Origin of the sequence: Candidatus Sororendozoicomonas aggregata (assembly GCF_031528575.1) — a bacterium.
Classification (GTDB): domain Bacteria; phylum Pseudomonadota; class Gammaproteobacteria; order Pseudomonadales; family Endozoicomonadaceae; genus Endonucleibacter; species Endonucleibacter aggregata.
This window is the reverse complement of record NZ_JAVLSP010000021.1, coordinates 1-43,593: the sequence shown is the minus strand read 5'-3', so window position 1 is coordinate 43,593 and position 43,593 is coordinate 1. Positions and strand designations below refer to the sequence as shown.

The 43,593-nt window shown below is 54.0% G+C and carries 63 protein-coding genes and 1 pseudogene; 58 read left to right on the top strand and 6 right to left on the bottom strand.

The genetic code is table 11. The features are described from left to right. Positions 1-496: 496 nt before the first annotated feature. Positions 497-868: pseudogene (locus V4C51_RS17920) on the top strand (hypothetical protein); the annotation flags it as partial. Between the two features lie 74 nt (positions 869-942). On the opposite strand, the gene V4C51_RS06345 reads toward V4C51_RS17920, so the two are convergent. Continuing rightward, a complete protein-coding gene (locus V4C51_RS06345; protein WP_330925301.1) occupies positions 943-1,482 on the bottom strand; it encodes a hypothetical protein in 540 nt (179 codons plus the stop codon). Between the two features lie 370 nt (positions 1,483-1,852). Further along, positions 1,853-2,215, bottom strand: a complete 363-nt coding sequence (locus tag V4C51_RS06340) for a hypothetical protein (RefSeq protein WP_330925300.1) — start codon at positions 2,213-2,215, stop codon at positions 1,853-1,855. Positions 2,216-2,970: 755 nt separating this feature from the next. Here V4C51_RS06340 and V4C51_RS06335 point away from each other — a divergent pair. The 5 genes from V4C51_RS06335 (at position 2,971) to V4C51_RS06315 (ending at position 5,539) form a co-directional block, all read left to right on the top strand. Continuing rightward, positions 2,971-4,098, top strand: a complete 1,128-nt coding sequence (locus V4C51_RS06335) for a phage head morphogenesis protein (RefSeq protein WP_330925299.1) — start codon at positions 2,971-2,973, stop codon at positions 4,096-4,098. A gap of 154 nt (positions 4,099-4,252) precedes the next feature. Further along, entirely contained in the window at positions 4,253-4,429 is a 177-nt protein-coding gene (locus tag V4C51_RS06330) for a hypothetical protein (RefSeq protein ID WP_330925298.1), read from the top strand. Between the two features lie 73 nt (positions 4,430-4,502). Beyond that, positions 4,503-4,682 (top strand): type II toxin-antitoxin system HicA family toxin, encoded by a 180-nt coding sequence (locus V4C51_RS06325; protein ID WP_330925297.1) that lies wholly within the window; start codon positions 4,503-4,505, stop codon positions 4,680-4,682. A 42-nt stretch (positions 4,683-4,724) separates the two neighbouring features. Further along, complete coding sequence (locus tag V4C51_RS06320) at positions 4,725-5,126, top strand: type II toxin-antitoxin system HicB family antitoxin (RefSeq protein WP_330925296.1); 402 nt, start codon at positions 4,725-4,727, stop codon at positions 5,124-5,126. 2 nt (positions 5,127-5,128) lie between these two features. Next, positions 5,129-5,539: a type II toxin-antitoxin system HicB family antitoxin gene (locus V4C51_RS06315; RefSeq protein WP_330925295.1), complete on the top strand. Its 411-nt coding sequence runs from the start codon at positions 5,129-5,131 to the stop codon at positions 5,537-5,539. A 171-nt stretch (positions 5,540-5,710) separates the two neighbouring features. On the opposite strand, the gene V4C51_RS06310 is transcribed toward V4C51_RS06315, so the two are convergent. Beyond that, entirely contained in the window at positions 5,711-5,881 is a 171-nt protein-coding gene (locus V4C51_RS06310; RefSeq protein WP_330925294.1) for a hypothetical protein, read from the bottom strand. A gap of 276 nt (positions 5,882-6,157) precedes the next feature. Here V4C51_RS06310 and V4C51_RS06305 point away from each other — a divergent pair, with 276 nt between their 5' ends. The 15 genes from V4C51_RS06305 (at position 6,158) to V4C51_RS06235 (ending at position 15,486) form a co-directional block, all read left to right on the top strand. Further along, positions 6,158-6,337, top strand: coding sequence for a type II toxin-antitoxin system HicA family toxin (locus tag V4C51_RS06305; protein WP_330925293.1), 180 nt, complete (start codon positions 6,158-6,160; stop codon positions 6,335-6,337). Positions 6,338-6,381: 44 nt separating this feature from the next. Next, positions 6,382-6,786, top strand: coding sequence for a type II toxin-antitoxin system HicB family antitoxin (locus V4C51_RS06300; RefSeq protein WP_330925292.1), 405 nt, complete (start codon positions 6,382-6,384; stop codon positions 6,784-6,786). Positions 6,787-6,817: 31 nt separating this feature from the next. Beyond that, complete coding sequence (locus V4C51_RS06295) at positions 6,818-7,282, top strand: phage virion morphogenesis protein (RefSeq protein WP_330925291.1); 465 nt, start codon at positions 6,818-6,820, stop codon at positions 7,280-7,282. 52 nt (positions 7,283-7,334) lie between these two features. After that, a complete protein-coding gene (locus V4C51_RS06290; protein WP_330925290.1) occupies positions 7,335-8,459 on the top strand; it encodes a phage protease in 1,125 nt (374 codons plus the stop codon). A gap of 26 nt (positions 8,460-8,485) precedes the next feature. Beyond that, a complete protein-coding gene (locus V4C51_RS06285; protein WP_330925289.1) occupies positions 8,486-9,202 on the top strand; it encodes a Mu-like prophage major head subunit gpT family protein in 717 nt (238 codons plus the stop codon). Next, entirely contained in the window at positions 9,195-9,704 is a 510-nt protein-coding gene (locus V4C51_RS06280; protein ID WP_330925288.1) for a hypothetical protein, read from the top strand. The genes V4C51_RS06285 and V4C51_RS06280 overlap by 8 nt, the downstream gene beginning before the upstream one ends. 36 nt (positions 9,705-9,740) lie before the next feature. Then, complete coding sequence (locus V4C51_RS06275; protein WP_330925287.1) at positions 9,741-10,070, top strand: hypothetical protein; 330 nt, start codon at positions 9,741-9,743, stop codon at positions 10,068-10,070. Between the two features lie 17 nt (positions 10,071-10,087). Further along, positions 10,088-10,429: a hypothetical protein gene (locus V4C51_RS06270; RefSeq protein WP_330925286.1), complete on the top strand. Its 342-nt coding sequence runs from the start codon at positions 10,088-10,090 to the stop codon at positions 10,427-10,429. Beyond that, the gene (locus tag V4C51_RS06265) at positions 10,422-10,670 is read left to right on the top strand and encodes a hypothetical protein (RefSeq protein WP_330925285.1); all 249 of its coding nucleotides are present in this window, start codon (positions 10,422-10,424) and stop codon (positions 10,668-10,670) included. Before V4C51_RS06270 ends, V4C51_RS06265 begins: the two co-directional genes overlap by 8 nt. Further along, positions 10,657-10,986, top strand: coding sequence for a hypothetical protein (locus V4C51_RS06260; RefSeq protein WP_330925284.1), 330 nt, complete (start codon positions 10,657-10,659; stop codon positions 10,984-10,986). Before V4C51_RS06265 ends, V4C51_RS06260 begins: the two co-directional genes overlap by 14 nt. Beyond that, a complete protein-coding gene (locus V4C51_RS06255) occupies positions 10,983-11,279 on the top strand; it encodes a hypothetical protein (RefSeq protein WP_330925283.1) in 297 nt (98 codons plus the stop codon). The genes V4C51_RS06260 and V4C51_RS06255 overlap by 4 nt, the downstream gene beginning before the upstream one ends. A gap of 6 nt (positions 11,280-11,285) precedes the next feature. After that, complete coding sequence (locus V4C51_RS06250; RefSeq protein WP_330925282.1) at positions 11,286-11,411, top strand: hypothetical protein; 126 nt, start codon at positions 11,286-11,288, stop codon at positions 11,409-11,411. Further along, positions 11,377-12,033 (top strand): phage regulatory protein/antirepressor Ant, encoded by a 657-nt coding sequence (locus V4C51_RS06245; protein WP_330925281.1) that lies wholly within the window; start codon positions 11,377-11,379, stop codon positions 12,031-12,033. Before V4C51_RS06250 ends, V4C51_RS06245 begins: the two co-directional genes overlap by 35 nt. A gap of 91 nt (positions 12,034-12,124) precedes the next feature. After that, a complete protein-coding gene (locus V4C51_RS06240) occupies positions 12,125-14,065 on the top strand; it encodes a fibronectin type III domain-containing protein (RefSeq protein ID WP_330925280.1) in 1,941 nt (646 codons plus the stop codon). Then, positions 14,062-15,486 carry a hypothetical protein gene (locus V4C51_RS06235; protein ID WP_330925279.1) on the top strand — a complete coding sequence of 475 codons (1,425 nt, stop codon included), beginning with the start codon at positions 14,062-14,064 and terminating at the stop codon, positions 15,484-15,486. Before V4C51_RS06240 ends, V4C51_RS06235 begins: the two co-directional genes overlap by 4 nt. 599 nt (positions 15,487-16,085) lie before the next feature. Here the strand turns inward: V4C51_RS06235 and V4C51_RS06230 are convergent. Next, positions 16,086-16,313, bottom strand: a complete 228-nt coding sequence (locus V4C51_RS06230; RefSeq protein ID WP_330925278.1) for a hypothetical protein — start codon at positions 16,311-16,313, stop codon at positions 16,086-16,088. A 10-nt stretch (positions 16,314-16,323) separates the two neighbouring features. Further along, complete coding sequence (locus tag V4C51_RS06225; protein WP_330925277.1) at positions 16,324-16,758, bottom strand: helix-turn-helix domain-containing protein; 435 nt, start codon at positions 16,756-16,758, stop codon at positions 16,324-16,326. Positions 16,759-17,115: 357 nt separating this feature from the next. On the opposite strand from V4C51_RS06225, the gene V4C51_RS06220 reads away from it, so the two are divergent. The 19 genes from V4C51_RS06220 (at position 17,116) to V4C51_RS06130 (ending at position 27,751) form a co-directional block, all read left to right on the top strand. Continuing rightward, on the top strand, positions 17,116-19,317 hold the full coding sequence (locus V4C51_RS06220) for a DNA-binding protein (RefSeq protein WP_330925276.1): 2,202 nt from the start codon (positions 17,116-17,118) through the stop codon (positions 19,315-19,317). A gap of 51 nt (positions 19,318-19,368) precedes the next feature. Then, the gene (locus V4C51_RS06215; RefSeq protein WP_330925275.1) at positions 19,369-19,521 is read left to right on the top strand and encodes a hypothetical protein; all 153 of its coding nucleotides are present in this window, start codon (positions 19,369-19,371) and stop codon (positions 19,519-19,521) included. Positions 19,522-19,523: 2 nt separating this feature from the next. Next, a complete protein-coding gene (locus tag V4C51_RS06210; RefSeq protein WP_330925274.1) occupies positions 19,524-20,240 on the top strand; it encodes an ATP-binding protein in 717 nt (238 codons plus the stop codon). Between the two features lie 92 nt (positions 20,241-20,332). Next, positions 20,333-21,049: a hypothetical protein gene (locus V4C51_RS06205; protein ID WP_330925273.1), complete on the top strand. Its 717-nt coding sequence runs from the start codon at positions 20,333-20,335 to the stop codon at positions 21,047-21,049. Further along, a complete protein-coding gene (locus V4C51_RS06200) occupies positions 21,042-21,398 on the top strand; it encodes a hypothetical protein (protein ID WP_330925272.1) in 357 nt (118 codons plus the stop codon). The genes V4C51_RS06205 and V4C51_RS06200 overlap by 8 nt, the downstream gene beginning before the upstream one ends. A 73-nt stretch (positions 21,399-21,471) precedes the next feature. Then, on the top strand, positions 21,472-21,747 hold the full coding sequence (locus tag V4C51_RS06195; RefSeq protein ID WP_330925271.1) for a hypothetical protein: 276 nt from the start codon (positions 21,472-21,474) through the stop codon (positions 21,745-21,747). Between the two features lie 25 nt (positions 21,748-21,772). Next, a complete protein-coding gene (locus V4C51_RS06190) occupies positions 21,773-22,585 on the top strand; it encodes a DUF3164 family protein (RefSeq protein WP_330925270.1) in 813 nt (270 codons plus the stop codon). A 33-nt stretch (positions 22,586-22,618) separates the two neighbouring features. Beyond that, complete coding sequence (locus V4C51_RS06185) at positions 22,619-22,822, top strand: hypothetical protein (protein WP_330925269.1); 204 nt, start codon at positions 22,619-22,621, stop codon at positions 22,820-22,822. Between the two features lie 252 nt (positions 22,823-23,074). Next, on the top strand, positions 23,075-23,359 hold the full coding sequence (locus V4C51_RS06180; RefSeq protein WP_330925268.1) for a hypothetical protein: 285 nt from the start codon (positions 23,075-23,077) through the stop codon (positions 23,357-23,359). A 36-nt stretch (positions 23,360-23,395) separates the two neighbouring features. Next, positions 23,396-23,611, top strand: coding sequence for a hypothetical protein (locus tag V4C51_RS06175; protein ID WP_330925267.1), 216 nt, complete (start codon positions 23,396-23,398; stop codon positions 23,609-23,611). 51 nt (positions 23,612-23,662) lie between these two features. Then, positions 23,663-24,199, top strand: coding sequence for a gp16 family protein (locus tag V4C51_RS06170; protein WP_330925266.1), 537 nt, complete (start codon positions 23,663-23,665; stop codon positions 24,197-24,199). Next, on the top strand, positions 24,192-24,518 hold the full coding sequence (locus V4C51_RS06165; protein WP_330925265.1) for a hypothetical protein: 327 nt from the start codon (positions 24,192-24,194) through the stop codon (positions 24,516-24,518). The genes V4C51_RS06170 and V4C51_RS06165 overlap by 8 nt, the downstream gene beginning before the upstream one ends. 13 nt (positions 24,519-24,531) lie before the next feature. Then, positions 24,532-24,954 (top strand): Mor transcription activator family protein, encoded by a 423-nt coding sequence (locus V4C51_RS06160; protein ID WP_330925264.1) that lies wholly within the window; start codon positions 24,532-24,534, stop codon positions 24,952-24,954. Between the two features lie 179 nt (positions 24,955-25,133). After that, positions 25,134-25,676: a glycoside hydrolase family 108 protein gene (locus V4C51_RS06155; RefSeq protein WP_330925263.1), complete on the top strand. Its 543-nt coding sequence runs from the start codon at positions 25,134-25,136 to the stop codon at positions 25,674-25,676. Next, positions 25,667-26,230 (top strand): hypothetical protein, encoded by a 564-nt coding sequence (locus V4C51_RS06150; RefSeq protein WP_330925262.1) that lies wholly within the window; start codon positions 25,667-25,669, stop codon positions 26,228-26,230. The genes V4C51_RS06155 and V4C51_RS06150 overlap by 10 nt, the downstream gene beginning before the upstream one ends. Positions 26,231-26,354: 124 nt before the next feature. Further along, positions 26,355-26,687, top strand: coding sequence for a DUF2730 family protein (locus V4C51_RS06145; protein WP_330925261.1), 333 nt, complete (start codon positions 26,355-26,357; stop codon positions 26,685-26,687). Beyond that, the gene (locus tag V4C51_RS06140; protein WP_330925260.1) at positions 26,684-26,980 is read left to right on the top strand and encodes a VpaChn25_0724 family phage protein; all 297 of its coding nucleotides are present in this window, start codon (positions 26,684-26,686) and stop codon (positions 26,978-26,980) included. Before V4C51_RS06145 ends, V4C51_RS06140 begins: the two co-directional genes overlap by 4 nt. Further along, a complete protein-coding gene (locus tag V4C51_RS06135; protein WP_330925259.1) occupies positions 26,977-27,201 on the top strand; it encodes a hypothetical protein in 225 nt (74 codons plus the stop codon). The genes V4C51_RS06140 and V4C51_RS06135 overlap by 4 nt, the downstream gene beginning before the upstream one ends. Further along, positions 27,191-27,751, top strand: coding sequence for a DUF3486 family protein (locus tag V4C51_RS06130; protein WP_330925258.1), 561 nt, complete (start codon positions 27,191-27,193; stop codon positions 27,749-27,751). The genes V4C51_RS06135 and V4C51_RS06130 overlap by 11 nt, the downstream gene beginning before the upstream one ends. Before the next feature lie 4 nt (positions 27,752-27,755). Here the strand turns inward: V4C51_RS06130 and V4C51_RS06125 are convergent, their stop codons facing one another. Then, positions 27,756-27,968: a KTSC domain-containing protein gene (locus V4C51_RS06125; protein ID WP_330925257.1), complete on the bottom strand. Its 213-nt coding sequence runs from the start codon at positions 27,966-27,968 to the stop codon at positions 27,756-27,758. Between V4C51_RS06125 and V4C51_RS06120 the strand changes: the two genes are divergently transcribed. The 18 genes from V4C51_RS06120 to V4C51_RS06035 all read left to right on the top strand — a co-directional run. Further along, on the top strand, positions 27,947-28,132 hold the full coding sequence (locus tag V4C51_RS06120) for a hypothetical protein (RefSeq protein WP_330925256.1): 186 nt from the start codon (positions 27,947-27,949) through the stop codon (positions 28,130-28,132). The two genes, V4C51_RS06125 and V4C51_RS06120, sit on opposite strands and share 22 nt — an antisense overlap. Then, positions 28,119-29,657, top strand: coding sequence for a terminase large subunit domain-containing protein (locus V4C51_RS06115; protein ID WP_330925255.1), 1,539 nt, complete (start codon positions 28,119-28,121; stop codon positions 29,655-29,657). The genes V4C51_RS06120 and V4C51_RS06115 overlap by 14 nt, the downstream gene beginning before the upstream one ends. A gap of 43 nt (positions 29,658-29,700) precedes the next feature. Beyond that, the gene (locus V4C51_RS06110; protein ID WP_330925254.1) at positions 29,701-31,257 is read left to right on the top strand and encodes a DUF935 domain-containing protein; all 1,557 of its coding nucleotides are present in this window, start codon (positions 29,701-29,703) and stop codon (positions 31,255-31,257) included. Then, positions 31,247-32,788, top strand: coding sequence for a phage minor head protein (locus V4C51_RS06105; RefSeq protein ID WP_330925253.1), 1,542 nt, complete (start codon positions 31,247-31,249; stop codon positions 32,786-32,788). Before V4C51_RS06110 ends, V4C51_RS06105 begins: the two co-directional genes overlap by 11 nt. Positions 32,789-32,790: 2 nt before the next feature. Next, on the top strand, positions 32,791-33,051 hold the full coding sequence (locus tag V4C51_RS06100; protein WP_330925252.1) for a hypothetical protein: 261 nt from the start codon (positions 32,791-32,793) through the stop codon (positions 33,049-33,051). Between the two features lie 369 nt (positions 33,052-33,420). After that, on the top strand, positions 33,421-34,479 hold the full coding sequence (locus tag V4C51_RS06095) for a nucleoid-associated protein (RefSeq protein WP_330925251.1): 1,059 nt from the start codon (positions 33,421-33,423) through the stop codon (positions 34,477-34,479). Then, positions 34,479-35,498, top strand: coding sequence for a GTP pyrophosphokinase (locus V4C51_RS06090; RefSeq protein ID WP_330925250.1), 1,020 nt, complete (start codon positions 34,479-34,481; stop codon positions 35,496-35,498). The genes V4C51_RS06095 and V4C51_RS06090 overlap by 1 nt, the downstream gene beginning before the upstream one ends. Before the next feature lie 171 nt (positions 35,499-35,669). After that, positions 35,670-36,713: a phage protease gene (locus tag V4C51_RS06085; protein ID WP_330925249.1), complete on the top strand. Its 1,044-nt coding sequence runs from the start codon at positions 35,670-35,672 to the stop codon at positions 36,711-36,713. 84 nt (positions 36,714-36,797) lie between these two features. Continuing rightward, positions 36,798-37,703 (top strand): Mu-like prophage major head subunit gpT family protein, encoded by a 906-nt coding sequence (locus V4C51_RS06080; protein WP_330925248.1) that lies wholly within the window; start codon positions 36,798-36,800, stop codon positions 37,701-37,703. Between the two features lie 76 nt (positions 37,704-37,779). Then, on the top strand, positions 37,780-38,022 hold the full coding sequence (locus tag V4C51_RS06075) for an HI1506-related protein (protein ID WP_330925247.1): 243 nt from the start codon (positions 37,780-37,782) through the stop codon (positions 38,020-38,022). Beyond that, positions 38,022-38,453 carry a gp436 family protein gene (locus V4C51_RS06070; protein ID WP_330925246.1) on the top strand — a complete coding sequence of 144 codons (432 nt, stop codon included), beginning with the start codon at positions 38,022-38,024 and terminating at the stop codon, positions 38,451-38,453. Before V4C51_RS06075 ends, V4C51_RS06070 begins: the two co-directional genes overlap by 1 nt. After that, positions 38,453-38,905: a phage virion morphogenesis protein gene (locus V4C51_RS06065; RefSeq protein ID WP_330925245.1), complete on the top strand. Its 453-nt coding sequence runs from the start codon at positions 38,453-38,455 to the stop codon at positions 38,903-38,905. The genes V4C51_RS06070 and V4C51_RS06065 overlap by 1 nt, the downstream gene beginning before the upstream one ends. Further along, a complete protein-coding gene (locus tag V4C51_RS06060) occupies positions 38,881-39,459 on the top strand; it encodes a hypothetical protein (protein ID WP_330925244.1) in 579 nt (192 codons plus the stop codon). The genes V4C51_RS06065 and V4C51_RS06060 overlap by 25 nt, the downstream gene beginning before the upstream one ends. Beyond that, positions 39,437-40,018 (top strand): phage baseplate assembly protein V, encoded by a 582-nt coding sequence (locus V4C51_RS06055; RefSeq protein WP_330925243.1) that lies wholly within the window; start codon positions 39,437-39,439, stop codon positions 40,016-40,018. Before V4C51_RS06060 ends, V4C51_RS06055 begins: the two co-directional genes overlap by 23 nt. Next, positions 40,015-40,350 carry a GPW/gp25 family protein gene (locus V4C51_RS06050; RefSeq protein ID WP_330925242.1) on the top strand — a complete coding sequence of 112 codons (336 nt, stop codon included), beginning with the start codon at positions 40,015-40,017 and terminating at the stop codon, positions 40,348-40,350. Before V4C51_RS06055 ends, V4C51_RS06050 begins: the two co-directional genes overlap by 4 nt. Next, the gene (locus V4C51_RS06045) at positions 40,350-41,237 is read left to right on the top strand and encodes a baseplate assembly protein (protein WP_330925241.1); all 888 of its coding nucleotides are present in this window, start codon (positions 40,350-40,352) and stop codon (positions 41,235-41,237) included. Before V4C51_RS06050 ends, V4C51_RS06045 begins: the two co-directional genes overlap by 1 nt. Next, complete coding sequence (locus V4C51_RS06040) at positions 41,234-42,292, top strand: phage tail protein I (RefSeq protein ID WP_330925240.1); 1,059 nt, start codon at positions 41,234-41,236, stop codon at positions 42,290-42,292. The genes V4C51_RS06045 and V4C51_RS06040 overlap by 4 nt, the downstream gene beginning before the upstream one ends. After that, positions 42,289-43,593, top strand: a 1,305-nt coding sequence (locus V4C51_RS06035; RefSeq protein ID WP_330925239.1) for a phage tail protein, incomplete at its 3' end; no start/stop codon positions are given. The genes V4C51_RS06040 and V4C51_RS06035, both read left to right, overlap by 4 nt.

Genomic DNA, 43,593 nt, shown 5'->3' with positions numbered 1-43,593 from the left:
TAGCGCCCGTAGCGAGGATTACGAGAAATTGAGGATAAAAATTTCTGCTTCTGAGGATAATAGTGGGGCTATTTGACAAAGAAGCAGGAATTTTTAGACCAATTTATCGCAACCGCAGTAGGGCAGTCTATTCTCGGACAGGCTCCTAGGTAGTAGAAAATAGCTACTTGTTAATTAGCGCTTACCCCATTGTACATAATAACGGTTAAACCATGCCGGAGGGTAACGCCTGAGTTCAAGGAATAAGGGGACAAGGACATAAGCCAGCGTGATTTTGACGCAGATAAAACAAGGAACCTCCAGACAACTTAGCTATCTTTCTGATACCTAACTCTGATGGCTAACTCTGATAGCTAACCATGAACGTCTACCTGAATTATTAGTAATTTTGGCTACTATACTTTTTGATGTCAATGATTTCTATTTGATTTTAAAACCAAAATATCATAATAAACTTATCTGTAATTCCAATAAGACACTTGTTAATCAAAAGTGAAATAACGGGGGCGAGTTTACAGCCCGCGCCAAGGTATCAGAGGCAGTGAACGCCAGTGTGTTTTTCGCAAAGCCTTATGCCAGCTACCAACGAAAACACCAGCGAAAACACCAGCGAAAACACCAAGGGTATTATCCGTCGAACCTGACCCAGGAAAATGACTATTGGAGGGTTGGCAGACTAACCCGGATATTTCATAAACATGCTCCTGGCCTTGCTTGCTCCTTGCGGTTCTAAGGGCAGTTTATGAAATATCCGGGCTAAGAAGTAGTGAAACTGAACCATTACTTACTACTATGCCCAGGAAAGTATCAGGAGGTCTGCCCCCCCTTTGAAGTCTATACTGGAAAGTCAATTGCGCTTATTGCTTAAACCCAGCGTCAACTATGAAGGCATTTTCTTTTTTTGTGCTTTTCTATCTGCTCTGGCTTGTTGCTTTTTCTCAGCTATTGCATCGTATAATCCAAATTAAACTGTCTCCTTACCGTGTAGACATTTACTACTTGACCAAACTTTTTATATTCTTTTACCTTATCTTCCACACCCTCACTCAGAGTTTCCGTAAAGAATAGTGCGGGAACCCCTTTTGATGTAACTAATTCCTTATAAAAGTTAGCATGCTCTTCAAGTTGGCGTATCCATCTTTCAATATCGAAGCCGCCATCACCCCCTCTTTTATATTGAAAAAATCCAAGAAATTCTAAATATTGAATAAATTGATCAGAGAATTCAGCAATCTCTTCTGGAAATTCAGGCTTATTTTCCTGGTAAACATTCATATGAAATTCGGAGAAATAATAGGAACGCAAACGATGCTCACCCTTTTTATTGACATAAGAACCGTAATTTTTATCATCCAGATAACCTTGAGCAACCTCATCAATCTTTTTATTTATTTTAGAGTCTTCTGGCAGTGACCCAGAAAAAGAGAACCCACAAAAAATAAACGATAAAACCACAGCAAAACCAGATAAAAGTCTTTTCATGTTTTTAACACCTGTCATTGGAATCATTGACCCTACTATAGACTAAAGCAACGTTTTTGTATTTTTTAGTCAGTTTTTGGTGAGGTCTGTGTATTTCACCAACCGTTTACGTTTCTTTTAGGGCATTCGCTGAACATATTGAACATCAGGTATTTAACGATGTTGTCAAAAGGGATGGCTTTTAAATCATCTCCATTAATAAAAGCAAGTTGTGCATTGTTGCGGTTAATAGCGTGTCTGCTGAGCTAAACGCAACCTTAAAGGCAGGTTCAGTGCCAGAGAATGGGCTTACGGATAAGCGAATGGATCTCGCGGAGTGTGGCGAACCACCGTGACATAAACGTAAAAAATGACTCTTCACGCTACTTTTCTATTCCTCTCGTTGCACCTGTCGCACTTGAGACGCTAACCTGGCATAATCCAAAATATTCATAGTAGAGGCTGCTTCAACCAGAATTTCATTAATCCTGTTAGGATAAAAAGTCTCATTCAATGTAATACCCTCATCTGAGCTTTGCGAAACGGTTGCTGTTATAGCCTGAGGCGTTTGAATGGTGGAGACACGAGCATTGCCCGTGGGAGAATGTAGCTGAGATGCCGTCATGGCAGAGCTACCGACTATGACTCCCTGAGTTATGCAGTTAATTCTATTTCCATTAGGCAGTACCTGACTACTGTTGGTGACAAAAGCTGTCTGACAGACAGAACAAATCCCACCAACTCGAGTGTTCATGGGGTGGGCGTCTCTGCTTTGAGTGTCCATGGGCCGGGTGTCACTGCTCGTGTGTAGTATAGGCATAAGGTGTTGTGAAAATTCGTGATCTCTTAAAGCCAGTGCGGTAGGAAAAGATATCCCACAGACACCGCATGGGAAGGAGGCGTAAGGTCTAGGGGGCAGGGGGTAAGGTTGGGATGCGGCGCTGGCACTGTGTATACGCTCTACATGGCGTACATTTGAGGCTCGTCTGGGGGGGCGAACACCTGCTGGAGTTCCTGTGTGTGTTAACACGATGTGGCGGCTTAGCTCTCGATCGCTCCTGCACACATACAAACATAAAGAACAGCGAAATCGATCAGGCATGGCAGAATGTCCTCTGAATCTCCCCCGAAGGATGTCGCGAAAGTAGTGCCGCACAAGTAGTGAGCAAAGCTGAAACAAGGCAAAAAGAAAAAGCGGCGTTTACAGGGAGTCAATAAGCATTTCGGTCACTTTTTAACCCGGATATTTCATAAACTGCCCTGAGAATCGCGCGGAACCTTGCGGCTCTAAGGGATTTTGCGAAGGAGCGCCGTACCGGGGAGTACGGTCGACCGAGCGAAACTCCCTTAGAGCCCCAAGGAGCAAGCAAGGCCAGGAGCATGTTTATGAAATATCCGGGCTAACACCCTATCAGAAAATTTCTACAGAAGCGATCTTGCTTCTCTTTTTCCGGCAACTTCCAGGAGCCCGTCCGAGAATAGACTGCCCTACTGCGGTTGCGATAGGAAGTGGACAAAGCCATCAGCCAGGGCGTTACCCGGCGTGAGTTTATCGACACCCTGACCCCTCGCCCGCAAAAGCTGGGATGGTGGGGCAGGCAGATTATCGTGGATTCAAAGGGGGCGGCGCAGGTGGTGGAGATGGGCAGTCCCTGGCGATTGCGGACGATTTACCAGGCCAACGTGCAATCAGCTTATATGGCCGGGCGTTACAAGCAGCAGCTGGAGAACAGCGACGCCCGGCCTTACTGGATGTATGTGGCTGTGCTTGACGCCAACACCCGCCCCAGCCACGGGGCGATGAATGGCAAGGTGTTTCATTACACCGACCCCGTCTGGCGCAGCCATTACCCGCCCAATGGCTGGAGCTGCCGCTGCCGGGTCCGGGCCCTGAGTAAGAGGTGGCTAAAATCCCTGGGTGCCCGTGTCAGCTCATCACAAGGCAAGCTCAGCACCCAGACCGTGGAGTCAGGCTTTGACCAGCGCACCGGTGAGGTTTATACCCATGAGGTGATCAGCTACAAAGACGGCAGCCAGGGCATGACGCCGGACGCTGGCTGGAGCCAGAATGTGGGAGAGCTGGCCTATGGCACGGATATGGCCCTGATGCGGAAAATCACCCCGGTGCAGGACGTTGAGCTGAGGACGCAGGTGGTGCAATCCATCAATAACAGTGCGCTGAGGCATGAGGCATTCGCCAACTGGGTGGACAGGGTGCTGGATCAGAAACGGGCAGGCCACTCGGCGCAGGCCATCGGTTTTGTGGATGAAGCCGTTGCTGCAGCCGTGGCTGAGCGCACCGGTCAGGTGGCATCGAGGGTTCTGGTCATTAATGAGAAGCAGCTGGTGCATGCCGACAGTAAAAAGCACGAGATTGGTGGAGTAGCGTTAAACCGCGAGGAGATTAAAATCCTGCCGGTATTGTTGGCTGAGTATGATGCGGTGTTTTGGGACAAGAAACATAACAACCTGATGTATGTTCGGTTTGATGGAGAGGGGGCAATGGTGATGTTGCCGGTGAACCCAACTCGGCGAGTAAAAAAACATAAAAACAAGCTGGATTTGCTAATGAACGCATTCAGAGTGAAGGATCGAAGGGTGTTTACTGATCCAAAGCGGTTTGAAAGGTTACGGTAGCGGGAGGCCGGCTGTCCCTCCATCACTTATCCTGCTGCCAGGGCAGGCCTAGGTCGCTGGCTTACCGTCTAACTGTTTCCAGCGGTCGCTACCGAACCTGTGTTAAGGATAACATATTGCTACAGGCTATTGGTTTTAAAAAAAGCAAAAAGGAATGACGTTATGTCGGGATTCAAACCCCTTATTCCATGGATTGGCGGAAAGCGAAAACTGGCCCACTGCCTGCTCCCCCTGTTTCCAGATCATCATTTGTGTTGAGCTGGTTTGTGGGAACTGGGCGCAGGATGAGCGCCTGTCCGGTCAGGTATCACAGGAAGGGTTTGGTTTTTAGTGGCGGGGATAATTGTTGACTTTGTAGGTATGGTAGTTATAATAACCACCATACCTACAAATAAGGGGGCTTGATGCAAAGCAGAGAAGTTATACAAAAGTTGAAAAAAGAGGGTTGGTATTTAGTCAGAACACGTGGTGATCACCACCAGTTCAAACATCCGGAAAAAAAGGGCAAAGTCACTGTTCAGCATCCGGTAAAAGACCTGAATATCATGGTTCTTAAAAGCATTTGGAAACAAGCGGGCTGGTAACAGCTCCTTTAACTTCTCAGTTAACAAGCCAAGGAGACTATTATGCAATACCCTGCATACATTGCGAAATCTGAAAAAAGCGGCGAATATGGGATTGCCTTCCCTGACGTTGATGGATGTGTTGCCAGTGGCAATACCTTTGATGAGGCGCTGATAAATGGCAAGGCTGCCCTTGAGTTTCATATAGAGGGCATGGCTATAGATGGCGATAATATTCCTGTGGCTGGCTGTATTGAGGACTACGTAAGCCTGCCTGACTATAAACAGGCAGTATGGGCTTTAGTTCATGTTGATGTTAACCAGTATTTAGGAAAGGCGGTGAAGCTCAATATTACGTTGCCACAGTACCTGCTGACACGCATAGATCATATGGTAAAGCACTCACCCGACTACGGATCACGTTCCGGCTTTTTGGCAGAAACGGCGATCAAAGCGCTGTTTTAAAAATGAACTATACCGCGATCATTGAGCAAGACGACAACACTTATATGGTCAGCTTTCCTGACATACCGGAAGCTTTGACCTGTGGTGATACATATGAGGAAGCATTGAGCAATGCTGCCGGGGCATTATTAACGGCTTTTGACTTTTATTTTGAGGATCAGCGACCGATTCCCGAACCCTTCTTTTCCGGGAAGGGTGAAAGCATCCCGGTGCCTGTTAGTGTATGGGCAAAGGTACTGGTTTTAAACGCTATCGTTGAAAGTGGTTTGTCTCAGTCAAAACTGGCTCGCTTAGTAGGTATCAGCAAACAAGAAATGCAGCGGGTAATCAACCTCCATCACAACACTAAAATCGACCGACTGGCAGAGCTGATGACGGCGATGGGTAAGCGTATGGATGTTGTCGTGAATTAATGAGGATAACACAACTCTGGCAAGCTGTTTTTAACAATCCAACAAAAAGCCCCTTAGAGCCGTTCTAAGGGGCTTTTTGTTGGGGTGGTAAAATGTGTGGTACTTCTTTTCTGATAAAATAAAACGTACCCCGTTTACGACCCCTTTAACGGCGATGTTTGTGTTCTAGTATCAGGTGATCGTTGTTATTGCTGTTGCCATCAATACCGGAAGCCAGATCAGGATGCGAAAAATGGTCAGGTAACATTCGGTTTGTGATATCTGCTGGTCAAGGTGCTCTGTGGTTTGTTTAATGACCTGTTCAATATTTTCTGAATGGTGATCCATAGTGTAGCTGTTCATGATCAGTTGAACGCTGAAGGCACCTGATACTCCTCACTGTTCAGAAACTCAACAAACCCGTCGAAATACGTCTGAGCTTTATCGACTGGGAACAGTGGCATCAACTGATGAGCGACAGACTCCAAGGTGGTCGAACCTTGGTTAATTCGCGACAGCCTTTCCTTTCTGGGGTGCTTGCGTGGAATGAAATAAAAGTACCTCTAGAGTTATAAATATACTTGCATTTAATAACTCTGGAGTTATAATACTCATAAGTTCATCAGATGAGGTAACGAGGTGAATAGTCGAGAGCTGATAAAGGAAATGAAGGCGGCAGGCTGGATGCTCGATAGAGTAAGAGGAAGCCACCACATTTTCAAACATCCCAGCTTCAACCGGTCAGTACCGGTTCCACATCCTCGAAAGGATTTGAAAAAGGGAACACTGGAAGCGATACGGAAACAAGCAGGGCTTTAAGCCCTGCCTCAGCTCAGACAGACCTTGTACAAAGAGGGAAAATTATGAAATATCCAATCGCTATCGAGTGGGGAGACGACCAGTACGCTACAGGAATTGCTATTCCTGACATTCCCGGAGCGATCACAGCGGGCGACACTTTCGAGGACGCATACCTTGCTGCGGTGGAGGTTGCCCATATCATGCTTGAAGAAATGATAGAGAATGGGGAAGGTGTTCCAGAACCTTCTAGTGTTACCGATCTGAAAGTAAGCCCTGATTATAAAGACTGGGGGTGGGGTATGATCGAAATTGACGTTACACCTTATCTGGGCAAGTCTGAGAAAATTAATGTCACTCTCCCTGGAAGTGTCATTAATAAAATAGATACCTATGTTCGCAGCCACAATATTAAAAGCCGCTCGGCCTTTCTGGCAGACGCAGCGCTTGAAAAACTATGGGCGCGATGACTACATATAGGGAGGAAAAAAGGGAACTGCTATGCCAAGCACCATCGAATTACGTTTAAACGCCAATGAAACCCTCCACGCGCTCAATGATTTGGTCGCTGCCGGCGCTGACCTGTCGCCGGTGATGCGCCAGGTGGCGGGTATTCTGGCCGATGCGGCGGAGCAGGCGTTTGCCAGTGAGGCTGATCCTACCACCGGGCAGTCGTGGCAACCGTTGACGGAGGCCCATCAGGCAAAGCGCGAAGAGAAAGGCTATACCGGCCCGACGCTGCAGATGACCGGCCAGCTGGCGGCCTCCATTCAGTCAGATTACGGCAGGGATTACGCTCAGGTGGGCAGTAACCTGGTCTATGGGGCGATTCATCAACACGGGGGCACGGCTGACATGAGGCCAGCCAATGCCGCTATTCCTGCCCGTCCCTTCCTGGGGGCCAGTGATGAGGATCGGGATGAGATCCTGGATATATTGCAACGTCACCTGGCCGACCGCGCCTAATCAAAAACGCCTTTAAAACCCTTTCCTGCATCCTGCCCCGTATTCTGGGGCTATGAATACACGCAACCCCCAAATCAATGCCCTGGCCATTCTCAGCCAGTCGCCGTCCCCGGCGACCGGGCTGGGTGTGCTGAGTGGCCGGATTAAACTGTCGTCGGCTGATGGCTGGGCACAGCTGTTGCCCGCCGGTGCTTTCTCGGCCGTGGATGGCCGCCCCGACGAGGTGCCGGGTGGGCAGTGGTTCCTGGATGGCGCCACGGCCCTGAAGCTGATCAACCAGGTCAGGGGTCTTACCAATGACCGCCTGATTGATTACGAACACCAGACCCTCAACGCTACCGACAACGGCCAGCCGGCCATTGCCGCCGGCTGGTTCAATGCGTATGAGATGCAATGGCGCGACGGTGACGGGCTGTATATCAAGCCCCGCTGGACGGAGAAAGCCCGCGCCCATATCAAAGCCGATGAGTACCGCTACCTGTCGGCGGTCTTTAACTATAACAAACAAACCGGTACGCCCACCTCTATTGAGATGGCAGCGCTGACCAATTACCCCGGCCTGGACGGACTGCACCCGGTGTCCGCGCTCACAGGTCAACTTAACCCAAAGGAGAACGCCATGGATGAATGGCTGAAAAAACTGCTGGCCCGTATCGGTGTTGAGGTGACCGATGACAAGGTCACCGATGAGCGGGGCCAGGCAGCCCTCAGCGCGGTGGAGTCACTGATCGCTAAAGCTGACAGCGCTAAAACCCTGAGCGCTGAAGTCGCTGCCCTCAAGGCTGGCAAGGCGACATCAGGTGACGATCAGGTGGATCTGACTCAGTACGTGCCCAAGTCGGTCTATGACCAGGCGGTGGTGGAGATCGCTACCCTCAAGGGCGAGAACACTCAGCACTCGGTGGATCAGGTGATCCAGACCGCGATGGGCGAGGGCCGGGCCTTCAAACGGGAAGAGGATTACCTCAGGCAATTTGGCCAGCAGCAGGGCGAGGCCGCATTGACAGCCATGCTGTCCCAGCGTCCGGCCATGGCGGCACTGAAAGGAAAACAGACCGACCATCTGGTCAAACCCGGCAGCGGCAAAGACCCTGACCTCACTGCCGAGGAGCTGGCGGTACTGAAGGCAACAGGGCTCAGTAAAGCTGACTTTATCAAGACCCGGGACGAAGACTGAGCGCAAAAAAAGGATAAATAACGGTTATGAATATTTCAGAAAATGCCCTGAAGGCCCTGTACAGCGCGGTAAAAACCCATTTCAACCAGGGTCGCAACACCCACAAGCCAATCTGGGACAAGGTGGCGACACTGGTCAACTCCACCTCCGGGCAGGAGAACTACGCCTGGCTGGGTGAGTTTACCCGGCTGAAAGAGTGGTCTGACGAACGTACCGTGGACACGATGGCGGTCTACGACTATAGCATCAAAAACGTCAAGTATGAGGCCACGGAGGGGATCAAGGCGGAGTACATTGAGGACGACACCTACGGCGTGATGATGCCCAAGTTCACTGATATGGGCTACGCGGCGGCCACGCATCCCGATGAGCTGGTGTTCCAGCTGCTGGCGGCGGGCTTTACCACCACTTGCTATGACGGGCAGTACTTCTTTGACACCGACCACCCGGTGGGCGCGGAGGGTGAAGAGGTCTCCGTCGCCAATGTGTTGATGCCTGATGACCAGAAGGATAACAAAGCCCCCTGGTTCCTGCTCGATACTAACCGCCCCCTGAAGCCGCTGATCTTCCAGAAGCGCCGGGACTACCGCCTTCAGGCGAAAACCAATCCGGCTAATTCTGACGCGGTGTTTATCAGCGACACATTCTTATACGGCGTGGATGCCCGCGTCAGTGCCGGGTTCGGGTTCTGGCAGCAGGCCTTTGCCTCAAAATGTGAACTGACCAGCGATAACTTTGGGTAGCCTGAGCCTGAGCGCCACGGCCAAACAGTTCCCTGAGCTTCGCTTTACCTTTACCGGCCTGTTTGTGACACCTGACAGCAAGGCCCATCCGGAGGCGGACTTTTCTGCCTGGCAGACCCCCCTGAAAGCGGGCGTGGAAAACACCACGGCCCTCCTGGATGGTAAGCCGGTCAAGCTGATCAGCCTGGAATACGACCAGGCCAACCAGGTGACCTATGAGGAGTACGTGGGCCACCAGGAGGTGATGATCACCGATTACCAGCCCACCGGCACCCTGGTACTGGAGGCGGGGACACTGAGGGACTTTAACCCGTTTGTGCTGGCTAAATCCGGCAAGCAGGTGGCGTTCAGCCTGACCCATGGCGCCGCCGGTAACCAGGTGCGGTGGACAACCACCGCCTTGCAGATAGGCCGTCCCACGTATGCGGACCAGAACGGCACGCTGACGTACTCCGTGCCTATCCGGCCGGTGGGCAGCGCTGACCAGTTAATCACGGCGTAACCGGCCATTAATTACCGTTTAACCCGGAGTTAAACCATGTTCAAGTTTATTCCCGAGCGCATCATCAAGGGCTGGCCCGCCCATATCAACGTGGCCATGGACGACGGGCGCAGCAAGAGTTTTCCTGTCACGCTGGATTTGAAGATGCTTCCGTCTTCGGAGTATCGGGCGCTGGCGGCGCGGGGGGATGAAATGATCTTCCCGGAGATTGTTAAAGGCTGGAGTGGTATTCACGATGAAGCGGGAACGGCCCTGCCATTCACTGAGGATAACTTGCGACATCTCACCAACCACCCCGGCTTTGCCCAGGCGGTAATGCGTGCTTATTTGCGGGCGTCGTCCGGTGAGGCCGCCCGAAAAAACTGAGGGAGGCGGTCAGCCATATGCTGGCCGCCCCTTCCCTGACCCCTGGGGACCAGCAGGCACTGGCCGACGATCTGGCCGCCTGGGGTGTCACCGACGACCCACAGCCCCAGCCCGACACCGTCGAGGTCTGGGAAGAGCACCGGGAGGCGTTGCTGTGGTGGTTTTCTGGAGGGGCACAGCTGAAATGGCTGGCCACGGCAGGCGGGATGGTCTGCCAGGGACTGGATGTGGTTGCCCTGCGGGCCGATGCCACGCTCAGCGGTCGGGATGTCACCCCGGAGGATTACCAGCGGATGCGACTGATCGCCACGGTGGTGGCTGAGACACTGAACCAACAGGCAGAAAAGCGCTATGGATGATCTGAACCTGGTATTACGGCTGTGCGCCGACGGCAAGGGCTTTGTCGGCGAGGTGCGCCAGTCTGCGGCTACCGTGAAGCAGCTGGGCAAGAGCGGGCAGACGGCGGCCGGCCAGCTGAACCGAACCAGTCAACAGGTGCGGCAGCTGGGCATGCATGGCCGGATGGCCACGGCCCAGATTAACGCGGCACAGCGGGAGACGCGTCTGCTTGACGGGCGGCCAGCCAGTGACCGACGGTGAAAACCAGGGCGGCGTGGTCAATATAAAGGAAGCGACGCCGGATATTCCCGGCTGGCTGAAAACGGGGGATCTTATCCAGATTGGCAATCATATGCACCTGTTGACCCGTGACGCCGATACCGACAGTTCGGGCAAGGCCAGCCTGCGCGTCACGCCGTATCTCAGACAGATGCCCAGGGCGGGCACCACGGTCATCACCGCGGGTTGCGCCTGTTTGATGCAACTGGAAGCCAGTCAAAACTTGCCGAGGCGCGTGGACACTGGCCGCCGTTATCTGGCGTCAATGACACTCAATTTTGTGGAGAAAATCGGATGAGGGTGTTTCCCGACACGCTGATTAGCGCGTACCAAAGCGCCCATCCCAATCTGCTGTTTCTGGTGGCGCTGGACTGGCCCAGTGGCATGGTGCGCGCTCATACCGGCGTGGGTGAGGTGAAGATCAACCAGGCCACCTGGCAGGGCGTGGGCAGCCTGGGAGAGATCGGCGCGTTCACTGACGATGATGAATTGGGACGCTCAGAGCTGACTCTGGCCTTGAGTGTCTTTGATAAGGCGCTGCTGGCGGAAGCGTTCCGGCGCGACGCCGTGGGCCGTGAGGGGATGGTTTAGACAGCGGTGCGTGATGAAAACGGTCAGCCCGTTGAGGCGTCTTTTACTCCCATGTTTGCCGGGTATATCAATGACGTTAACACGGTGCTCGGTAACCATGAGCAGCCGCGAAATTGCGGCGTTGACGGGTAAGCAACATAAGCATGTTAAACGTGATATTGAAAGCATGTTTAAAACACTGGAAATTAATCCGTCCACTTTTGGGCGCATTTACACAGACCAGAGAAACCGGGAGCAGACAGAGTTTTTACTCCCACGTCGTGAGTGTGAAATCTTAGTGACTGGCTATGACGTCAAACGCCGGTCTGCCGTGATAGATCGCTGGATGGCTCTGGAGTTGGCATCCAGAAGGAATACCCCGGTAATCCCGCAGACCTATGCGGCAGCACTGCTTGAAGCTGGAAGGCTGGCGCAACTGGCAGAAGAGCGGCAAAGACGGCTTGATGAGCAATCTCCGAAAGTCCGGTTTGTCGAAAAATACTGCGCAACCAACGGTAGCAAAACATTCCGGCAGGTCGCCAAACTGCTGTGTATTAAAGAGCCAGAGTTCCGCAAATTTCTGGCTGACAACAAGATCATGTACCGGCTGAATGATGGCTGGGCAGCTTATCAGTGTCATATCACCGCAGGTCGGTTTGAGGTAGTGGCAGGTGTTTCCGGCAATAAATACAACTACACGGCGCACAGGTTTACGGCTAAGGGGATCGAGTATGTGGCCGACAAGATGGCAGCAAAGGCGCTGGGTAAACAATAAAACCATTGTCGTTTGTTTTCGTGAGTGACGGGACGCTGAAATCCCCGTGCCTTGATGGTCGCGCCCTGGCGGGAAAAAACGCCTGCCGCCGATGCTGCCGGCGGTTTACCAGTTCCGTGCCCGTGCCCAGTGGCGGGATGTGTACTCCAGCTGGCAGAGCGTGACCCAACGTTTATCGGAAAATCTGACCGTCCCCACAGACCTGACCTTTACTCCCGGCGATAATCCTGGCATTTCCGGGCTGTTAAGCTGGTCTGGCAACGCGTCCATTTACCGGGTGACCATCACCGCCAACGATGACGGGGCAGTGCCGGTGCTGACTCAGGTGACGGGCGACAGGTACCAGGTGCCGGTGCTGAAAGTGGGGGACTATGAGGCCAGCGTGGTGGGTCTTGGGCGTGTCGAGGAGTCCGGTGTCGCGACACTGACTATCAGCATTAAGGCGCCGGATGCGCCCGCCAATGTCGTTTTCTCGGCCCTTGACGGTGACTCGTCCAGCGCCGGGGTGGTGAGCTGGGATGCGGTGCCCGGCAGCAGTGGCTATCAAGTGCGGCTGTGTGATGACAGCCACGTGATCGTGACCAGTAAAGTCACGGATAACCGCTGGTTAATCGCCCCGTTAACACCCGGTAACTACATGGTAAAGGTAGCCAGTATCAGCCAGCGGGAAGCGGCTATCAGTGAATACAGCAGTGTCACCTTTACCCTGTTTGGGTTGAGTACGCCCGGCGGTCTGACGGCTGAGGAAGTCCTGACAGGCTCGGGCATTCAGATTGTCAGCCAGGTGATCCTGACGTGCGATGACGTACCCGGGGCGACCCGCTATGAGTTTGAGTACCAGTCCGTGGGCCATGCCAACTGGACGGGGATACAATCAGGCCCGGCCCACACGGCCACGGTCAATGCCATAGCGCCGGGCACCTATAACGTCCGGGTGCGGGCGGTGAATGATATTCGCCAGTCGGGTTATGCCACCATCACTTTTACTATCGTCGGCACGCTGCGCCCGCCGTCAGCCCTGACCAATCTCAGGTTGCACGCCCAGGCGGGAACCCGTGCCAGCCTTAGCTGGGACGTAAGTAATGACCCTGATGTGCTCACCGGGGGGTCTATCCATGTGCGCCACACCCATATCGTTGGTGAGGGGGCCACCTGGGACAGTGGTACGCAAGTGACTGACCGCCTGCCTGGCAACGCCACCCTCTCCGAGGTGCCGCTCCTCTCGGGCACCTATCTGGTGAAATCGGTTAATGCCAGCGGCTTTTACTCGAAAACGGCCTCGGCAGTGGTGTCAAATATGGCCGGTGCCATTGGCTACAACCGGGTAGAAACCAGGGACGAGCCGAACGACTGGCCGGGCGACAAGAACAAGGCGACAGTGGGTCCTGGCGGTTCGTTAATCATGAAAGAGACAGGCAATCGGTTTATTGACCCTGATCCCCCCTATTACGTTCTGTCAGAGCCTCTGGACTTGAAGGCCGTGGTGACGGCCAGGGTCACCCTGGAAGTGGACGCGTCCGTATATATAGAAGACACCATTGATGATCGCGCCGACCTGATCGACGACTGGCCCTTGTTTGACGGGGAAATTCCCGATGATGTTTCCCTGCGCTATGAGCTGAGCCAGACCGATGACGACCCGACGGGCATAGACGTCCAGTGGTCTGAGTGGGTGCCTTTTATAAAGGGCGAATTCAGGGGCAGGGCGTTCAGGCTGAGGATTACCCTGCAAGGTAAAGCCATGGGTTCAGCGGCCACGTTGGTAGGATTAAAGCTCATTGCGGACGTGCAGGGCCGCATTGAAAAGGGCGTTAATATCCAGGCGACAACGGCAGGCTATACAGTGAGCTATGGAACACCGTTCCTGACCCCTGCCAGTATTACCATCACCGCCCACGCCCTCCCAGAAAACGGACGTTGGCAGCTTAGCGGACAGAGCCGATCCGGCTTCACCATTAAATTCTATAAAGGAAACACGCCGATTGCCGCCGACTTTGACTACCAGGCCATCGGCTACGGAGAATCCCAATGAGCCAAACGGATACATTTTATCTTCCTAACCTGGCGGGCGCCCCATTTCGGGCGTTGCTGAACCAGATTCTGGCGGCATTGTCAGCGCAGAACTCAGGCTCGCAGGAGCCAAAAGACCCCTTTGCCGGGATGGTGTGGCTCGATACCAGCAAAAAACCGCCGGTGTTTCAGATGAGAAACGCCGATAACAGTGGCTGGGTGAAGATCTTCACCGCTGAAACGCCGCCCACCAAGGGCCAGGTGGGGCTGGGTAATGTACCCAACTACGGCGCCACCAGTGACCTGGCTGACGGTTCTGAGAATAAGCTGTTGCTGGCCAAGGCGGGCAATACTTTGCAAGAGAGCAAACTGGCAAAAAATGCTCAGGCTTCTGACAGCGCCAAACTTGGCGGTAAGCCTGCCAGCACCTATGCGGAAAAGGCTGGAACGTACTCGAATCTGAGGGCACAGGCCACCACAAAAGCGGATGTTGGTCTGGGTAGCGTGCAAAATTACGGCATCACCGACAGCATCAACAGCAATAACAGCAAGCAGTACCTTAGCGCCAAGGGCGGGTATGACCTTAACCAGGCCAAGGTAAATAAAACGACCACGATCAACGGTAAACCGCTGTCGGATAATATTACCCTCAGCGCTGCCAATGTGGGGGCCATCCCGTCATCGGGTGGTAACCTGGGTGGCGCTATCAACTTTACGCCGGACACTGGTGATATTATCACTCTCGATGGTAAGTCTGCCCTGCGCCGGATCACCCAGGGTGGGGGGCTTTCCCTGGGGTGTGCTCATACGCTTATTCTCGGTTGTGGTGAGTCGTGGAAGACGCTGGCTGACAATGTATCAGCCACGGCGGAAGAAACCCACATTGGATCAGATACCAGCGCGTACATTTACACCAATCTTCAGACGGGATGGGATGCCCGCAAGGGGTTTGAGTTTCAACAGGATGGGGGGTTTTTGCCGCCCAATATAGACAAAACCCGGCATAACCTGTCGGTTTACAGTACTTCTGAGACTTACTCAAAAGGCGAGGTTTATAAGAAGTCGGAGACCTATAGCCGGGCTGAGGTGGATGCGGAAATTCCAAAAAGTGGCTATGCGTTGCTGGATTTTGGCACGATCACTACAGACGAAAGGCATGTTAAAGATAACCCTTTTGGTAATAATACCCCAGTACAGGTTATCGCCGAATGCCAATATCAGGGAGTTTGGTCAGCGATACCTGTAGTCCGTATTGGTCATTCTGGCTCATCAGGGGTAAACGCTCTGTACGTTGAGAATGAGGGGATTGTTGTACAAACCGCCAGACAATCGTTAGCCACTAACTCAAATTATCAGTGCAATGCTTTCGAAGATCTTGATGGCTATCTTCATGAGCTACCCTGCAGGGTTCACGTTTGGCGTTTGACTCCGCCGTCCTCTTAATTTTCCTCGCATAGGTTTGAATCAACTTCCAAAAAATAACTGGTTACGTTTAATCAAACCTATCTACTTTTTATACGACATATACCCCATACTCTGTTATCAAACCTATACGCACCGATTTACCAAACCTACCTTCCCCCCACAAATCCCAAACCCATCGACGCGCTACACACACTGTAAGGGGAAGATAGGTTTGGTATTGGGGCTTGGGTGTGGGATTAGCCGGGAAAGGTTGGGAATAGGTGGGACGAATTTAGTGGGTAAGCCTTGTGTAGTGGGCGTTTGCGGTGATTTTTGTGGGTCCCTGGGGAGTGATGGGGCTGTAAGGCGGTTTTGGGCAGGCGGGGCTGATATCGTCGTTTATTGGGGGTGTCCGGATGGCGCAGGCCTGGTGGCCGTAAACCCTGTTTAACAGGGGCTTAATGGGGTGTTAGGGGTGGCTGTTGGGCTGGTCCTGGGTGCTTCAAACTTGAAAGTAGCGAATGGGTTTGGTATTCCGCTTTCAACTTCCGGTAAATCCAGTAAAATCAGTAGCTCTAGCGCTTTTTAAGTTGGAAGCACTTTCAACTTAAACTTGAAAGTGCTTGTTTGAATGATGTTTACTCTCTGTTTTTTTGCTCATACTGAGCAGTTGTATTTTTAGGAACTATGACTGTTTGGTTACCGCTTCCTGTATTGATGATGTTAAAACCTCCTGCAACTTCAATAGGCTCCCTGTTTTCAGGTGTCGTATCATACTGTTTCTCCACTAACTCTTCCGCGATGACTCTGGATTCTTCTATAACGGCCTGCATGGCTCGTTCTAAATCATTGATCCTTTCTGCCATTCTTTTTTCCTTAGCCTCCTGCGCTGGAAGCAATGAGTCTGATGAGTGGTTGTGTATTTTCTGGTTTGTTGGAATGTATATAAAGATCATATGCTGCCGCTATTAGATTTGCCCTCTTATCAGGGCTCGGGTTAATTTTTGCCTTTTGCAAGGCTAGTTCAACCGTTCGAACAACGACAGTAAGATCATTAGAGCAAAAATTTTCCTCGTTGCTTGGAGTCTCCTTTCTTAGCATTTCCCCTGATCCAGTCAACACCCAATTCATGTCTACTTTCGGGAAACTATTCGCAATACCGCAAAGCATTACGCATGATGGTTTTTGTTTCCCCAGTGTTACGTCAGACATAAAAGTGTTGGAAATGCCTGTCTTCAAAGCAAATTGGTACTTCTTAAGCCCGGTATGTTTCAGTACTGCGTTAATTCTATCGTTCACGGTTTCAGTCATATGGTAATTTTCTCTTTACATTTCCGCAATGACGTATTAATGTAATAACCGTAAGAGGGTTATGGATAAGTACGCATTTGATGCAGCAGTACGGATATTACAAGGAAAATGCAGTTGGGTTAAGCAAAAGCGAGGTATAAATGGCCACTATATTGATCGAACTCAGTACTGAGCCGGGTCTACAGCTATTCAGACAGGTGAAAGCAGGGCTGACGCTCAAAGGCCTGAGCTTTACAGAGGGCTGTCAAATGGCGGGCTTGCATCGTGAAAATTGTCGGCGAGCTTTGTACGGACTTTGGAATGGTCCAAAGGCTCACGAGGCTCGTGAGAAAATCTGCCAGATTGCGGGGTTTAGCCATGACGAATGAGTGGTTTGAACCAAAAAAGCTGGCGGGCTTACCACTCATGCCTTCAACTGTGCAGGGAGTAAATTTCCGCGCTGGCAAAAGTGAATGGAAATCCCGCAAACGCCAGGGGCGGGGTGGTGGTCGTGAATACCACATCTCCAGCCTCCCCAAAGCTACCCAGCGGGCCCTGAAGATCAGCCAGACCAAGAAGTCGCAGGCGGCGGCTTTGAGGCAGCAGGCGGGGAAGGCCGTGGCATTGTCCGCCAATGTGTCCGAAACCGAAGGCCAGGTGCAGCAGCTGGCGGCGTTTAACGGGCTGGCTCCCAAAGAGCAGGACCGGGTGCGGGCCAGGGCGGATGTGCTGGCGGCCTGGGAAGCGTTTACCGCCAGTTACGATACCATTCGCGCGGGTACCGATGCGTTTGTGCTGGCCTATAACGGCGGTGGCATTGCCCTGGAAGATGAGGTGCGGACCTGGGTGCCGAAGGTGAGCCGCAATGGGTTGTACCGCTGGAAATCCGTCTATGCGGAAAAAGGTCCTGCTGGCCTGGCTACCCAGTATAAGGCGACTCGCCAGAAAATGATCGAGTCCCAGCCAGAATTGCTGGCCTTCGCTGAAGCTCTGGTGGCAAAGATGCCCCACATTACCCCCACCAATATGCGCGATGCCATGCACGGTGAGTTCTGCCTGAAAGACGATGACCGGGGGGTGACCATTCCCAGTGTGCGGGCGGTGCAAAATTGGCTTTCTCACTGGAAGGCAGAGAACCATCGGTTGTTTACAGCGGTGGCCAACCCTGATGCCTATAAGAACAAGTACAAGGCAGCCCCAGGCAATGCCAGCGAGAACGTGGTGCGGCTCAACCAGCGTTGGGAGCTGGATTCCTCCCCGGCAGACATTCTATGTACTGATGGCCGGTTTACCCTGATTGCCTGTGTGGATGTGTACTCCCGCCGGGCGGTGATGAAAGTGCGCAAGACTTCCGACAGCTATGGCGTCGCTCTGACCCTGCGCCGGGCCTTGCTGGAATGGGGGGTGCCGGAAGAGGCCAAGACCGATAACGGGGCAGACTATAAAAGTCAGCATATCCGCATGGCCATGGATACCCTGGGGATTCACCAGATCTTCGCCCAACCCTATGCCGGTGAGCAAAAGCCCCATGTGGAGCGGTTTTTCAAGACGTTCCAGCACAGTCTGTCGGAAATGCTGGAGGGCTATATCGGTCACAGTGTGGCTGAGCGTCAGGCCATTGAGGCGCAGTTCAGCTTTGCTGACCGGCTGACCAAAAGGGCGCAGGGCGTGATCAAGACCACCCTCAGCAGTGAAGCGCTCCAGGAGAAGTGTGACCGCTGGCTCAACATCTATATGCACGAGGACCACAGTGGCCTGAATGGGCTGAGCCCCGTGGAGGTTGTACGGGCCTGGGCGGAGCCGGCGCGCACCATCAGTAATGAGCGGGCGCTGGATATGCTGCTGGAGCCGATCCCCGGCAACAAGGGCGAGCGCACCATGCAGAAGAAAGGCATTGCGGTGAACAACCACTGGTATCTGGCCCCGGAGCTGGGCGCGCGTATCGGCGACCGCTTTATTGTGCGCTTTGATACGGAAGACATGGGCCGCATCTATCTGTTTGAACTGGACGGCGCATTCCTTTGCCAGGCCGAATGCCCCCGCCTGACCGGCATCAGCAATGAAGATATGGCCCGTGCCATGAAGGCTCACGAGAAAGGCATTGCCGAGGCCAAGGCTGAGCTGCGCAAGAAGGCACGCAAGATCAACCAGGGTGCGCTGATCGAGAATGCCCTGACCTATAAAGAGCAGCAGATTGAAGCGAAGTACGAAAACGTGACGGCCTTACCCCAGCGCGGTGTAGAGCATGAGACGCCTTACCTCAGTGGAGCCCAGGCGGCCGTGGATGCAGCAGACGAGCAGCCCGGTGTGGCACCTGGCTTTGATGCCCAGGGCAACCCCGAGCCGGAAGTGGAAATGGCCATGGTGGACTACATGAAGGAGCGCACCAGTGGCATGGAGGAAGCGGAAGACGCCCACGGGCGGATGCGTCGCTGGATTGCCCTGGAGAAGCGGGTGGAAGCGGGCGAGACCCTGAGTGAGTTTGAGCGGACCTGGAAGGAGCGGCACGAGAAGAGCTCCGAATGGCGCGGACACAAGCTGGTACTGGATGCCTTTGGGGAGATCGCGTTTTCTGAATAGCGTTTCAGACTAACAACAACAGCAAACAACGGTAAACAACAGGAAGGACCCATGACCATAGAAAACACGTTAACCCTCACGGGGGTTTGGGGGCGCTGTGTGTGCAGTAAAAGGGAAAGCAAAGAAAGGCGGTTAGAGAGCAGCGGTAACTGCTCAACAACCCAACGGGCAGAACGCCCATCAACAAAAACAAAGGTTTGTTAATTATGAGAAATATTACTGTCCCTGTCAAAAATATTACCAAGCTGTCGGCGCAGGGTGACGCCCTGCTCAATGCCCCCATGCGCCTGACTCACCGCCTCGGTCTGATCTGGGGCAATACCGGCGACGGCAAAACCACGGCGGTGTCCTGGTTTGCGGTGCAGCATTCGGCCTTCTATGTGCGGGCCATGGCCGCCTGGCGTACCCCGTCGGCGTTGCTGCGGGCTATCTGCCGGGAACTGGAGATCCAGCCACGGCGCTGCCTGGGTGACATGCTCAACGATATTAACAACCAGCTCTCCATGGAGATGCGCCCGCTGTTTATTGACGAGGCGGACTATCTGGTGCGCTACCCCGATATGCGCGACACCATCATGGACCTCCAGGATATGTCCACGGTGCCCATCATTCTGGTGGGTATGAAGGATATCCGCAGCGAGATCAAGAAGTCCGAGAAGTTCGATAACCGGTTTTTGATTGATGTGCATTTCACCCCACTGGACAAGCAGGATGCCCGGGTGCTGACCAATGCCCTGTGTGAGGTGGAGGTGGCCGATGACCTGCTGACCAACCTCTACAAGTTCGCCAGGGGTAACACCCGCCGGATCACCACAGGGCTGTACCGCATTGAGCAAGTGGCGGAGCAGCTGGGAGTGAAGCAGATGGATTTAGCGGCGTTCAAGGCAGCGAAGGGCACGTATTTTCTGGGCGTGGCTGCCTGACTCTCTTGAAGAATAGCCCCGTTAACGGGCGGGTAAACCGGTTGTAACCCGCGATAAAGCACAACAAAAAACAACTATAAGAGCGAACAACCATGGGTGCAAACAACTATTTTAACAAGCACACCGGCGAGGGTCGCCAGCAAGGCCAGGGCCGTCACTGGCGGGCGGATGGGCAGTCCGCGCGGGCGGCGTTGTGGCAAGCATTGCGGGAAATGGCACCGATCAGGGTCAACCGTTTGTATGCCGCCGCCCGTGTTACGGACAAGCCGGGCATTTTATACCTGGATTTGCTGGAGCGGGCGGGCTATGTCTGGCGGTCGCCGGGTAAACCGCGCACCTGTTATCTGGTGAACAATACCGGCCCTTTGGCACCTGTCGTCTGTAACCGCAACGGGCGCTACCAGCTGCGCGATGAGAACACCGGCCAAACGGTGGATGTGCCCGACACCATTGATTACTGGCCCGGCGAGCCCGACGGCCCCCACAGCCCGCGCCATAAAACCTGGCTGGCCATGCGGATGCTGCGCACCTTTACCGTGGGAGAGCTGGTGATGACCACGGAGCTCGATGCTCCGGTGGTGGAAGCACAGGTGGCCGAGCTGCACGCCTTTCATTACCTGCGGGAAGCGCCAGCCAGTGATGGCCAGGCCAGCTTTATGCTGCCGTTTCATCGCAACACCGGCCCCCGGGCTCCCGTGGTGAGCCATACCCTGCACCTTTTATATGACCACAACAGTAAGGAAGTGGTCACCCGCGACTTTTCTGCCACAGAGCAGGCCGGAGCTACAGGAGTGTTGAATCATGGATAACGTACAGCCCTACATAAAGGAAGAGTGGCACCTGGAGTTGCAACGGGTGTGTAAAAAACTGTCGAACCGGCAGGTGGGTAAACGGCTGGATTGTTCGGCCTCGCTAGTCTCCCAGGTGTTGCACGGCAAGTACCTGGCGAGCCGGATTGATGCCTTTCGGGACAAATTCCGGGGTGCCTTTATGGGCTACTGCGTGCAGTGCCCGGTGGTGGGCGAGCTGGCCCGGGACAAGTGCCTGGGGTTTCAGCAGCGTGACTTCTGCGCCACCAACCCGACCCGGGTGCAGCTGTACCACGCTTGCCGTGGCGGTTGTGAACATTCACGCATTCCACTGGAGGAGGTTTTTTAGATTAGTTAGCGCGTGACCCGTTGTTGACCGTAGCTGTGATGTATCACTCATTGATAACAGGAAGGAAGCACCCATGTCTGCACAGGCAATCACTAAAACGCACCGCCGCAACTGCCAGCAACGCTTTATCAGCAACGCCCTGACACTGGCCAGCCATGCGGTGGAATGCCTCCAGCGCCAGGGCTTTACCGTTGAGTCGGTGGACGTGTCACAAGGGCAACCGAGGATACGCATCGGCTATGAGCGTAACTGCATCCTGCTGGGTCAGCCGGTGGTGAGTAACCGCCAGCAGCAGGCCGTGTACCGGGTGCAGTTCCGCCACTGCCAGGTGAGCTGGCTGGGGCAGTGAGATGAAAAACGACGGGAGAGACGCGATGCAACAGCAAGCTTTACCCCTCCTACCGGAAACTGCTCCTGCGTTCCAGGCACTTCCGCCTTCCGTGGCGGTCGCGCAAACAGCATGGCGTCGTTTGCGACTGACCACGGCTGTAGAGACACCCACAACAATGACAGTAGAGATGACAGTAGAGACACCCACAACAATGACAACAAAAAAGGAGAGTGCCGCTATGGGAACCAACGCTATTCCCGCCGGTTACCGTCAAGACCACCAGGGCCGTCTGGTGCCTGAGAACCTGATCAAGCCCATTGATTTGGCCCGTGATGAACTGGTGGCTGAGATTATCGGCCAGGCCCTGCCCCTGCAAGGGATGCTGGCGCAGCTGAAGAAGAAAACCATCGGCGACATTAAGGCCTTTGTGGCGCTGTCGGCTGAGCAGTACGGCGCAAAGGTGGGCGGCAAAAAAGGCAATGTGCAGCTGCTGAGCTTTGACGGGCGCTACAAAGTCATGCTGAAACAGCACGAGCATATCACCTTTGATGAGCGCATCGAGGCTGCCAAGGCGTTGATCGATAACTGCCTGGCGCGCTGGACAGAAGGCTCTCGCCCGGAGATTAAGGCTCTTGTGGAGCGGGCTTTCCGTACCAACCGCAAGGGGCAGCTCCGCACAGCGGAAGTGCTGGGGCTGAAGGATCTGGCCATTGAGGATGACCAGTGGCAGCAGGCTATGGCCGCGCTGATGGACTCCATTACCGTGGCGGGTTCCACAGCCTATATCAATTTGTATGAGCGGGTCGGGGATACCGACCAGTGGCGGCATATCTCGCTGGATCTGGCGGGGGTGTAGGGTTTTTAACGGGTAACTGAACAGGAGAAAGGTATGAGTGAAAAAGCAAAAACCGTCGATGGCAGTGAGCCTATTGATGTTGTGATTGAGATGGGCGCTTGCGCTGCAAAGATCAGCGCAATGGCTGTGATTATTTATCAGCGTGGTGGCAAGGATCGGGTGACGGCTGAGGACTTTGCCGCTCTAAAAGCTGAAGCGTTAAAGATTGAGCAAGCGATGCGCCTAATAGGTGATTAGCGTCACCGTCGGCGGGCTTATCGTTCATTTCAACGGTAAAGTCCCTCAGCATTTTGTACAGCAGGGTTGAGTCGTTATCAGAGAGGTGTTTCAGCATGGATGTCAGCAATTTTCTGAGGGCTTTTAACTCAATATCGATGTCTCTGTCCGTCATGGGTTTATCCCTTTATGGCATGGAACTTCAACCATAAGGGATAAACCGGCGGCAGGAAAACCAAAGTGGTCAAACCAATAGCAAGAAGGAACCAAGGCATGAACAAAACAGGGAACCAACAACAACCGGTACAACCCATGGACACAGAAGCCTTTGCCAATGTGATCAGTATGACTGGCCAGAAGGTCACCACACCGGTTGATCCTGTCGGTGCAGAAGTCGCCCGGGCACTGGGGCAGTTTGCTGAAGAGGTCATCACCCTGCGGGATTTAATCGCCCGCATGGCGCAACAGCTCCAGGATGAGCTGGACGTGGCCTGCGATGTGCGCCCGGATCTGGAGGCGCTGATTGAGGAATGTGACCGGGTGCTGGAAGGGAAGTGATGCGGTTAACCAAAGAAGAGCAGAGGGGGTGATGTGATGAAAATGACCGCCCGCAGTATTGCCGAGTTTCTGGCCGAGCATATGGTGGCACGGGATATGGCAGCCATTTTGCCGGGGCAGTTTGACCAGGAGGCGGTATGGGATGTGGCTGACGATCAGGGCCGGCAGTTGATTAAGGTCTTTGAAGACAAGCGGCGGATGTTACTGGAAGCGCGGGGCACGCAGTACCCCGAACTGCTGGATGCCATTTAGCCGGGGTTGCCCGGCTTTTTTAACCGTAAAAAAAGATCTCAGGAGGTCTGTATGAGAGAAGAACGCAACGCCCGTCAGGGAAACAGCAACAACCGGGCACGGGCACTGGCCCGTATTCATATTGCCCGCAAGCAGCTGGGGATGGATGAGGCCCAGTACCGCACCATGCTGGAAGGGCAGACCGGCAAGAATAGCTGTAAAACCATGAGCATTGGCGAGTTGTTTCAGGTAGAGGCTTACCTGAAAAAGCTCGGGTTCAAGCCAGCCAAAAGCCGCAAGGCCCGGGCAAAACGCTACAGTCCGGCATCCAGGCGTAAGCCGGTCGATAAGCTCAGAGCCATCTGGATCGAGATGGCCAGCGACGGCCTGATCCGGGACGGTTCAGAGAATGCCCTGGAAGTCTGGGTGCAGCGGATGAGCGCTAAGTACAACCAGGGGCGTGGCATTGAAAAGGTGGACTGGCTGATGCGCGAGCCTTATGTGTGCGCCCGGGTCCTGGAGAGCCTGAAGCGGTGGGATGCCAGAGCACGGGCATCATTGAGAATGCCGCCAACAGAAGAACCAACAGAAGGTGACAGTCATGAATGAGGCGTTAATTGCCAATTTAACCCCTGATGAAATGGGGCTTTACCTTGAGCTGGAGGCAGTGCCAGCACTGAAGGTGGCAAAGGTGCTGGCTGATACGGTGGGGGATTTAACCGCGTCGGTGGCGCATCTGGAAGGGGAATTGGAGGTTATGGAGCATACCATAAACCCCGTTGACTGGAGTAACGCCTGCCATGATCTGGAAGCCGTAAAGAAGGCACTGACCAAACAGTGTGAGGGGTTGGCCGAGGATCACCCACTCTGTGTGTTGCAGCGGAACCTGGCGAGCGCGATCAGCCAGGTGACGGACCTTGTTGAATAACCGGAGGTGAAACATGGATGACCTGTTTGGGCTGGATGGTGATAACCATAACATTCTGGCCCATCTGGATGATGAAGTGGTGGTGGATCGCCGGTTGTGGCCCAAGGATCTGGCGCTGCTGGCGGACACGGCACTGGAAGAGCTGCGAACGGTGGGCATCAAGGATAAGGAATCCGTGGTGCTGATGGAAAAGCTGTTAGTGGCCGTGTCCATGCTCTGTGGCGGGCGCGGCTATTATATGCCGAAGGGGGAGCGGTTGCGCAACGGTATCCGTGACCGCAAAATCTACCAGCAGCATGATGGCTCAACCCACGGTCCGCAGGGTGTGCGGGCACTGGCGAAGCACTACCGCCTGTCTGAAAATAAAATCTATGACATTCTGCGGGAGCAGCGCCAGATCTGTGTGGCTAAGCTCCAGCCGAGTCTTGATCTTTAATTGAATAGCAAGGCATTATAAAGTGGTTAATGCCTGTTTAACGCACCTTTGTTTTAAGAGGTTTTAAGAGGTTTCAAGAGGTTCCGCGAGTTATTGCTATTTTTCTGCCAACCCCTGACCCGAAAACCCCTGAAATCCGTTAGCACCCGCCTGTCTTTTATTCCCTCACACTGGGGGGTATGACGACACTTACTTATACCTACCGTTTTGAGCTGGCCGTTGCCTTTGTCCTGCGTGCAGAAGGCGGCTATGTCAATGACCCTGCCGATGCCGGCGGTGCCACCTGTTATGGCATCAGCCAGCGGCAATACCCCGAGCTCAATATCGCTGCCCTGACCCAGGAACAAGCCAAAGCCATTTACCACCGGGACTACTGGGTGAAGTGCCAGTGTGAGCAATTCAATGCGCCTTTGGGCTGTGTGGTATTTGATACCGCCGTGAATATGGGGTGCCGGACGGCTATCAAGTTACTCCAGGAATCACTGGATGCACTCTCTGCCAAGCCCGTTGCCATTGATGGGGTGATCGGACCCCAAACCCTGGCAGCGGTAATGATTACCGATGAAGACGCCCTGATCACCGACCTGCTGGCCGGCCGTGCCAGGCGTTACCACAATCTGGTCGTCGAGCGCCGCAGTCAGCAACGGTTTATTTTTGGCTGGCTCAAGCGGCTGCATGAGTTGCACCACTTTATCCTCAAGGAGGCCCACCCATGGCATTGAGCGCATTGGTGCCGCTGCTGATTCAGTCAGGCCCGACTCTGATCCGCAGCATTGGCGGGTTGTTTGGGTCAGAAGGTAAGGCAGCTTCGGAACAGGCCGCCAAGTGGGTGGAATCGGTGACTGATACAGAGGTGGGGCCGGTACTGAGTGCGGCGCAGGCCGCCAGTATGCTGGAAAAGAAGCTGTATCAATTGCCGGCGTCGATGCAGGAAACCCTGCTCACCATGAAGACCGAGCTGGAAAAGGTCCACAACGAGCGGGAACAAAACCAGCAGCTCTTTGAACTGGGGCTGCACAAAGAAACCCAGGCCACCATCCGCCATGGTGACACGGGCGGGAACCGTTACGTGAAAGAAACCCGCCCAAAGATGGCACGCCTGTCTACCTATGCCGCCATTGCCTACAGTTTTTTGTTTCAGGGGTTGGCCGTGGCGGGCCATGGCAGTGGGATTGACTGGGGCATTCTGACGGCCATCTATTCACCGGCACTGGCCTATATGGGGATGCGCACAGCCGATGCCTTCAGCCGGTATAAAAACACGAATTCACGGTAAGACGTAGCAGTAACGGGTTGTAAACCCATTATAAAAACGATGTCTGCTGTAGGAGTAGACGTACAAGGCGTGTAACGGATGTCTGAGCTGTTGTTGATCGACGACCGGGACAGGGAGAAAGGCCATGCCAAACGAGATGGATTACAGTGCCGCGCGGTTCTGGTGGGATGTGTTGCAAACAGTAGCAATGATCGTCTTATTTGCCTGGACCTGGCTGGAGAATAAACGCAAAAGCAACACCGAGGGGCTGAACCAGCTGAACGGGAGTATGACCACACTGGCAAGTCGGGTGCAGCGCCTGGAAGATACCCAGGCCCTGTTGCCCACCCATGATGAAATGACAGCGGTGAAAAATCAGGTGGCGGCATTGAATGAAAAAATAGAAGCCCAGAACTCACTGCTCAACACGATTCACCAGTTTTTACTCAATGACACGCGCAAGCGGGGGGACAGATGACCTACAGGGATGCACTGCATGAAGACCAGCGGCTGGTGATCTTACGCACGCTGGCAGATATGAACGGCTACCAGGCCAATGACTCGGTTTTGCAAACCGTATTGGGGGCCTTTGGCCATAACATCAGTCGGGAGCTGGTGCAAAGCCATCTGGCTTTTTTGGCAGAACAAGCCCTGGTGAGTATTGAGGTGATCAGTGGGGTGCAGGTAGCCACGCTGAGTGCCCGGGGTCAGGATGTGGCGGCAGGACGCGCCGATGCTCCGGGTGTAAAACGGCCGGGGGCTCCCCGATGAGCCGGTGGCGGCAGTTTAAATGCTGGCTGTTGGGGTGTTGGTACGACCGGCGAGATATTCAGCAACAGACACGTAAAGTCAGTCAACGGCGCAACAGGCGGCACTGGATTCACCAGCGTTTTGAACACCGGGTATTCTGTGGTCGTTGTGGTAAGCCCGGTCGCTGGATTCGCCATAAACACTTTCCTACCTGGTTCGCGGAGCGGGGCCATGACGGATAAAAAGCGCAACATCAAAAGCCGGATCAAGTTATTGCCCCAAGCCATCAAGGATGAGCTGGACCGGCTGATCCGGGAAGACCGGATGACCCAGGCGGATATCCTGCGGGAAGTGAATGCCCTGTGTGAGCAGCACGGTGAGAACCCGGTGAGCCGTTCGGGCCTGAGTCGGTACAGCCAGCAGATGGATGAAATGGGCCGCAAGATCCGCGAGCTGCGGGAGGTTTCTAAAGTCTGGGTGGCCAGGCTCGGTGAAGCCCCCACCAGTGATACCGGCAAGCTGTTGCTGGAGTCGGTGCGCACCCTGGCCGTGGATGTGGTGCTGGAGATGCAGAAAGAAGGCGCCAAGGTGGAACCCAAAGCCCTGAACCAGCTAGCACTGGTCATGCAGCGGGTGGAGCAGGCGGCGCTGTCGTCTCATAAGCGGGAAAAAGAAATCCGCCAGGCTTTTGCCGAAGAAGCGGCCAACAAAGCCGAGGAAGCCCTGGCGAACCAGGGCATGACGGCGGGCACCATCGACACTATTAAAAAAGAGATTCTGGGCATTGCCTGAGCCGCTAGCCGACTTTTCTGAACCGGTAACGGTTTTTGATGTGGTCAGCAAAGCAGGTGCCTTTGGAATAGGCGGCCATCAGTCGCTGGTATTGGGATTCAGGCACATTGAAATATTGATAGATGCCGCCGGATGTAAAGGCAACCTCAAGTGTGAGGGTACCCGAATCGTAACCAATGGAACGGATATTAGACGATGCAACCGATTGTCGATCCATCAGACTCTCCTGATTTGAAAGGGTTAAGTGCTGAACAGTTACTCAAGGTTTTTGCCCGGTATGAATTTCGAGATTCCCATGGGCACCTGCTTGAGAACTGTCAGGACTTTTTAACATTGATTGATCTGGCAACCCAGGGAAAGCAGGCTCATGAGTACACCTGATGCGGTTTTATTGCCTTATCAACAGCGCTGGGTGGCGGATGAGTCGCCTTTAAAGATTGCTGAAAAATCCCGCCGGACAGGATTAACCTGGGCAGAGGCGGCGGATGCGGCTCTGGCTGCTGGTGCTGAGAAAAGCGTCGGGGGTAAAAACCACTTTTATGTGGGCAGCAATAAAGAGATGGCCCGGGAGTTTATTGAGGCGGTGGCTCAGTGGGCGCGGGCATTTGATAAGGTGGCCAGCAGCGTGCGGGAAGAGATCTTCCTTGACGATGATGGCGACAAAGAAATACTGACCTTTGTCGTGTACTTCCCGAGCGCGGGCTTTAAGGTACAGGCGCTGTCCTCCAGCCCCAGAAACCTGCGGGGAATGCAGGGCAATGTCACCATTGATGAGGCCGCCTTCCACGACCGGCTGGCGGAAGTGCTCAAGGCAGCGCTGGCGCTGACCATGTGGGGCGCGAAGGTGCGGCTGATCTCTACCCACAATGGCGTGGACAACCTGTTTAATGAACTGATTGACGACAGCCGCGCCGGTAAAAAGCGCTACAGCGTGCACCGCATTACCCTGGACGATGCCTTGGGTGATGGCCTGTATCAGCGTATCTGCCTGGTCAGCGGCAAACCCTGGAGTCCCGGGGCACAGCAAACCTGGCGGGATAACCTGTTAAAGGATACCGCCACGGAAGACGATGCCCTGGAGGAATACTTCTGTGTCCCCAAGGCTTCCGGCGGCAGTTACTTGAGCCGGGTCTTGATTGAGGCGCGCATGGAAACGGCACCTGTGTTGCGCTTTGAGGGTTCCACGGAGTTTAACAGCTGGCCCGAAGCTCAACGGATGGCTGAGGTTAACGACTGGTTAAACGCGCGTTTAACACCTCTTTTACAGGCCTTAAATACCGAGCAACGTCATTGCGTCGGGGAAGACTTTGCCCGCAGTGGTGACCTGACGGTGATCGCTCCGCTGGCCATTGGGCAGGATCTTAAACGGCGCTGCCCGTTTATTGTGGAACTGAAAAACCTGCCGTTTCGTAACCAGGAACAGATCTTTTATGCCGTGGTGGACGGCCTGCCACGCTTCAGTGGTGGCAAGCTCGATGCCCGGGGCAACGGGCAGTATCTGGCCGAGCAGGCGCGTTATCGCTACGGCTCCGGGCTTATCGATGAGGTGATGCTGTCACAACGCTGGTATCTGGAGCACATGCCTCCCTTTAAGGCCGCCTTTGAAGATGACGCTATTGCCATTCCTAAAGATGCGGACATTCTCTCAGACCTGCGTGCCATCCAGGTGGTCAAGGGCGTGCCCAAAATCCCTGACGGCAATACCGCCACTGACGGCGCGGCTTCCAGTAAAAGCCAGCGGCGCCACGGTGATGCCGCGGTGGCCCTGTGCCTGGCCTGGGCGGCGAGCACCATGGACGCCACCACCTATGCCTATCACCCGGTAAGCAAACAGGCAGACCAGGATAACCATAAGCGGCGGATCAAAGTGACACGCGGCCTGAAGCAGCGCGGGTCGCTTTTATAAGCCCATCTTTTTTATGAAGGTATAAAAGCATAAGGACACAGGGATGACGGACTCCGTAATCATTGACCCCAGCACCAATCAACCGTTCAAGAAAAAAGCCCTGACCCGCCATGTCACCCGGGCCACCCTGACGGGGATACGTCAGGCTTCGCCGGGCTATTCTGTTGCGTCCTGGTTAACCCCACAGCGGCTGGCGGCTGTGTTGCGTGATGCCATCGACGGGGATATGGAAGATTACCTGGTACTGGCGGAGGAGATGGAAGAGCGTGACCTGCACTATGCCAGTCAGATCCGCACCCGCAAGCTGGCGGTGTCGGGTCTTGAGCCGGTGATTGAAGCGGCCAGTGAGGACAAGCGTGATGTGGAACTGGCTGAGGAGATCCGCGCCCTGATCAAGGCTCCGGCCTTCAGCGATATGCTGTTTGATTTGCTTGATGGCATTGGCAAAGGTTTTTCAGTGGTGGAGGTCATCTGGGACACCCGTGACGGGCGGTTTACCCCGAAAGACTACCAGTGGGCAGACCCGCGCTTTTTCCAGTTTGATCGGGAGACAGGGCGGGAGCTGCGGTTGCGGGACAACACGGCGGAAGGGGAAGCCCTGGCGGCGTATAAATACCTGATTCATCAGCCCAGAATTAAAAGCGGGCTGCCTATTCGTAACGGCCTGGCCCGGTTATCAGCAGCCATGTATATGCTCAAGGGCTATACCCTGAAGGATTGGTGGGCCTTTGCGGAAGTGTTCGGGATGCCGATCCGGGTGGGTAAGTATGGCCCCCATGCCACCGATGAAGAGATCAGCACCCTGGTCAGTGCCATTGCCAATATTGCCAGCGATGCCGGGGCGGCGATTCCTGAAAGTATGCAAATGGAACTGATTGAGACCGCCAAGGGCAACGGCGGCGATACCCTGTTCCAGAACATGGCCCAGTGGGCGGACTCCCAACTCTCCAAAGGGATTCTGGGGCAGACCATGACGGCGGACAATGGCAGCAGTCAGTCCCAGGCCACTGTCCACAATGAAGTGCGCGGCGATATCCAGAAAGACGATGCCCGCCAGCTGGCCAATACCCTGCAAACCCTGATTCAGTGGACCATTGATTTAAACCACGGTCCCCAGCAACAGTACCCGCAGATCACCCTGCCCATTATTGAGTCAGAAGACCTCAAGGCGCTGGCCGATGCGTTGGCACCCATGATTGACCGGGGGTTGGCCGTGGAGCAATCCCAGGTGCGGGACCGTTTTGGCTTTGCGGACCCGAAGGAAGGAGCGCGGCTGATGACCCCGGAAGGCCAGCAGGCGGTGCCTGAGCCTGCTCTGAATCGTCAGCGCCTGGCATTAAACCAGCAGCAGTCTGATATGACTGATGAGGCGCTGGCCGAACTGGAAAACGAACTGTTGGCCGACTGGCAACCGGTGATGCAGCCACTGGTTGACCCCATCGAGCAGCTGGCCGCTGACTGCACCAGCCTGGAAGCGTTTATGCAGCGCTTGCCTGAGTTACTGGAAGACGGCGGTATGGATGTCAGTGCCCTGGTGAAAGCCCTGGCAGCCAGTACCTTTAAAGCCCGTGGGTTGGGGGAGGCGTCGGATGAGGGATGAGCCGGGCTTTGCCTTTCCCAGTGAACCTGCCCCTGAGGTGCTGGATTATTTCAACCGTAAAAAACTCAAGCCCTCGTTCAGCTGGATGGATGTGTGGAAGCAAGAGCACCAGAGTGTGTTCACGGTGGCCAAGGCCATGCAGCTGGATATCCTGCAAGATCTGCTATCGGGGGTACTAACGGCCATCAGGGAAGGCCAGACCCTGCAGCAGTTCCGCCAACAGCTGACGCCCCTGCTACAAAAGAAAGGGTGGTGGGGCGTGAAGGAAATGACCAACCCCAATAATAAAAAGAAGCAGCTGGCTCAGCTGGGTAGCCCGCGCCGACTCCGGGTCATCTATGAAACCAATCTGCGTACCGCCCATGCTGCGGGTCAGTGGCACCGGGTACAGCGCACCAAAAAGACCCACCCTTATCTGCGTTATGAGCTGGGCCCTTCCAAAGAGCACCGCAAGGAACACGTCCAATGGCAGGGGCTGACGCTGCCAGTGGATGACCCGTTCTGGGATACCCACTACCCGCAAAATGGCTGGGGCTGCAAGTGCCGGGTGCGGCAGGTATCAACGCGGGAATACCAGCGCACACGGGGTAAAAGCCCGAACCGTGCCCCTGAGATAAAGCGCAATGAATGGATCAACAAACGCACCGGTGAGATACAAAAGGTGCCGGAAGGCATTGACCCCGGCTGGGATTACAACCCCGGTAAACGGCGTTTAAACGCCCTTGAACAGCGTGTTATCCAGCAGGAACAACAGCTGCGCCAGGCACTGAAAAAGCCAGCCCCCCGCCAGCGTGTAACGGTGCCGGCCCCGTTCTCCACGGTGAAAGGGGTGAACGGCCAGCAGATTAACAGGGTACTGAATGAGCTGGGTACAAAAGACAGCCGCCAGCTGTTCGGGGCTTTTTTGAAGGCGCACCCTATCCAGTCCTGTCTGCTCAAGTCCGGTGAAATCGGTGGCAGTAAGGCACCGCGCAATAAAGCGTTGCAGGCACAGATCGCCCAGTACCTGGGCGGAGGCCTGTCCCCTCTGGATGCTTTCCGGCGCTACGGCAGCCCGCGGAGTGTCAGCCGGACCAATGGCTTTACCAAAGCAGCGTATGAGCTGGTCACCGTGAAAGTGAAAGCCGGGATTAATCTGGCCAGTGCTGAGTCAGCAGTGATTCAGATGGGGGTTAAGCCGGTGCTGGCTGCTGCGAAAGGTCACTCACTTAACGCCGGGCGGTTACAGCATTATTCGGTCTCGGGTGCAGTGGGGCAGGGTTCCCCTGAGCAGGTGATCATAACCCTGATCCATGAGCTGGGCCACCAGGTGCATTTCTGGGGTGGGGCTCCCGTCTTTGCTGACCGGCACAGGCTGGCGTTAACAGAGTACAGTCGTGATAATCATGAGGAGTGGTTTGCAGAGCATTTCGCTGCCTGGTTTATCGACCCGGTGGGCGTTAAGGCATGGAACCCTGAGGCTGCGGCGTTTATAGAGACTACACTGATAAAAGCGACCCAGACCACAAGCCCCGTACTGAAAGGACGCTGATAATGGCTGATGATAACCCTTATTATGCAGAGAACCCCGAACCCACCCCCTATTCTGACCAGGCCTTTGCCCTGATGAAGCAGGAACCCTGGCCTGAGAATATTGCCCTACAGATGGATGCCCTGGAGAAAAAGGCCACCGGCTGGGACCTTCAGTTGTTTGGCTACGTCTGGGAAAGCTATATCGTCTCCGGCGGTGAGTTTAAGGAATGGGAAGAAGGCGGGGTGATGTACGAAGAAGCGCAGAAGGTTGAGGAGGAGTAGGGGGAAGGTGAGGCAGGCGGTGGGGCCTCCCATCTGGCGAACCGGCAACCCCACATAGCACGCCGACTGATGAAGACTGACGTTTGCCGCGTGTTATGGCCGGGAGACTATCACCGTGTCACACCTGCCTTCCCATCAGCATAACAGTCGCCGGCAAAACAGGGTGTTTTTATCATCGTTTTGTGACTGCCATAGAAGCCGCTCACGCGGTTTTTTATTTAAGCGGTGTGTTGGTATAGAAAATTGCTCAGCTCGAGAGTTAAACGGGTGTTAAACACCTTTACGACGATGTTTTGCTGTTGGTATGCTCATTTGGCAGTGACTTGTTATTCATGTGGTGAGTTTTCGTCGTTTTATCAGGGAGTCCCTATGTCCGTTTCTTTTACGAACTTTAATCTAAACCGCATCATTCTACACAACGTATATGCTCCAAACGGCAAAGAGCGTACTGAACCGGGAATCAGCAAAGAACTTATTGCGCTGGATGACAAAGCGTTAGGAAAGCTTGAGGAGCGATTGACAGCCGTATTAGGCAGAGGCTCTCACTGTATGGAAATGGAGATAGCGAACATCTCTGAATCAGGTTGTTTTGCAAAGGCGTGTAAGATAATGCACACGTCTGACTCTGACTTTATTCGTTTTTCTGAAGCATTTGCACATAAACACACAGAGGCGCATACTTCTACGCGCTGGCCTGGGGGTGCCTTGGTAATTTTGGATGGTACTGTTGGTGTTAGTCCTGAAAGACACTGTTTGATCATTATCAAAGCAGAGAGGCAAGAAGGCTTTAAGCAGGAGAAAAACACCATGGAATACTTGGAGAACTTGCTTCTTACACCTCAAACAAAGTTGTACAAAGTCGGCGTATTTGTGGAGCTGGCAGATGGCGCATCACGTGCCGATGATGTAGATGTTGGTCAGTTCTCTGTTTTTATATTCGATAGAAATATGATTGGTGGAGATGAACGCAGGGCTGCGAAGTATTTTTATGATGACTTTCTGGGGTTGCGAACACCTTACAAAGCGGAGCATCAGACTAGAGAGTTTTTTGAGCTTACTACTAAGTTTATTGATGAGTCTGAACTTGATCAAAGACAAAAATTCGACTTGCATAATGCCTTGTATACGTACTTGAAAACTGACCAAAGTAATGTGGTGGAGGTTAGTGGCTTTGCAAAACACTATCTTCAAGCTGGAACCAGAGATGACTACGAAAGGTATATGCGTAAAGAAGGGTTTAGTAATTCTGCTGTTTTAAAAGATACATCCCTTCTTGGTAAAAAATTAAAGATACGCAGAATGCAGTTTAGCTCTGATGTAACAGTGGCAGCTCCAACGGATAAGTTTCAAAGTTCAATCAAGGTTATTGAGACTACCCTTGAAGGCACAACTGTGTACATTGAGGGCAAGATGTTAGAGCAAAAGTGATGAATCAGGATGAGTTCTCTGAGCGGTATAATGCAGATTTGCCCATGCTTGAGGCATGGGGCAAGTTTGTGAAAAATAGCTTGCAAAAGGGACTCACAGAAAAACTGGGATACGATGGATATTACCAGACGGTTAAAATAGAGCCGAGCGTTCGTATAAAAACCTTGGATTCTTTGTTAAATAAGGCGTTTGTGCGAAAAAAAGGTAAATATCAAGATCCTTATAACGATATTACTGACAAGATAGGTTTGCGTTTTGTAGTTTTATTGACAAAAGATATAGAAGTCTTGCAGTTACTGGTAGAAAGTGAAACCGCTTGGGAGTATTCAAGAGACAGGGACTTTCAAGAAGAAATAGAGAAAGAACCAATGATTTTTAACTATCAGTCGGTTCACTACGTAGTGAGAAATCATGCAGAGTTAACAGTACCATGTACGAACAAAAAAGGGGATGTGATCGTTGTTCCGGCACAAACGCCTTGTGAAATTCAGATTCGTACGCTTTTACAACACGCCTACGCTGAAGTAACACATGATACTTTATACAAAAGTCATGTTGTGGCAGATGCAATTGTTCACCGTACTATAGCTAAGAGTATGGCGCTGATGGAAACAACGGACGACTTACTGGTTAAGGCAAAGGGGTTATTAGGAGGTCCAGAGCAACTGCTAGGTAAGTGGGAAAGCCGTTTAAAGTCGGATTTTGATCATTTTGCCAAAGGCAATGAAATTTCATATAGCGTTGATGAGCCCACAATATGGTATGTTTTAGATGCTTTACAGAACATGCTTCCAGCAAGTTTCGAGGACTTTGATAGCTTTTGGGCTGATGAGTCTAGTGCTCACTTGAAAGTGCGTATTATTAAGCATTGGAAGCATGATTCTATTTATCGTCAGCCTATTATTTTACTGGTTTATTTTTTAGCAGATGGGTGGCGGCATACGCTCTCTGAGCAATGGCCATACCCCAGAAGCACACTGGAAAGTGTGTTCAGTGACCTTGGTATAGCTCCACCTTGATTTTGTAAGCACTTTGAGCTTTCTCATCTGGACGATTGACTACATGATCGCATACACTGCAAAACAGTGCTCCAATACTCTAAACCTTGAAAGCCGCGACGGTTCACCCCCGTCGCACATCCCTGAAACCCTTTAGAATCCCCCGCCTGCTGCCCCCGTTATTCTGGGGGTATGACAACGACACACGCACCTTATCCCAAACAACCCGACACCCCCGAGACCGTGGCGGTGGCGCTGAATATGCAGCTCGGGGCCAATGGTCAGCCACCTGAGTGGTTGCCACTGATTCCGGCGGGCACCTTTACTGGCCGTGACGGGCGGCAATGGACCAACCCGAATCCTGAGCTGATTCTGGCGGCGTGCCGCGCCGTGGGTCGGGATATCCCCCTGGATATTGAACATGCCACGGAAGTGAAAGGCCCCAAAGGGGAACCGGCACCGGCGCAGGGCTGGTTTCGCCTGGATGACCTGGAAGCCCGTGACGGTGCCCTGTGGGGGCGGGTGGAATGGAACGACAGTGGCCGCGCCCTGGTCGAAGGCAAAGCCTATAAGTATTACAGCCCGGCCTTTCTGTACGACGGGGAAGGGCAGGTGAAGGCGCTGAAAAGTGTCGGCCTGACCAATACCCACAACCTGCGGGAACTGCCTGCGCTGAATCAGCAGTCAACCCCACCCCCTGATTCTGAACACCATGAAAACCCTGAAAGAGGAGAGACGGACATGCCTTTGTCTGAAGCCATGCGCGCCGCCCTGGGACTGAAAAACGACGCCTCTGAGGCGGACGCGATTCAGGCCATTGGCACGCTCAAAACCCAGCACCAGACAGCGCTTAATCGTGCCGAAACCCCGGACCCTGAGAAGTTTGTCACCAAGGCGGACTACCAGCTGGCCCTGAACCGGGCGACCGCGGCTGAAGCCAGAATAAAAGCGGCGGATGATCAGGCCATTGCCGATGAGGTGGACGCGGCCATCAAAGCAGGCAAGGTGGCGCCGGCCAGTAAGGACTACCACCTGGCCACCTGTCGGCAGGACGGTGGGCTGGAGCGTTTCCGTGAGTTTGTAAAGTCAGCCCCGGCCATTGTCAGCACAGAGGCGGCTACTGCCAATAAGAAGCCTGGCGATAGCAAAACCTCCCTGACCGATGAGCAGGTGGCGTTGTGCCAGCAGATGGGCATCAGCGAGGATGAGTTCCGCTCAAGCCTGGATGACAAGTAACCCAAACAACAGGCCGTCCGGCGGTCTCTCTATTAACCGCAGTTAACGCAACTCTGCATAATTACAGAGAAGGGAAAGCAACCTATGGCGATTATTACCGGTTCGCTGCTGAAGAACTTGTTTGTCACCTTTAGCGCCGCATTTAAAAAAGGGTTTGGCAATGCCAAGCCTGTCTGGAAGCAGGTGGCCATGCGCGTGGCCTCGGGTTCCAAGTCGAGCACCTACGGCTGGTTAGGGCAATGGCCCGGTTTCCGTGAGTGGGTGGGGCCGCGTGTGGTCAACGATATGAAGACCCACGAATACAGCATCATCAACAAGCATTATGAAAGCACCGTGGGCGTTAACCGCGACGATATCGAAGACGATGAGGCGGGCGTGTACTCACCCATGTTTGAGGAGATGGGGCGCGCCGCCAATGTCTTCCCCGATGAGCTGGTGTTCGGTTTACTCTCCGATGGCTTCAGTACCCTGTGCTACGACGGGCAGAACTTCTTTGATACGGATCACCCGGTTTACCCCAATGTGGATGGCAGCGGTGTGGCGGAAACCGTCAGCAATATGCAGGTGGGTGATGCTCCGGCCTGGTTCCTGCTCGATACCAGCCGTTCTTTGAAGCCGATCATCTTTCAGGAGCGCAAAAAGCCCAACTTTGTTCGCCGTGACAAGGACAGTGATGACCCGGCCTTTACCAACAATCAGGCTGAATACGGTGTGGACTGCCGCTGTAATGTGGGCTTTGGTTTGTACCAGCTGGCTTTTGGTTCCAAGGCGGAGCTGACCGCCGCTAACTTCAATGCCGCCATTGCGTCGATGCAAAAAATGAAAGCGGACGGTGGCCGTCCCATGGGTGTCAATCCCACCATCCTGGTGTGTCCGCCGGAGTTACGGGACAAGGCCCTGGAGATCGTCAAGGCTGAGCGTAATGCTGCCGGGGCGACCAACATCAACCGCAATGCCGTGGATGTGCTGGTAACGCCGTACTTGTCGTAGTGCTAACGCCATTCGCTCATGCCTGCGGACCCGCGTGGGCGTGCCCATCTACCCTGAAGAATAACCGGATACCCCTATGGCAACGGCAAAGAAAAAAGGCGATAAAGCGCCGGCAACGTCCTCTGACAAAAAAGCGGACAACCAGGACAACAACCAACCACCGGCCAGGGTTTATACCATCAGTGCCGTGGCTGAAGCCGGCTTTTACCGCTGCGGCCTGTTCTTTCCCCATGAGGGACGACAGATCAGTGGGGACGATCTCAGCGATAAGCAGCTGGCACAGCTGAAAGCGGAGCCGAACCTGGTGGTGAGTGAGTAATGGCGTATATCACCCGCCAGGATCTGGAAGAGAGGATCGGTGAGTCCGAACTGATTGTGCTGAGTGACCGTGAGGGCACTGGTGCCGTGAATACCGCCGTGGTGGATAAGGCCATCAGCGATGCCACGGACGAGATCAATATGCACCTGGGAACACGTTACCAACTGCCTTTGGCAGAGGTGCCCGCCACCATCAAACGCCTGGCGGTGAACATTGCCCTGTACTGGCTCAGCGACAGTGACGCGACGATCTCTGACCTGGTGAACGAGCGCTATGAGAGCAGTGTGAAAACCCTCAAGGCGCTGGCCAGTGGTGCCATGACCCTGGGGCTGCCCACACTGCAAAAGCCTGCTGAAACCACCGCTGGTGATGTGCAGTTGGTGGGTGACGGGCGAATCACCAGCCGTAAGACCCTGGGCGGTGTGATCTGATGGCCGGGGTGGTCATTGAGCAGTCGGTCAAGGGGCTGGAAGCACTGGCCAGCCAGCTCAATCAGTTGACCCGTGTGCAGTACGGCGAGCTGATGGAGCAGGTGGGGGCGACAGTAGAAAGCCAGACCCGCCGACGATTGTCTGAGGAAAAGGCAGCCCCTGACGGCACGCCCTGGGCACCACTGAGTGATGCCTGGGTAACAAAAAAGGCCGAGCGCTCCTCCGGTGGGGCGCTGGAGTACCAGGGGCATTTGGTGGACTCCATCAGCTACCGGGTCAGCGGCAATGAAGTGGCCGTGGGCACGGGGTTGATTTATGGCGCGATTCATCAGATGGGTGGTGAGCCTGTGGGGCTGCCCATCCCTGCGCGGCCTTACCTGGGATTGTCCGGTGATAATGAAACAGAACTCAATGAGGTGATCGGCCAATGGCTGAGCCAGCTGCTGAAATAGACCCCGCGTTAGGGCGGTTTTTAGACGGTGTTCGCGCCACGTTAAAGGGGCGTTTACCGGCCCTTAAACAGTGCGAGTTACACGGTGGCCGGTTTGATGCCAGCGAACTCAAACGCCTGTCTGCTGCTGCTCCGGCCATTTACCTGTCGGTGATGGCAGCCCCGTCCCAGACGCTCTTATTTAAAGAACAGGGGGGTGAAGGTCGCCAGCGACTGACCACCCAGCTGACCGCCTTTGTGGTAGCGAAAGATGCCCCCGGGCTGCCACGGGACAGGGCCGTGCTTAACCTGGTGGAAGCCCTGCTGCTGATGTTACCGAGAAACCTGTGGGGACTGGCGGGTGAGTGTGGCTTCCCTGACAAGATCAGCGCCCAGAACCTCTACAGTGGAACCCTGGATAGGGCGCGGGTCGCCTTGTGGGGGGTTAGCTGGCAGCAGCCAGTTTTTTTAGGGCAGGCTATGGAGTCTGAGTGGGTTATCCCTACCGAACTTTACAGCGGTATTGAGCCTGAGACGGGTACGGTACACAAGGATGACTATGAACGCCTCCTTTGAACGGGTCGAACTGGCCCGCAAACTGGCCAGCCTGATCCGCATCGGCACCGTACACAAGGTACGGCACAGCCCCTATGCGGTCAGGGTGAAAAGCGGCACCCTGATCACCGCCTGGCTGCCTGTGCTGAGCGGGCGTGCCGGCAAGAACTGCCAATGGAATCCCCTGGAGGTGGGAGAGCAGGTGGTGGTGCTTTGCCCCGATGGTAATCCTGCCCAGGGCTGGGTGCTCGGTGGCTGCTATTCCCAAGCGTTTCCGGCACCTTCTGCCAATCCAGATAAAACCGTTCACCATTTTAGCGACGGTGGGCGCTTTGAGTATGACCGGAAGACACACCATCTGGATATCAACCTGCCAGCCGGCGCTACGGTGAACCTGAATGCCGTGGGTGGCATTACTTTTACCGGCGACCTGCTGGTTAACGGCAATATCACTGCCACGAAAGATATCACCGATAAAACCCGCAGCATGGCGGCTGACCGGGGCATATTTAACCAGCATCAGCACAAAGATGTGACACCAGGCCAAGGGACATCAGGTACACCGGAGCAGACGCAATGAACGGCATCGATGCCACTACTGGCAAAACACTCAGTGGCAAAGCCCATTTACGCCAGAGCATTGCCGACATTCTACGCACGCCCATCGGGAGCCGGGTTATGCGACGGGATTATGGCTCACGGTTGTTTGACCTGATTGACGCGCCGGTGACCCCCGCCTGGAAAAGTGAATGCTATGCCGCTGTGGCTGAAGCCCTGGATCGGTGGGAGCCACGGTTAAAACTGCATCAGGTAAAAATGATCAGCGTGACGAATGGACAGGTGACGTTTGACCTGTTTGGTGAATACCTGCCTGATGGGTCGCCGGTTTCTTTGGAAGGGATTATTGTCTGATGAGTTTCACAGTGATTGACCTCAGCCAGCTACCCGCACCGGATGTGGTGGAAACGCTGAACTATGAGCGGCTTATGGCTGAGCGGCTGGCGGATTTGCGGGCCAGGCACCCGGACTTCTCTGCCCTGGTGGAAAGTGATCCTGCTTTTAAGGTGCTGGAGGTGTGCGCTTACCGTGAACTATTGCTGCGGGCTCGGATTAATGCCGGTGCCCGAGCTGTTATGTTGCCTTCTGCCACTGGGGCCGACCTTGATCAACTGGGCAGCTATTGGGGCATTCGTCGCCTGATCGTTGACGCTGGCGATCCTGATGCTATTCCACCTCGTGAGCTGGTGCTGGAAGATGATGTCAGTTTACGGGCACGGATTCAGCTGAGCATGGAAGGCCAGACCAATGCCGGAACTGAAGGCGCTTATTTATCCAAAGCGTTGGCTGCTGATGGGCGGGTAAAATCCGTTGCCGCCAAAAGCCCTACCGCAGGGGAGGTTGTGGTCACGGTATTATCCCATGAAGGTGACGGCTCGGCTTCCACAGAGCTGGTGCAAACGGTGGGTAACTATTTGCGTCAGCCCCATATCCGACAAATGACCGATGCCTTAACGGTGCAAAGTGCGGATATTGTCAGCTATCGAGTCAAAGCCACCTTGTTTATTAATCCGGGTCCCGGTGCGGATCAGGTGATGACGGCGGCACGTGATGCTGTGACTGCTTATGTGGAATCCTTGCATAAGATCGGATTTTTAGTCCCTATTTCAGGCATCTATGGCGCATTACAACAGCCTGGCGTGGTGCGGGTTGAATTAACGGAACCCGCCGCGGATGTGGCTATCTCTGATGTGCGGGCCGGGTTTTGCTCCGCTATCGAACTCACCCAGGGGGCAGCATGAGCGATTTACTGCCACCGTCAGCTACTCCCCAGGAACGGGCACTGGCGTCAGTGTCTGAACGTTTGGAACAGTTGCCAGTCATTTATCGTGACCTTTGGAACCCGGATACGTGCCCCGCTGAATTTTTGCCGTACCTGGCCTGGTCGTTCTCAGTGGATGAATGGAACGATGACTGGCCGGATCACATCAAACGACAGACGGTGAAAGATGCTTTATACCAGCACCGGATAAAAGGCAGCCGTCAGTCAGTTGAGAATGCCATCGCTGCCTTTAATGCCCAGGCGCGAATAATAGAGTGGTGGGAGCAAACCCCCAGAGCGACACCCCACACCTTTGAGGTGTGGATGAATGCGGTGCAGAACCAGCAAATTAAGCCAGTGTACGAGCTTTGGTATTCAGATTCGCTGTACTGTTCAACGCCGATACCTGTCAGCACCAGTCGTGTTTATAAGATTCGGTTTAAAGTGCGCCAGGCCATTGATGATCCGGGCAGCCAGTCCAGGGTTTACGCCGGTGTCGTTACGCTGGACAAAGATTTCAATAACATTACAGGTGGCTCAGGCTTACACCGGTATTGTTGCGTATTCGGTAGAACAATCACCAGCGCCGACGGGTGGCAAACATTTGAAGGCGAGATTACCGGCACGGGGGATGTTCATAGTAACTTCCGCGCGGGCACCGCGTACATCAGGCCGATGTTTATCCTGAATTACATCCGCGGCACGGGTACTGCCCAGGTTGCTGAGATTGAGTGCTGGGATTTATTCGATAATAAACAACTGGCGCCCAATCCCCATTTCACCCAGGGCAAGGCCGGCTGGTCTACACGGTACATCGGTGAAACAGTCCCCGATGATATTCCTGGCGAAATGACCACCGCCAACTTTGGTTTAACCGCCGACCTGCAAACCAGCATTATTGCCGCCATCAATGCCGTCAAACCGTTGCGCTCACATTTCACGGTAAGAAACAGCATCAGCGCGACAAGTAACGGCATCAACATCAGCGCCCATGCCAGGGCACTGCAACTGATCTCAATGGAGGCCAGCGTATGACGGACACGCTGCAAATGACTATGACCGTAACGGATGCCGGGCGGGCGGCCGTGACTAATGCCCAGAGCAACGGTCTGTCGGCAGAGATTACTCATATCGCCATCGGCTCAGGCAGCGGTACACCGGCGGCGAGCGACACAGCGCTGGTGAATGAGATCAAGCGACTACCGGCAGGCACTGGCAGTAACCCGAGCCCGTCGGAGCTTTATACGGAAACGTCTGATTTTTCCGGTGAGAGCTATTCCGTTTATGAGTTTGCCGCCGTACTCAGTGATGGCACCTTGCTGGCTGTTTATCGCCAGAGCACGCCCATTATTGAAACCACATCCGTCGTGCCTTTGCTGTTGCAAATCAGTATCCCGATTAAGTCTTTTCCACCGGGTTCTGTGGTGATTAATGGCGATACTAATTTCCAAACCCCACCGGCCACGGAGTCCATGCGAGGTGTGGCAGAGGTAGCCACGCAGGCTGAAGTGGATGCTGGCACCGATCACCAGCGGATGGTCACTGCCAAAACCTTAACCAGCCGCCTGGCGTCTTTTACCCGCAACGCCACGGAAAGCGTAAAAGGCTTTGTAGAAATCGCGACGCAGAGCGAAGTGGACAGTGGTACGGATCATCAACGGACGGTTACGCCTAAAACATTAAAGAGTCGGTTGGCCTCTTTTGCTCGCGGCGCCACGGAAAGCGTAAAAGGCTTTGTAGAGATCGCCACGCAGAGCGAAGTGGACAGTGGTACGGATCATCAACGGACGGTTACGCCTAAAACATTAAAGAGTCGGTTGGCTTCTTTTGCTCGCGGCGCCACGGAAAGCGTAAAAGGCTTTGTGGAAATTGCCACGCAAACGGAAGTTAACACGGGTACGGATGATAGTCGTGCGGTCACGCCGAAAAAGCTATGGGGTTTACTGTCGGCGAAATTTGCCAGGACAGACACAAGGCCAAGTTTTCAGCAGGGTGTCTATCTGAATAACAAACCCATTGTGATGAATGAAGCAGGTTCCACCAATATTGACCATATCTGGTATGACGATCAGGAGGGAATTGGTACTTACCACTTTGTCGCTGACAGCAACGAGCAAGCCACAGGTAATGCCAATCTGAAAATGGGCGGTATTCAGCTCAGCTCAGGTAATAACGTTACGGGCGTGAGTGACTCGACCAGCTCAACGTCTACTGCCACCTTAGCCAGTAGCAAAGCCGTAAAAAGCGCGACAGACGCGGGTACACGTCAGGCGACGGAAAGTACTCGGGGACAGTTAGAGGTCGCTACCCAGACAGAGGCGAATAGCTCAACGGAT

What these genes read in the sequence shown, in the direction of transcription:
- V4C51_RS06045 (WP_330925241.1), top strand. Translation starts at nt 40,350, where the DNA reads ATGAGTTTCACAGTGATTGACCTCAGCCAGCTACCCGCACCGGATGTG.
- V4C51_RS06100 (WP_330925252.1), top strand. Translation starts at nt 32,791, where the DNA reads ATGGCTGATGATAACCCTTATTATGCAGAGAACCCCGAACCCACCCCC.
- V4C51_RS06085 (WP_330925249.1), top strand. Translation starts at nt 35,670, where the DNA reads ATGACAACGACACACGCACCTTATCCCAAACAACCCGACACCCCCGAG.
- V4C51_RS06225 (WP_330925277.1), bottom strand. Translation starts at nt 16,758, where the DNA reads ATGACTGAAACCGTGAACGATAGAATTAACGCAGTACTGAAACATACC.
- V4C51_RS06290 (WP_330925290.1), top strand. Translation starts at nt 7,335, where the DNA reads ATGAATACACGCAACCCCCAAATCAATGCCCTGGCCATTCTCAGCCAG.
- V4C51_RS06315 (WP_330925295.1), top strand. Translation starts at nt 5,129, where the DNA reads ATGAACTATACCGCGATCATTGAGCAAGACGACAACACTTATATGGTC.
- V4C51_RS06265 (WP_330925285.1), top strand. Translation starts at nt 10,422, where the DNA reads ATGGATGATCTGAACCTGGTATTACGGCTGTGCGCCGACGGCAAGGGC.
- V4C51_RS06150 (WP_330925262.1), top strand. Translation starts at nt 25,667, where the DNA reads ATGGCATTGAGCGCATTGGTGCCGCTGCTGATTCAGTCAGGCCCGACT.
- V4C51_RS06115 (WP_330925255.1), top strand. Translation starts at nt 28,119, where the DNA reads ATGAGTACACCTGATGCGGTTTTATTGCCTTATCAACAGCGCTGGGTG.
- V4C51_RS06310 (WP_330925294.1), bottom strand. Translation starts at nt 5,881, where the DNA reads ATGAACAGCTACACTATGGATCACCATTCAGAAAATATTGAACAGGTC.
- V4C51_RS06215 (WP_330925275.1), top strand. Translation starts at nt 19,369, where the DNA reads ATGACCATAGAAAACACGTTAACCCTCACGGGGGTTTGGGGGCGCTGT.
- V4C51_RS06165 (WP_330925265.1), top strand. Translation starts at nt 24,192, where the DNA reads ATGAATGAGGCGTTAATTGCCAATTTAACCCCTGATGAAATGGGGCTT.
- V4C51_RS06075 (WP_330925247.1), top strand. Translation starts at nt 37,780, where the DNA reads ATGGCAACGGCAAAGAAAAAAGGCGATAAAGCGCCGGCAACGTCCTCT.
- V4C51_RS06055 (WP_330925243.1), top strand. Translation starts at nt 39,437, where the DNA reads ATGACTATGAACGCCTCCTTTGAACGGGTCGAACTGGCCCGCAAACTG.
- V4C51_RS06235 (WP_330925279.1), top strand. Translation starts at nt 14,062, where the DNA reads ATGAGCCAAACGGATACATTTTATCTTCCTAACCTGGCGGGCGCCCCA.
- V4C51_RS06095 (WP_330925251.1), top strand. Translation starts at nt 33,421, where the DNA reads ATGTCCGTTTCTTTTACGAACTTTAATCTAAACCGCATCATTCTACAC.
- V4C51_RS06285 (WP_330925289.1), top strand. Translation starts at nt 8,486, where the DNA reads ATGAATATTTCAGAAAATGCCCTGAAGGCCCTGTACAGCGCGGTAAAA.
- V4C51_RS06200 (WP_330925272.1), top strand. Translation starts at nt 21,042, where the DNA reads ATGGATAACGTACAGCCCTACATAAAGGAAGAGTGGCACCTGGAGTTG.
- V4C51_RS06180 (WP_330925268.1), top strand. Translation starts at nt 23,075, where the DNA reads ATGAACAAAACAGGGAACCAACAACAACCGGTACAACCCATGGACACA.
- V4C51_RS06330 (WP_330925298.1), top strand. Translation starts at nt 4,253, where the DNA reads ATGACGTTATGTCGGGATTCAAACCCCTTATTCCATGGATTGGCGGAA.
- V4C51_RS06300 (WP_330925292.1), top strand. Translation starts at nt 6,382, where the DNA reads ATGAAATATCCAATCGCTATCGAGTGGGGAGACGACCAGTACGCTACA.
- V4C51_RS06230 (WP_330925278.1), bottom strand. Translation starts at nt 16,313, where the DNA reads ATGGCAGAAAGGATCAATGATTTAGAACGAGCCATGCAGGCCGTTATA.
- V4C51_RS06120 (WP_330925256.1), top strand. Translation starts at nt 27,947, where the DNA reads ATGCAACCGATTGTCGATCCATCAGACTCTCCTGATTTGAAAGGGTTA.
- V4C51_RS06140 (WP_330925260.1), top strand. Translation starts at nt 26,684, where the DNA reads ATGACCTACAGGGATGCACTGCATGAAGACCAGCGGCTGGTGATCTTA.
- V4C51_RS06245 (WP_330925281.1), top strand. Translation starts at nt 11,377, where the DNA reads ATGAGCAGCCGCGAAATTGCGGCGTTGACGGGTAAGCAACATAAGCAT.
- V4C51_RS06325 (WP_330925297.1), top strand. Translation starts at nt 4,503, where the DNA reads ATGCAAAGCAGAGAAGTTATACAAAAGTTGAAAAAAGAGGGTTGGTAT.
- V4C51_RS06170 (WP_330925266.1), top strand. Translation starts at nt 23,663, where the DNA reads ATGAGAGAAGAACGCAACGCCCGTCAGGGAAACAGCAACAACCGGGCA.
- V4C51_RS06050 (WP_330925242.1), top strand. Translation starts at nt 40,015, where the DNA reads ATGAACGGCATCGATGCCACTACTGGCAAAACACTCAGTGGCAAAGCC.
- V4C51_RS06080 (WP_330925248.1), top strand. Translation starts at nt 36,798, where the DNA reads ATGGCGATTATTACCGGTTCGCTGCTGAAGAACTTGTTTGTCACCTTT.
- V4C51_RS06175 (WP_330925267.1), top strand. Translation starts at nt 23,396, where the DNA reads ATGAAAATGACCGCCCGCAGTATTGCCGAGTTTCTGGCCGAGCATATG.
- V4C51_RS06110 (WP_330925254.1), top strand. Translation starts at nt 29,701, where the DNA reads ATGACGGACTCCGTAATCATTGACCCCAGCACCAATCAACCGTTCAAG.
- V4C51_RS06345 (WP_330925301.1), bottom strand. Translation starts at nt 1,482, where the DNA reads ATGAAAAGACTTTTATCTGGTTTTGCTGTGGTTTTATCGTTTATTTTT.
- V4C51_RS06295 (WP_330925291.1), top strand. Translation starts at nt 6,818, where the DNA reads ATGCCAAGCACCATCGAATTACGTTTAAACGCCAATGAAACCCTCCAC.
- V4C51_RS06155 (WP_330925263.1), top strand. Translation starts at nt 25,134, where the DNA reads ATGACGACACTTACTTATACCTACCGTTTTGAGCTGGCCGTTGCCTTT.
- V4C51_RS06270 (WP_330925286.1), top strand. Translation starts at nt 10,088, where the DNA reads ATGCTGGCCGCCCCTTCCCTGACCCCTGGGGACCAGCAGGCACTGGCC.
- V4C51_RS06240 (WP_330925280.1), top strand. Translation starts at nt 12,125, where the DNA reads ATGCTGCCGGCGGTTTACCAGTTCCGTGCCCGTGCCCAGTGGCGGGAT.
- V4C51_RS06125 (WP_330925257.1), bottom strand. Translation starts at nt 27,968, where the DNA reads ATGGATCGACAATCGGTTGCATCGTCTAATATCCGTTCCATTGGTTAC.
- V4C51_RS06185 (WP_330925269.1), top strand. Translation starts at nt 22,619, where the DNA reads ATGAGTGAAAAAGCAAAAACCGTCGATGGCAGTGAGCCTATTGATGTT.
- V4C51_RS06160 (WP_330925264.1), top strand. Translation starts at nt 24,532, where the DNA reads ATGGATGACCTGTTTGGGCTGGATGGTGATAACCATAACATTCTGGCC.
- V4C51_RS06340 (WP_330925300.1), bottom strand. Translation starts at nt 2,215, where the DNA reads ATGAACACTCGAGTTGGTGGGATTTGTTCTGTCTGTCAGACAGCTTTT.
- V4C51_RS06210 (WP_330925274.1), top strand. Translation starts at nt 19,524, where the DNA reads ATGAGAAATATTACTGTCCCTGTCAAAAATATTACCAAGCTGTCGGCG.
- V4C51_RS06275 (WP_330925287.1), top strand. Translation starts at nt 9,741, where the DNA reads ATGTTCAAGTTTATTCCCGAGCGCATCATCAAGGGCTGGCCCGCCCAT.
- V4C51_RS06190 (WP_330925270.1), top strand. Translation starts at nt 21,773, where the DNA reads ATGCAACAGCAAGCTTTACCCCTCCTACCGGAAACTGCTCCTGCGTTC.
- V4C51_RS06205 (WP_330925273.1), top strand. Translation starts at nt 20,333, where the DNA reads ATGGGTGCAAACAACTATTTTAACAAGCACACCGGCGAGGGTCGCCAG.
- V4C51_RS06220 (WP_330925276.1), top strand. Translation starts at nt 17,116, where the DNA reads ATGACGAATGAGTGGTTTGAACCAAAAAAGCTGGCGGGCTTACCACTC.
- V4C51_RS06255 (WP_330925283.1), top strand. Translation starts at nt 10,983, where the DNA reads ATGAGGGTGTTTCCCGACACGCTGATTAGCGCGTACCAAAGCGCCCAT.
- V4C51_RS06070 (WP_330925246.1), top strand. Translation starts at nt 38,022, where the DNA reads ATGGCGTATATCACCCGCCAGGATCTGGAAGAGAGGATCGGTGAGTCC.
- V4C51_RS06040 (WP_330925240.1), top strand. Translation starts at nt 41,234, where the DNA reads ATGAGCGATTTACTGCCACCGTCAGCTACTCCCCAGGAACGGGCACTG.
- V4C51_RS06065 (WP_330925245.1), top strand. Translation starts at nt 38,453, where the DNA reads ATGGCCGGGGTGGTCATTGAGCAGTCGGTCAAGGGGCTGGAAGCACTG.
- V4C51_RS06320 (WP_330925296.1), top strand. Translation starts at nt 4,725, where the DNA reads ATGCAATACCCTGCATACATTGCGAAATCTGAAAAAAGCGGCGAATAT.
- V4C51_RS06145 (WP_330925261.1), top strand. Translation starts at nt 26,355, where the DNA reads ATGCCAAACGAGATGGATTACAGTGCCGCGCGGTTCTGGTGGGATGTG.
- V4C51_RS06135 (WP_330925259.1), top strand. Translation starts at nt 26,977, where the DNA reads ATGAGCCGGTGGCGGCAGTTTAAATGCTGGCTGTTGGGGTGTTGGTAC.
- V4C51_RS06090 (WP_330925250.1), top strand. Translation starts at nt 34,479, where the DNA reads ATGAATCAGGATGAGTTCTCTGAGCGGTATAATGCAGATTTGCCCATG.
- V4C51_RS06130 (WP_330925258.1), top strand. Translation starts at nt 27,191, where the DNA reads ATGACGGATAAAAAGCGCAACATCAAAAGCCGGATCAAGTTATTGCCC.
- V4C51_RS06105 (WP_330925253.1), top strand. Translation starts at nt 31,247, where the DNA reads ATGAGGGATGAGCCGGGCTTTGCCTTTCCCAGTGAACCTGCCCCTGAG.
- V4C51_RS06195 (WP_330925271.1), top strand. Translation starts at nt 21,472, where the DNA reads ATGTCTGCACAGGCAATCACTAAAACGCACCGCCGCAACTGCCAGCAA.
- V4C51_RS06060 (WP_330925244.1), top strand. Translation starts at nt 38,881, where the DNA reads ATGGCTGAGCCAGCTGCTGAAATAGACCCCGCGTTAGGGCGGTTTTTA.